Genomic DNA, 54,965 nt, shown 5'->3' with positions numbered 1-54,965 from the left:
CGCCCCTATCCTGTTCTGTCCCCCCATGGCCAGAAACCCGCTCCTGCTCGTTCCCAATCTCATCACCATCGCGCGCATTCTCGCGATCATCCCCATTGTAGCCCTGGTGATGGAAGGCAGCACCGCGCTGCGCATCGTTGCGCTGATCCTCTACATCCTCGCCGCTGCCAGCGACTGGCTCGATGGCTACCTGGCCCGCGCCTGGGATCAATATTCCCCCCTTGGCCGCATGCTCGACCCGATAGCCGACAAGCTCCTCGTCGGCATCCTCATCGCCGCACTGGCCTGGGATGGCAGCCTCTCCGCCCTCGACATGATCCCCGCCACCGCCATCCTGTTCCGCGAGTTTTTCATCCCCGGCCTGCGCGAATTCCTCGGCAATGCCGCAGTGGTCCTGCCGGTCAGCAAGCTCGCCAAGTGGAAAACCACCGTGCAATTGGTGGCCCTCGCCATCGTCTTGGCCGAACCCATACTGCCCGGCCTGGGCCTGGTCAGTGACATCGCGCTCTGGGCCGCCGGCATCCTGACCCTATGGACCGGCTGGCAATATCTCCGCGCCAGCTGGCCGCATCTGTCGGGCGACGCCAAATGAAAATCCTCTACTTCGCCTGGTTGCGTGAACGCCTCAACAAGGGCGAGGAAGACGTCACCCTGCCCCCCGAAGTCACCACCATTGCAGGCCTGCTCGATTGGCTGGCGGGCCGCGACGAAGCCGCCGCTCTTGCGCTCGAAAAACGCAGCCTCATCAAGGCCGCCATCAACGCCAAACTGGTGCAGCACGACACCTCCCTCGTCGGCGCCCACACCGTCGCCCTCTTCCCCCCCATGACCGGCGGCTGACATGGATATCCGCGTCACCCAGGACCCCTTCGATCCCGGCGCCGAATCCAACGCCTTTATCGCCCGCGGTGCTGCCGCCGGCGCCGCCGTGACCTTTACCGGCCTCGTCCGCTCCCTGCCCGACGATCCCATTCTGACCCTGACGCTAGACTGCTATCCCGAGCTAGCCATCAACCAACTGACCGGCCTGGCTGCCACCGCCGCCGCGCGCTTCCACCTGGCCGACGTCACCATCATCCACCGCTATGGCCCGATGCAGCCCGGCGAGCCGATCGTGCAGGTCATGACCCTCTCCGCCCACCGCCAGCCCGCCTTCGACGCCGCCCAGCTGATCATGGACCACCTCAAAACCGACGCCCCCTTCTGGAAGAAGGAGCAAACGGCGCAGGGTGAGCACTGGGTCGAAGCCAAATCCGCTGATGATAAAGCTAAGGCGCGATGGGAGTAGTTTTGGCCTGCGGTGCTGTTGTGCGCCTCAATGCTATCCCACCCACGGCTCTCCCTCGGGCTCGACCCGAGGGCCACTCGCCGCTTGTGCCGGGCTGGGGGAGACCCTCGGGTCAAGCCCGAGGGAGAACCGTGGTGGCTTGACCATCAAGCCCCAACCACCAAGCGTCCCCACACCCCGCAAAAACAAAAGGCCGGGCTTCCACCCGGCCTCCTGAACTCACAATGGCAAAAATTACTCCGCCGCCGCCCGCTTGGGCTGCACCTCGGCCGAATACGCATCAATCAGCGTCCGGCAAGCCTCGCCCGGCGTGAACTTGAATTCGCCGATCTCGCTGACCGGGGTCACTTCCGCGGCCGTGCCGGTGAGGAAGCACTCGTCGAACTGGCTCAGTTCCTCCGGCATGATATGCCGCTCGGTCACGGTGAAACCGTTGCGCTTGGCCAGGTCGATCAGCGTCTGCCGCGTGATGCCGTTGAGGAAGCAATCGGGCGTCGGCGTGGTGATATCCTTGCCCTTGATGAAGAACACATTGGCGCCCGTGGCCTCGGCCACATAGCCGCGATAGTCCAGCATCAGCGCATCGGCATAGCCATTGGCCATGGCCGCGTCCTTGGAGAGCGTGCAGATCATATAAAGACCGGCCGCCTTGGCCGAGGACGGAATGGTCTCCGGCGACGGGCGCTTCCACTTGCTCCATTCGAGCCGAATACCCTTGAGCTTTTCCTCGACCGAGAAATAGCTCGGCCACACCCAGGCAGCGATTGCCAGATGCACCGTATTATTGCGGGCCGGAACGCTCAGCTCTTCCGAGCCGCGCCAGGCGACCGGACGAATATAAGCATCAACCAGGCCGTTCTTTTCCAGAACCTGCCGCTTGGCCTCTTCGATCTGCTCGACCGACCAGGGAATGGTGAAATCCAGCGTCTTGCCCGAACGGATCAGCCGCTCGGTATGCTCACGCGATTTGAAGATTTCCCCGCCATAGGCGCGCTCGCCCTCAAACACCGAGCTGGCATAATGCAGCCCATGCGTCAGCACGTGAATCTTTGCGTCCTTCCAGGGTTTGAACTCGCCGTCAAACCAGATCCAGCCTTCACGCTGGTCCATTGGCACGCCTGCCATGATCCTCTCCCGCATCCATTGATTGCGCGTCCGGCCACAACGGCCCGGCGCTTTTGGCGTCGATCATGCCCCAGGCCCAAGCCCTTGGCAAACCACAAAGGCTTTGGGATAAGACTGATTGGCGTCCTGATGGAAATACAATGGCAGCAGACCAAAAAAATGTCAACATAGCTGACATAAATTTCACCGAGATCGATCGCGACGCGCTCCCGCTCGATATTATGGGGCTGTTTTTCTTTGCCTACCGGGATTTTACCGGCGATGCCGATGCCCTGCTCGAGCGCCAGGGCTTTGGCCGCGCCCACCACCGGGTGCTGTATTTCGTCAATCTGCGCCCCGGCATGCCGGTGGCCGATCTGCTCGACATCCTCAAGATCACCAAGCAGAGCCTGGCCCGCGTACTGCGCCAATTGATCGATAACGGCTATATCGAGCAAAAAACCGGCCATTCCGACCGCCGCCAGCGCCTGCTCTTCGCCACCGACAAAGGCCGCCAGCTCTTTTCCACCCTCTCGGCCTCCCAGGCCAGCCGCATCGACGCCTCCATCGCCGCCCTCCCCCCCGAAGCCGCCCGCATCGTCCGGCGGTTCCTGGTCGGCATGGTCGAGCCGGGTGATCGGACTGTGCTGGATCGGCTGAATTTGACGGGCGGATTGTAAGCTAGCCCTAACTCCCAAAGACCTCATGGTGAGCCTGTCGAACCACGAGGTCGAGCGAGTGGAGGAGCGAGTGCCACGACCTCGTCCTTCGACAAGCTCAGGATGAGGTCTACTGAGAGTGCCGAGAAGTTGCCCCACCCACGGAGCCACCCCTCGCCCCTTGAGGGAGAGGGACCGATCATTCTTCGTCCAGAAGAATGATCGGGGTGAGGGGTTCTGCGCCCTCCCATGCCAGAAACGCAGAAAGAGACCCCTCATCCCAACCGAAATTCGCCTTCGCGAATTCGGTATCCCTTCGGGCACCTTCTCCCTCAAGGGGAGAAGGAAGAGCAGAGCGCTCAACCCCGCCCCAATTCCTCACTCCGCTTCCTTGCCGCCGCAACAGCCCGCGTCATCAGCGGCACCAGCCCGTCATCGGCCATCAACACCGCCAAAGCCTCAGCCGTCGTCCCCTTGGGCGAAGTCACATTCTGCCGCAACACCGCTGCCGGCGCCGGATCGGCCTCCATCAGCGCCGCGGCGCCAATCACCGTCTGCCGCGCCAATTGCATGGCCATGGCCGCCGGCAACCCTTGCTGTTCCCCAGCCGCCGCCAGCGCCTCGACCATGTTGAACACATAGGCCGGACCCGATCCGGAAACCGCCGTCAGCGCATCGATATCGCCTTCATCGGCCAGCCACACCACCTGCCCCGATGCCGCCAGCAGCGCATCCGCGTTCGCCTTGTCGGCTGCCGTCACATCGGCGGCAGCCACCGCCCCGGTAATGCCCTTGCCGATCTGCGCCGGCGTATTGGGCATGGTGCGCACGACCCGGCCCGTCCCCAGCCCGCGCGCCAGCCGCGCACTATCAATGCCCGCCGCAATCGACAGGACAAGCGTCTGCGGCCCAACCACCGGCTGCAGCTGCTCCATCACCCCATCGATGATCTGCGGCTTGACCGCCAGCACCAGCACATTGGGCAAGAGCCCACTGGCCTCGGCATAAATCTGCAACTCGTAATCCCCGGCAAATGCCTTGGCATCTTCGCTCGGAGAAGGATCAACCAATATCAGATTGCTCTCCGGCAATCCGGCACTGAGCCAGCCCTTGGCCATGGCCAGGCCCATCTTGCCGGCACCAACCAGCATGACCGGGCCGATATCGCGCAAGGACACGCTCATGCCTCGCCAACCGTTTCAAACATCACATGGGTCAGTGCATCGGCAGCCGTCTTGCCCGCCCACACCACAAACTGGAACGCCTGGTAATAGAGATCGCAGCTATCGGTGGCCGAGCGCAGCAGCGCCTCGCATTGCTGCGGCGACACTTCAGCGCCTCCGGTCAGCAGGTGCGAATTGCGGAACAGCACCACGCCTTCCTTGTTCCAGATGTCGAAGTGCCCGATCCACAATTGCTCATTGATCAGCGAAATGAGTTGCTTGATCTCGTTGCGCCGCCCCTCGGGCACCTTGAGGTCGAACGCACAGGCGATGTGCAGCGACTCCAGGTCTTCCATCCAGTTGAACGAGACATGGTAGTCGCTCCAGCCGCCCCGCACCGAGATGGAAATCTCGTCCGCGTCCTGGCGTTCGAAGCTCCAGTCGTTGATCGAAGCGATATGCTCGATAATGTCCACCGGGTGGACGACGCGATCCGGCTCGACTTGAAGGAGTGACATTGACGATTCTCGTCCTGGCAACGCGTGTGTTCGAGGCATGCGACCCGCGATGGGGCCGACACAATTTCGGGTACTCAAGGAACTGGCCGCACGCACTAGGCTTACGAATCGTCCTGATGATTTGACCCTACACCGCCCCACTGATTCAGGGGACGCGCGGCAGCAGGAGGACGGCAATCTCTTGTGGATGATCGGCCCGCCAACGTTAACAGTCCGTTAACAAAATCCCGCTTTTGCGCGGGAAAAGCGGCCCAAAACGGGGCAGTTTTAATTGGCACCGCAAAGCTCGGAGCAGACCTCATGGTGAGCCTGTCGAACCACGAGGTCGTGCCACCGATCAGCTATCACGCCACGACCTCGTCCTTCGACAAGCTCAGGATGAGGTCTACTGAACGCTAAAATCAGGCCTTGGCAGCCTTGCCGCCCTTGAGCGCCGCCAGTTCCTTGCGCAGCGCATCGATCTCTTCGCCCTGCACCTGAACCAACTCACGCAGCGCGTCGAAATCCTCGCGCTTGACCAGGTCCATATCGGCCACGAAGCGCTGGGCCTGCGACTTTACAGCGGTCTCCACTTCCCGCCGCACGCCATCGGCCACGCCGGCCGCTTCATTCATCACCCGGCCCAAACCGTCGAAAAGTTTGCTGTTCTGGGTCATCGCACACCTATATTGTTGGTCGCCACAGCGGGCACTCTTAGTTGATATCTAGGCCCTTGATCCCGACTTGACCAGAGCGGGCGAAGCGGCAATGGTCCGCCCGATTGCCGCAGGAGCCCCGCTTGCCCTTTCCAAACATCGATCCCATCGCCTTCGCCATCGGCCCGCTCGCAGTGCGCTGGTATGCGCTGGCCTACCTGTTCGGAACCCTCTTGGGTGCGGCCTATGGCTATCTTCTGCTGGCCAATACGCGGCTCTGGCACAAGGGCGAGCCGCCGTTCAAGGCCCAGGATATCTGGGATTTTGCCTTCTGGACCATGCTGGCCATCGTGCTGGGCGGACGCATCGGCTATGTGCTGTTTTACAATCTGCCCTATTATCTCGCCAACCCCATCCAGGTCTTCAATACACTCGATGGCGGCATGTCCTTCCATGGCGGCATGCTCGGGCTGATGCTGGCGGCCATCGCCTTCACCCGCTCCAAAGGCGGCAATTGGCTGAGTTCGCTCGATCTGATCGGCTCGGTCGCCACTATCGGCCTGCTACTCGGCCGCATCGCCAATTTCGTTAATTCCGAACTCTATGGCGCGCCGACCAATCTGCCCTGGGGCGTGATTTTCCCCACCGATCCGCTCGGCGTGCCGCGCCATCCCAGCCAGCTTTATGAAGCTGCGCTCGAAGGCATCGTGCTGTTCCTCGTCATCCGCGTCGCCACCCATGTCTTTTATGCCCTGCGCCGCCCGGGCCTGGTCGCCGGCATATTCGGCATCGGCTATGCCCTCTCCCGCATCGCGGTGGAATTCGTGCGCCTGCCCGATATCCAGCTCGGCTACCTTTATGGCGGCTGGCTCACCATGGGCCAGGTGCTCAGCCTGCCGATCCTCGTGGCCGGGATCGGGCTGGTGATCTACGCGATGACGCGCAAGCAAAGCGGCCTGCGATGATGACAGAAAACCCAACCCTGCCCGAACTCATCGACATGCAGATCCGCTCCACGGGTCCCATGTCGGTCGCCACCTATATGGGCCTCTGCCTCACCCATCCGCGGCAGGGCTATTACAAGGGCGCCGATCCGCTCGGGGCCAAGGGCGATTTCGTCACCGCGCCCGAAATCAGCCAGATGTTCGGCGAGTTGGTCGGCTTTTTCTTCGCCAATATCTTCCAGCAAATGGGCTCGCCCAAGGCCTTCACCCTGCTCGAACTCGGTCCCGGCCGCGGCACGCTGATGGCCGATATGCTGCGCGTCGCCTGCCGCGTCGAGGGCTTTCGCGATGCGCTCGACCTGCGCCTCTTTGAAACCAATCCATCCCTCATTGCCGAACAGCATGCCCGCCTCGAACCCTATGATCCCAAGTGGATCGACGGTTTCGACAAGGTCGGTGATGGCCCCCTGCTGGTGGTCGCCAACGAATTCTTCGATGCCCTGCCCATCCGCCAATTCGTACGCGGCGCCGAGGGCTGGCACGAACGCATGGTCGGCCTGGTCGATGGCCAGCGCGCCTTTGGCCTGTCGCCCACGCCCATCCCCCAATCGGCCATGCCCGATGCCATAGCCGACGCCGAACCCAATGCGGTCTTCGAAGTCGGCCTCGCCGCCGGCGAAGTTACCGCCCGCCTCGCCCGCACCATCTCCGCCCAGGGCGGCGTACTGCTGGCGATCGACTATGGCTATGGCAGCACCCAAACCGGGGAAACCCTGCAAGGCGTGCGCCGCCACGCCTATGACGATGTCCTCGCCTCCCCCGGCGATACCGACCTGTCCGCCCATGTCGATTTCGAAGCCATCGGCAATATCGCGCGCAAGGCGGGCCTCGCCGTCCATCCGCTACTGGGCCAGGGCCAGTTCCTCACCCGCCTGGGCATTAGTGACCGCGCCAAGGCCCTGAGCGCCGCCAATCCGGGCTCGGCCGCCGATATCGCCAGCGCCAAGGCCCGCCTTATCGCCCCCGAGCAGATGGGCGACTTGTTCAAAGCCTTCTGCGCCGCCAGCCCCGGCCTCATGCCACCCGGATTTACCCAATGAACGTGCCTCATGAGCAGAGCGCTGGCCTGATCGCCATCCCCGCCGTGCGCCACGCCTTTTTCGGCCGCCAGGGCGGGCTCTCCACGGGCATCTTTGCCGGCCTCAATGTCTCCGACACCGGCGGCGACGATCCGGCAATTGTGGCCGATAACCGCAAGATGGTCGCGGCGACACTCGGCTTTGAGCCTCATCAACTGGCCCTGCTCAAGCAGGTTCATTCCAGTGCCGTCGTCACACTGACCGGCCCGCATACCGGCCCGCGCGTCGAAGCCGACGCCATGGTCACCGCCCGCCCCGGCGTAGCGCTGGGCATCCTGACCGCCGATTGCACCCCAATCCTCTTCGCCGATCCGGAAGCCGGCATTGTCGGGGCCGCCCATGCCGGCTGGCGCGGCGCCATTGACGGCATTATCGGCAACACCATCGCGGCCATGATGGCGCTGGGCGCCAATCCCGCCCGCATCCTCGCCGCCATCGGCCCCACCGTCTCGGCCCCCAATTACGAAGTCGGCCCCCAATTCATGGCCGATTTCCTCGCCCTCCATCCCGGCGGCATGGACTATTTCACCACGCCCCCCGGCGGCCGCGAACACTTCAACCTGCCCGCTTTCGTGGCCGACCAGATCGCCTCGTCCGGCGTCAGCAAAATCGATCGCGTCGGCCTCTGCACCTATGGCAATCCCGAGCGCTATTTCTCCCACCGCTATGCCACCCATCAGGGCACCACGACCGGCCGGCAGATCGCCGTCATCGCCCTGACGTGAATCTTATTTAGCTATCATCCATTTGTTCCGTTGCGAGTCTGGTTGGGACTCGCTAAAGCTGCCCGCGAAACTGGAAACGCCCGCTTTACGGGCGCTGTTGAGACAGGATCGCACCCATGAAGCTGGTGACCGGCAACTCCAATCGCGCCCTCGCTCAAGCCGTTGCCAGCTATCTCGAACTTCCCCTCACCGATTGCACGGTCAAGCGCTTCTCCGACAACGAGATCTATGTCGAAGTGCATGAGAATGTGCGCGGCGAGGATGTGTTCATCCTGCAATCGACCAGTTTCCCGGCCAATGACAATCTGATGGAACTGCTGATCCTCACCGATGCGCTGCGCCGCTCCTCGGCGCGCCGCATCACCGCCGTCCTGCCCTATTTCGGCTATGCGCGGCAGGATCGCAAATCGGCCTCCCGCACCCCCATCTCGGCCAAGCTCGTCGCCAACCTCATCACCGAGGCCGGCGTCAATCGCGTCATCACGCTCGATCTGCATGCCGCCCAGATCCAGGGCTTTTTCGATATTCCCACCGACAATCTCTATGGCGCGCCGGTTATGGTCCGCGACATCCAGGAGAATTATGGCTCGGGCAACGTCATGATTGTCTCGCCCGACGTTGGCGGGGTGGCCCGCGCTCGCGCCATCGCCCAGCGCATCGGGGCAGATCTGGCCATCGTCGACAAGCGCCGCCCCCGCGCCGGCGTGTCCGAAGTCATGAACATCATCGGCGACGTTTCCGGCCAGGCCTGTATCCTGATCGACGATATCGTCGACTCGGGCGGCACGCTGGTCAACGCCGCCGAAGCCCTGCTCAAGGCCGGCGCCAAGGAAGTGTCCGCCTATATTACCCATGGCGTGCTCTCCAACAGCGCCGCCGAACGCATCGCCACCTCCAAGCTCAAGGAATTGGTGATCACCGACTCGATCGAAGAGACGGACCTGACCAAGAAAGCCGCCAATATCCGCCGCCTCACCATCGCGCCCCTGATCGGGGAGGCCATCGCCCGCACCGCCAGCGAGCAATCGGTGTCGAGCCTGCTGGACTGATTTCTGCCCATCGCCATTCGAGCGCAGCTCTCATGGCCTTCTCACCTAAATTTCTGCCACTGGCAGAAATTTACCTTCGGCCGGCTGGAAGTGTCGAAATCTCCCACCCTCGCGCGACATAGCCATGACGGGCTATGGTGCCCGCTGGAAGGAGACGCGCGATGAAATATCTGCTGATGCTCTATGCCGACGAGAAAGCCGGCGCCGCCATTCCGCCCGAGCAGATGGCCGGCTTCATGGGCAAGCTGCATGCCTATCAGGAAACCCTCGAAAAGGCCGGTGCCTTCGTCGCCACCGCCGGTCTTTCCCCGACCCTCGACGCCAAGACCATCAAGCTCGATGCCGGCGAACTCAAGGTGCATGACGGCCCTTATGCCGACACCCGTGAGCAATTCGGCGGCTACTACATCATCGAGGCGCCCGATATAAATCGCGCCGTGGAACTGGCGGCCCAATGCCCCGCCGCCACCTGGGGATCGATCGAAATCCGCCCGTTTCACGCCAATCGATAGATTTTTTTAGCCAAGAGTCGAAACCCGTCTTTCCCCTTCGACATAGTTGCATCGGGGCGCCGCTCCGATCCAACCACGGAGACGAAAATGAAGTTCATGCTGCTGATCCACGGCAACGAGCAGGCCATGATGGCCGCGACACCCGTCAATCCCACCGGGATGAACCCGGAATATGCCGCCTATAACGAAGCGCTGATCAAGGCCGGCGCCATGCTGGCGGGCGACCGCTTGCGTCCCACCACGACTGCCGCCAGTGTTCGCATCCGTAACGGCAAGACCGAAGTGCTCGACGGCCCCTATGCCGAGACCAAGGAACAGCTTGGCGGCTATTACCTGATCGAAGCCGCCGACATGGACGCCGCCATGGATTGGGCAGGCCGCTGCCCCGCCGCCCAATGGGGCACAGTTGAAGTCCGCCCCGTCTGGCCGACCCAGGGATAAGACCAATCGACATTCAGCTCAGGCTGAGCCGAAAATGGTAGTTTGCGAGAAACCGGACCGGAGCGTACGTTTTTGTACGTGAGGACCGGAAGCGCAGAAAACTGCCATTTGCGGGCCAGCATTAGCTGAATGTCAGCCGGTCGAAAGGAAAAAACCATGCGCTACATGCTCCTCATCCATCACGACGACGAAGCCCTCGCCAAGGCACCACCCTCGCTCTGGGGCGAATATGCCGCTTTCCGCGAAGCCCTGCTCAAGGCCGGCGCCGGCACGCCGGGCGAACGTCTGGGCTCCAGCAAGGACGGCAAGAGCGTCACGCGCCGCTCCGGCACCCCGGAAATCCTCGACGGCCCCTATGCCGACACCAAGGAACAGTTTGCCGGCTATGTGATGCTCGACGTGCCCGATCTCGACGCCGCCATCGCCTGGGCCGCCCGCTGCCCCAGTGCGCAATATGGCACGGTCGAAGTGCGGCCCATTTGGCCGACCCGCGAACCGTGAGTGAAATAGGCAACGAGGCGCGCCGTGCCGCCGAGCGCGTGGCGCGCGACAGCTATGGCCGCCTCGTCGCCTTTCTCGCCGCCCGCACCCGCGATGTCGCGGGCGCCGAGGATGCGCTGGCAGAAGCCTTTGCCAGCGCCCTCAAATCCTGGCCGGACGACGGCGTGCCGGACAATCCCGACGCCTGGCTGCTGACCGTGGCCCGCCGCCGCCAGACCGATGCCGCCCGCCGCCGCTACACACGGACCGCCGGGGAGGTTCATATCCAGCTCATGGCCGAAGAACTCGAAGACGCCGCCGCCCATCCCGACGCCATTCCCGACCGGCGCCTCGCGCTGATGTTCGCCTGTGCCCATCCCGCCATCGAGCGTGGCATGCGCGCGCCGATGATCCTGCAAACCATTCTGGGCCTCACCGCCATCGACATCGCCGCCGCCTTCCTCATTCCGCCCGCTACAATGGGCCAGCGCCTGGTGCGCGCCAAAACCCGCATCAAGGACGCCGGCATCCCCTTTTCCATCCCCGAGCGCGAAGACCTGCCCGACCGGCTCGATGCCGTGCTTGAAGCCATCTATGCCGCCTATGCCAAGGGCTGGACCGAAATCGGCGATGCCGCTGCTGACCGCCTGGCCGACGAAGCCATCTGGCTCGGACGGCTGGTTGTGTCGCTGCTACCCGACGAACCCGAGGCCAAGGGCATGCTCGCTTTGATGCTCTACGCCGAAGCCCGCCGCCCGGCCCGGCGCGATGCCGATGGCCTCTATGTACCGCTCGAACAACAGGACATCGCCCTGTGGGATGAGCCGCAGGTCATGGCCGCCGAAGCCCTGCTCCGCGCCGCCAATCGAGCCGGCCCCACCGGCCGTTATCAAATCGAAGCGGCGATCCAATCCGCCCACATCGCCCGCCGCGTCACCGGCCAAGCCAATTGGCCCACCATTGTCACGCTCTACGATGTGTTGCTGCAGCTGACCAACTCGCCCGTCGTCATCCTCAACCGCGCCGCCGCCCTTGGGGAACGCGACGGCCCCGAAGCGGCCCTCACCAGCCTCGACACCATCGCCGATGACAAACGCATGGCCGATTACCAGCCCTATTGGGCCGCCCGCGGCCACTTCGCCGCCCGCGCCGGCCGCAAGGATGAAGCCCACGAGGCCTTCACCCTGGCCATCGGCCTCTCCAGCGACGAAGCCGTGCGCCAATACCTGAGCGGCCAGCGCACGGCACTTAACGACGGCTAACCGCACCAGTCCCTTGCCCCTGCTGCCCCTTTGAGCTATAGCCCGCCCCATGAAGCGCTCGTCACCCCTGGAGGACGGGCGCGTATGTCGTTGTAGTGGCGGCATGCACCAACCAGAATGGATATTTCCATGGCTGAGACTAGAGTGCTCAAGGCACAGGCGCGTGAGGGAGTGGGCAAGGGGGCCGCTCGTGAGCTGCGTCGTCAGGGACTCGTTCCCGCTGTTATCTACGGTGACAAAAAGCCCCCCGTCACCATCTCCATCGCCTACAAGGATGCGATGAAGTCCATCTATGCTGGTGGCTTCCTCAGCCACGTCCTCGAGCTGGACGTCGATGGCACCAAGCATTCGGTGATCCCGCGCGATTACCAGCTTGATCCGGTCAAGGACTTTGCCCTGCATGTGGATTTCCTGCGCGTCGGCAAGGGCTCCAAGCTCAATGTCCAGGTGCATGTCAACTTCATCAATGAAGAAGCCAGCCCGGGCCTGAAGCGCGGTGGTACGCTCAATATCGTGCACCACACGCTCGACCTGACCGTCGATGCATCCAATATCCCTGAAGAAGTCACCGTCGATCTGACGGGTCTGGATATCGGCGATACCATCCACATCTCCAACGTCAAGCTGCCGGCCGGTGCCACCGACCACAGCCACGAAGAAGACGTGACGATCGCCACCATCGTTGCACCGTCGGCGCTCAAGTCGTCTGAAGGCGGCGAGACCGATGCCGCTGAAGGCGAGGGCGAAGCAAAGGCCGAGTAATCGTCTTTTGTCTTTGCGCTAGACTATTGGGGCGGCCTTCGGGTCGCCTCATCCATTTTCGGAGCTTTCGATGAAGCTGCTCGTGGGCCTGGGCAATCCGGGCAACCAATATTCCGGCAACCGGCACAATATTGGCTTCATGGCCATTGATGCCGTGGCGCGCGAGCATAATGCCGGTCCCTGGAAGACCAAGCACTCCGCGCTGCTGTCCGAAGCCAGTATCGATGGCGAAAAGGTCATGCTGCTCAAGCCGCAGACCTTCATGAACCGCTCGGGCGATAGCGTTCAGCAGGCCGCCCAGTTCTATAAGATCGCGCCCGCTGACATCATCGTGCTCTATGACGAACTCGATCTCGCCGCGGGCAAGGTGCGGGTCAAGGTCGGGGGCGGCAACGGCGGGCACAATGGCCTGCGCTCCATCGATCCCCAGATCGGGCTCGACTACAAGCGCATCCGCCTCGGCATCGGCCATCCCGGCAAGGAATTCGTCACCCACCATGTGCTGGGCGATTTCGCCAAGGCCGACCAGGCCTGGCTCGATCCCCTGCTCGACGGCATCGGCAAGCATATCGGGCTCGTGCTCAAGGGCGACGACAACGGCTTCATGAACAAGCTGGCGCTGGCCAATGCTGCCGAACCAGCCCTGGCCAAGGCAACCCCCAAGGGCCAGAGCCATATTCGCCAGGCGCGCCCGGCCAAACCACAGGCCGCCCTCCCCGAAACCGGCCCCATGGCCGCCATGCTCAAAAAACTGTTCAAGGGCGAATAAAGCCTGGTCCACTCCCGCGTCACAACTGCGCGACCTTTCGGCCACACCGCCGCTAAAGTTATCAAGCGGTAATGATTTTTTGGCCTATTTAGGTGCATGGTGAACGAAATCCTGCCGGGGTCCGATTTGCTTAAGACTAGTCTTGCCAGCCTCGCCGCCATAGCGGCGCTGTCATCTGTTTCGGCGGCGGCACTCGCTTGCGAGGATTTGCGCATGGTCCCGGGCGGCATCGTGACCCAGGTCACCGATGGCGACACCGTCGTGCTCGACAATGGCCTGGTCGTGCGCATGATCGGCACGCAGGCCCCCAAACTCCCGCTGGGCCGCGATGGTTTTGAGACCTGGCCGCTGGCGCCGGAGGCCAAAACCGCGCTCGAAGCCATTGCCCTCAACAAGCCCGTGCGCCTCGGCTATGGCGGTGAAGAGATCGATCGTTATGACCGGGCGCTCGCTCATGTCTTCGTCGATGGTGCGGATGGCGAGATCTGGGCGCAGCAACACATGGTCGCGCAAGGCCTGGCCCGCGTCTATTCCTTCCCCGATAACCGCAAATGCCTCGATCTGCTGTTCGCGGCCGAAGGGCGTGCGCGTTTGGCCGGGCTTGGCATCTGGGCCGATCCCTATTACAGCACTCGTGCGGCGGATCGGCCGGCCGATCTTCTGGATCGGCAGGGCCATTACGAACTTGTCGAGGGACGTGTCCTGCTTGCCGATCAATCCGGCGGGCGGGTCTATTTGAACTTTGGCCGGTTCTGGAAAGAAGATTTCACCGCAGTGATCGAAGCGTCTGCGCTCAGGCTATTTGCCGCGGACGGCATCGATCCATCGGCCCTAGAAGGGGCGCTGGTTCGTATCAGAGGCTGGGTGGACGATCGGGATGGCCCACGCATCGAGATTACTCATCCCGAACAGATCGAGGTTCTGGCAGCACGATGACGGGCACCAAGCACATCATCAACAAGGGTTTGCGCAATGGCTTGCTGGCGGTATCGCTGCTGGCCCTGTCGGCCTGCACCAGCTTTACCGGCTCCCAGATCGCGGTCAGCCAGACCGGTGACATGCCGGCGCCCACTGTGGTTCCCGAGGGCACCGATCCCGAAGACGTGGTCATCGGCCGCCGCGAGCATCCGCGCATCATCGCCGCCTATGGCGGGGTCTATTCCGATCGCGCCGCCGAAATCATGGTGGCCCGCATTGTCGGCCGCCTGCTGGCCGCTGCCGACCAGCCCAATGCCCAGTTCCAGGTGACGATTCTGGACACCTCCGAAGTCAACGCCTTCGCCCTGCCCGGCGGCTATATCTATGTGACGCGCGGCATCCTGGCGCTCGCTTCCGATACCAGCGAATTGGCCGCCGTGCTGGCGCACGAAATCGCCCACGTCACCCTGCGCCATGCCCGCGCCCGCACCGACCGCACCCGCACCACCGCCATCGTCGATCGCGTCATCACCGGCGTTTTGGGCGGGGACACTTCGACCGACGCCACCGCCAACCGCACGCGCCAATCCATGGCCGCTTTCGGCCAGCAGCAGGAACTCGAAGCCGACCACGAAGGCATCAAGTTCGCGGGCAAGGCGGGCTACGATCCACAGGCCGCCGCGCGTTTCCTGGGCGTCATGAGCCGCTTTGCTACCTTCTCGGCTGGCCAGAACGGCAATAATGCCGGGTTCTTGTCCTCTCACCCATCGACGCCCGCCCGCATCCAGAAAGCGCTGGACACCGCCCGCACCATGTTCGGCCAGGCCCAGGTCGGGGAAACCGACCGTGCCGGTTACCTCGATTCTATCAGCGGCCTGACTTTTGGCGACAGCCCCGCCCAGGGCTCGATCGTCGGCCGCAAATTCATCCATTCGGCCAGCAAGTTCACCTTCACCGTGCCCGATGGCTATACGCTGCAGAATTCGCAAAGCGCCGTCGTGGGCGTGGCGGGCGATGGCGAAGCCGTGCGTTTCGACAGCGCCGATGTGCAAGCCAATATCGGTCTTGCCGACTACCTCAAATCGGGCTGGATCGCCGGCCTCAAGACCGACAGCGTCACCTCGAGGACCCTCAACGGCATCGAGATGGCCTCGGGCGTTGCCCAGACCGACCAATGGTTCTTCCGCGTTTCGGTCATGCGGCTCGATGGCCAGGTCTATCGCTTCATCTTTGCTGCCAAGGCCGATAGCGCCCGCTTCTCGGCCGGTGCCGAGGCAACGCTCACCAGCTTCCGCCGCGCTGAAAGCAGCGATCTCAATGCCATCCGCAAGGTAGCCATCCGCGTCGTCACCGCCAGGTCCGGCGACACCGCCGATAGCCTGGCGCGCCAGATGGCCGGCCTCAGCCGCGGCGCGGAACTGTTCTACATCATCAACGATCTATACCCCGGCGATCCCATCCAGCCGGGACAGAAATACAAGGTCGTCGTGCTGCAATAGGGGGCTGGGCCACGGCCTCAAAGTCGCCACCCACGGTGTCCCGATTGGCTCTCAAGGAATGCTGTCGGCGGCCTCGCCGATAATCGTCGCCGCGCTGCCCGCGCCGACGCCGAACAAGGCCGTGATACTCTCGCCCAACAGGGCAAAGGACACCATCAGTGCGACGGCGATGAGCCCCGCGAGCAGGCCATATTCAATTGCCGTGGCGCCGGTTTCGTCCCGGAGAAAATGCAACAACGCCTTCGTCATGCCGGCCCCCGGGCATCTGGCTACAACAGATCGCAGAGCGCCGCGATCAGTGGTTCGTCCGCCGGCGGCATCGGGTAGTCGCGCAGGGCCTGGGGGCGCACCCATTTGAGGGCGGAATGTTCCCTGGCCTGCGGCTGTCCCTGCCATTTCCGGCAGACGTAAAGTGGCATTAACAGGTGAAAAGTCTCGTAAGAATGACTGGCGAAAGATATCGGTGCCAGGCACGCCGTCTTGGTCGACACGCCCAGCTCTTCCTCCAGTTCGCGGATCAGCGCCGCCTCCGGGCTCTCCCCCGGCTCCACCTTGCCGCCGGGAAATTCCCACAGGCCCGCCAGGGACTTACCCTCGGGCCGCTGCGCAATCAGCACACGGCGATCAGCATCCACCAAAGCACAGGCGACGACGAGAAGGATGTGGCCGCTCATGCCGCGCTCGGGATGCGATAAATGTAATCATATTGGTATGTATAACCCAGCGACCCATAGAGCGCCTTGGCGGCCGGATTGTCCGCCTGCACATTGAGCGCCGCGACCGTCGCCCCGGCCTCTTTCGCCCAGGCCAGCCCAGTGCGCATCATGGCAGCCGCCAGCCCTTGCCGCCGCCGCGTCGTATCCGTAATCACATTGCCCGTGACGACAACGCCCTCGCCCACGGCCATCAGGCCGGTGGCGACCGCCTGACCATCGCGATAGACCACCACGCCCGCCGCCGGCACGGCCATGACCGCCAGCAGTGCCCGCAGGCGCGCCACATTCTCATCGCTATAGCCCCGCAGCCCCTGCTGCGCCGCAAGAAATTCCGGATCAAGCAGCTCAAACAGCCGCCCCTCGGGGTCAGGCTCATGCTCGCCCAGCGGCATGGCATAGAGATGGCTGTGATCGACCGTCGCCCAGCCTCTGGCGTCCAGGGCCGCATTGAGCGCCTCACTCGCTAACGGCGTCGTGCGAACAACCACCGGCAATCCACGTGCCGCAAACCACGCCTGCGCCGCATCCAGCCGCGCCTCGGCATTGGCGCCATCGCTCACATCGAAGCACTGCAGCGAATTGGCCCGTTTGGTGTAGCCGCCAGCGGCACGGCGCACCCAGGCGCCATCCCAATCGACTTCGATCCCCGGCCAGGCCGCAAGCCCGGCCCGCTCGAAGGTGGCAATATCGGGCAAGGTCATATCAGCTCCGATAATCGCCATTGATGGTGATATAGCCATGTGTCAGATCGCAGGTATAGACGCTCGCCTTGCCCTCACCCAGCCCCAGGCTGACGGTCAGTTCCAGGTCCTCGCCCTTCATATAGGCGCTGGTCGCCGCCTCGTCATAGACCGCGGCACGCTCGCCATCCTTGGCCACCAGCAGATCGCCAAAGCGAATGGCCAGCTTGTCGCGATCGGCCGGCTCGCCGGCCTTGCCCACGGCCATCACCACGCGCCCCCAATTGGCGTCCTCGCCGGCAATGGCGGTCTTGACCAATGGCGAGTCGGCAATCGACTTGGCAATGCGGAACGCGCTTTGGTCGGAGGTCGCCCCCTCGACATGGATGGAAACCTGCTTGGTCGCCCCCTCCCCGTCACGCACCACCTGGATGGCGAGGTCGAACAGCACATCGGCCAGCGCCGCGCCAAAGGTCTCGGCGCGCGGATCATCGAGGCTGGCAATCGCCTCGACCCCGGCCTTGCCGGTGGCAAAGGCCAGCAGCGTATCGGAGGTGGAGGTGTCACTATCCACCGTGATGGCATTGAAACTGGTCTGCACATGCCGCGCCAGCAGCGCCTGCAGCACCGGCGCCGCAATCGGCATATCGGTGACCACGAAGCTCAGCATGGTCGCCATGTCAGGCGCGATCATGCCGCTGCCCTTGGCAATGCCGTTGATCTTGACCTCGACCCCGTCGATCTCGAAAATCGCGCCTGACAGTTTGGGGAACGTATCGGTCGTCATGATCGCCTTGGCCGGCTCCATCCACGGCCCGGCGTTCACCCGCGCCGCCATATCGTCCAGCACACCGGCAAATTTGGACGCATCGAGCGGCTCCCCGATCACCCCGGTAGAGGCCAGGAAAACCTCGGACGGCGCGCAACCCAGCGCCTTGGCGGCATAATCCGCCGTCAGCTCGACGCTCTGTTTTCCCCTGGTGCCGGTAAAGGCATTGGCATTGCCCGAATTGACCACCAGGCCCCGCGCCACCCCGCCGGGCAGATTGGCCTTGCACCAATCCACCGCCGCCGACGAGCATTTCGAGCGCGTCAGCACGCCCGCCGCCGTCGTGCCCTCATCAAACGCCATCAGCAGCACATCGGTGCGGTTCTTGTACTTGATCCCGGCTTCCGCCGTCGCGAAACGCACCCCGGCAATCGCGGGCAGGTCCGGATAGGATTTGGGAGCGAGCGGGGAAACGGGATGGGCCATCTGGGCTGTCCTCTTGGGGGCAAAAGCTGCCTCCGGGTTTGCCCCAAACGGGAGACGTCCGCAAGACAGGTTGCGGACGTTTGCGCGCACCATGCCCAACAGCTAGGCGATGGGCGCGAACTGAATGCCGCAATTCTTGACGCGGTTGACCTGCTCGATGGCCTGCATTTCGCCCTTGAACCGCGCCACCTCGGCTGCCGCTGCGCCATCGCCTTTCATGAAGAAGGCCGCGGGCCAGAACAATATGATGGCTACGCCTGTCATGGCCGCATCCTGGCTGCGATTCTTGGATTGCTGCCCAAAGGCCGCGGCCGCCCGGGCAGAGACACTTTCGGCTTCCGCCCGCAATTGATTACAGCTCAGGTTTTGGTAGAGCCCGGTCGAAACATAGGACGGTGCAATGTCCTTCGGCGGCGTGGCGCAGCCGGCAAGCATCGCCGCGGTGACCGCGATAGGTAGAACGAATTTCATGTAATTACCCCCAGAGAGTACTGGAGGTAGCAGAGCGTGTTCGCTGATGGCAGTCGGACTAATACCAAGGGAGCGGAACGAACTTTGGCGATCAAACGCTCCGCTCAATCCGGCAAGCCAACCTTGAAAAACCCAAGCCCTACTGGTATTTCGGTCTTGCTGGCCCCGTAGCTCAGCAGGATAGAGCACAGGATTCCTAATCCTGGGGTCGTGGGTTCGAATCCCGCCGGGGTCACCAATTTCAGTCTGCCGCCGCCGCGCCGGCCCTCTCGGTAAACACCAGCCCGAGATAATGTTCGCCTGAGCGTACGACGTGGTCGCGCATGGCGCGTTCAGCGTCTTCCACTTGGCCCGCCGCGATCGTTTCGGCGATCAGCCTGTGTTCGGCCAGCGCGCGGGCACGTTCGTCCGGGTCAGAATGAATGATGCGGCGTGTGCCTTCGTCATAAAAGCGCTGCCGCTCGATCAGCCGCGCGAGATAGACGCATTGCGAGGCGATGTGGATCTGCTCGTGGAACACTTCGTTGAGCTCGATCAACCGCCCGGCGTCCCCCGCGGCACTGGCCTCGGTCATGGCTGCGATCGTCGCGTGCAACCCGGCGCCGGCCGCCTTGTCGATCCGCCGCGCCGCCAGATGGGCAATCATCGATTCGAGCGCCGCCCGCGCCAGGATCATTTCCTCCGCCCAGGTCCGGCTATAGAGCACCACGATGCCGCGCCGCGGCAGCGTCGAGATCAGCCCTTCGGTCTCCAATTGCCGCAGCGCTTCCTTGAGCGGGGTGGTGCTGACGCCCAGCTCTTCGGCCAATTGCCGCTCATTGAGCTTTTCCTGCGGCGCAAACCGCCCGGACAGGATGGCCATGCGCAGCGCCTTGTGCACATGATCGCGTAGCGTCAGGCTGAGCTTCGGATCAAGCCGTTCCAGCCGCGCCGCACCGTGATCCTGCATGACATTTTCTCCGCACCGAACCTGGGTATAGCAAGTTTCCGCTTGCGTGGCAGGCCCCTATGCCGCCGGCGCCCAGCCTCTATATTTGGGATGGCCCGCATTCAGCGGCAGCGCAATATCGGTCCCGGTTTCCGAGGAATGATAAATCGCCGTCACCAGCTCGAGCGCCTGCCTTGCATCGGCTGTCGTCACCGGCAGCGGCGCACCGCTGGTGATCGCCTGATGAAACAGCCGCAATTGGGTGGTGTGGCGCGAAGGCACGAATTGCCAATCGGCCAGCACGGCCTCGATCCGCGCGCCAATCTCGGGCGTCTTGGGAATGATCTGCCAATCCGCCTCGCCCGGCCGATAGGGCGCATGATCGCTTTCAAGGGTCAGGTTCTCGAAGGCCAAGCGAATGCGGGTCATCTGATCCGCCGAGCCCAAAGTCGCCGTCAGCGATACCAGCGCACCATTCTGCATGCGCAGCGAGGCCGATAGGCAATCCTCCACCTCGATGTCGTTGACGCGGGTATCGACCCGGCCAAACACCCGATCCACCGGCCCCATCAGATAGGTCATCATGTCATGCGGGTGGATGGCATGGGCCATCAGCACCCCGCCCAGTTCGGTCTTCCACTTGCCGCGCCACGGCACGGCATAATAGTCCGGCCCGCGCCGCCAGAAGGTTTCCACCGTCCCGGCATAGGCCTTGCCCGCCAGCCCCGCATCGATCACCGCCTTGGCCTTGGCCACCCCATTGCCATAGCGATATTGAAACACCGGCATCAACCGGCCCACCGAGCGCGCCTCCGCCGCCATGATCACATCGATCTCGGCCAGCGAGCCCACGAGCGGCTTTTCGCACACTACATGCTTGCCCGCTGCCAGCGCCGCTAGGGTCTGTTCCAGGTGCAACCCTGGCGGCGTGCAGATATCGATGACATCGATCCCCGGCATAGCCAGCAACGCTTCAAACGAGGTCGTGCGCCCCGCAATGCCGAACTCGTCACCAACCGCCGCCAGCCGTTCTTCGTTGAGATCGCACAGCGCGACCACCTCGAACAATTCGGCATTGGGCACATAGCCTTCCACCAGATGGGTGCGGCCCGCCCCACATCCCACGATCCCGACCTTGAGCTTGGCTATCATATCAAATTCCAATTGCCTGGTGTGCCCAGCCTCTGGCCGGGCACGCCTGAAGGCTTCTAGCCGCGAGCGACCGCCTGCGCCATGCCGGCAACGCCCTGTTCACTCGATTTGGCTTCGAACGCCACCTCTTCGGCCACGCTCATCGGCACTATCGCAATTGAAATCTGATATATCACTTGTGGGAAGCAGATCAAGATTAAAGCGCGAATAGAGCCGCGCACGCAGGCGTCCTCGCCGCGAACCATCAATATCGGAATTTCAGAAGAAGAACCGCGTCGCACCAAATGCGGCAACCGGTCGTGGCCCACTGCACACTCGCAAGCCTTGGAAAGAGGCGCGGCGGACCTCAGCCCGCCGCACCGTCGCAATTATTGCCCGGCGGCCTGGGCCGAGTACATGTAGCTGTCATAGGTATATTCGGCGACGCGGAACCACTCGAAGCTCTCGTCGCGGAATTTCTTCCAGCTCGGATAGATCGCCGCCCATTGCGGGTTGTTGGCGCTGTATTCCTCGTACAGCTCGAACGTCGCCTTGTAGGCCGCATCAAGCACATCGCGCGGCAGCGGCCGCAATTGCACGCCCTTGCCCACCAGCGAGCGGATCGCGGCGGTGTTCTTGACGTCGTACAGCGCCTGCATGTTGATATTGGCCGCCTTGCAGGCGGTGTCGAGCGCCACCTTGTAGGTTTCGGGCAGCGCTTCGTACTGCGCCTTGTTGATGTAGAAGTGGATGGTCAGCCCGCCTTCCCAATAGGCCGGGTAATAATAGTATGGCGCGATCTGGTAGAAGCCCAGGCGTTCGTCGTCATAGGGCCCGACCCATTCTGCCGCGTCGATCGTGCCGCGCTCCAACGCCGGGTAGATGTCTCCGCCCGGCAATTGCTGCGGCACCACGCCCAGGCGCGACATGACTTCGCCGGCCACGCCCGCGATACGCATCTTGATGCCGGAAAGATCGGCCAGGCTATTGATTTCCTTGCGGAACCAGCCGCCCATCTGCGCCCCGGTCGCGCCGCCCGGAATGCCGACAACGCCATATTCCTCAAGGAAGGTATTGTAGAGTTCATTCCCGCCGCCATGATAGAGCCAGGCATTCTGCTGGCGGGCATTGAGGCCGAACGGAATGGTCGAACCAATGGCGAAGGTCGGGTTCTTGCCGGTGAAGTAATAGCCGCAGGTATGGGCGATTTCGACCGTATTGGCCTGCACCGCATCGATGGCCTGCGGGCCAGGCACCAGTTCGCCCGCCTGAAACACCTGAATCTGGAACTTGCCATCGGTGATCTTGGAAAGGGCCTCGGCCATCACCACGGCGCCGCCATAGATGGTGTCCAGATTGTTCGGGAAGCCCGAGGTCAGGCGCCAGCGCAGCGTCGGCAGCTCCTGGGCGATCGCGGGCGTGGCCAGCACGGTGCCGGCGGCAGCGGCGACGCCGACAGCGGCGCCCTTGCCCAGAAAATTACGTCGATTGAGATCAGCAGTCACGTTCAGTCCTCCTCGGGTGTTTTAGGCATCAGGGAGCCGGAGCCGCCGGAGCGGGCTCGGCGCCAAAACTGGGTGCGGCCGGGGCCGCCTCTGGCACAGGCGCGCCAAAGCTGGGGGCAGCCGGAGCGCCAAAGCTGGGCGCTGGGGCACCAAAGCTGGGCGCAGCCGGACCACCAAACGGCGCCGCGGGCGTACCGAACGGGTTTTCCCCACCGGCGCCGGGCATCGGCACATTGAGTTGGATGCTGGCCGGATCGACCACCGCAGCGCTCGATTTGTAGTGGGTCACCAGCTGCGGGAAGAACATCACCAGCAGCACCATGACAAGTTGAATGCCCAGGAACGGAAGCGCGCCCATATAGATCTGCCCCGATGTCACCGGCTGGATGGTCGCGCCGGTCACCCTGTCCTTATAGGCGCGCGATGGCGCTACCGATCTCAGGTAAAACAGCGAGAAACCAAAGGGCGGATGCATGAACGAGGTCTGCATATTGATCGCCAGCATCACGCCGAACCAGATCAGGTCGATCCCCAGCGCTTCGGCCACCGGCGCCAGCAGCGGAATGATGATGAAGGCCAGCTCGAAATAATCGAGAAAGAAGGCGAGGAAAAAGACCAGCAGATTGGCGATGATCAGGAAGCCGATCACCCCGCCAGGGATCGAGGTCATCAGATGCTCGACCCAGACATGACCGTTGACTCCGTAGAAGGTCAGCGAGAACACCCGTGCGCCGAGCAGGATGAAGATCACGAAGGATGACAGCTTGGCCGTCGCATAAAGCGCCGACTTGACCATGGGCAGGTTGAGCTTGCGGTTGAGCGCGGCCAGTGCCAGCGCTCCCACCGCGCCCATCGCGCCGCCCTCGGTGGGCGTGGCAAAGCCGATGAAGATCGTGCCGAGCACGAGGAAAATCAGCACGAGCGGCGGCACCAGCGAGGTAACCACCCGGCCCAGCAGCTTCCAGCCGCGCAGCGTGCGCGCTTCCGGCGGCAGCGCCGGCACACTCTTGGGATAGATCATCGACATGACGATGATATAAGCCGAATACGCCCCCACCAGCAGCAGGCCGGGCACCAGCGCGCCCTTGTACATATCGCCCACCGAGCGGCCGAGCTGATCAGCCAGGATGATCAGCACCAGGCTTGGGGGAATGATCTGCGCCAGCGTGCCCGAGGCTGCGATCGTGCCGGCCGCGACTTTGCGGTCATAGCCATAGCGCATCATGATCGGCAGCGAGATCAGGCCCATCGAGATCACCGATGCCGCCACGACGCCCGTGGTTGCGGCGAGGATCGCGCCCACAAAGATCACCGCGAAGGCCAGCCCCCCGCGCACCGGCCCGAACAATTGCCCGATCGTATCGAGCAGGTCCTCGGCCATGCCGCTTCGTTCGAGGATCAATCCCATGAAGGTGAAGAACGGAATGGCCAGCAATGTCTCGTTGGACATCTGCCCGAAAATGCGATCGGGAATGGCGCCGAACAGATTGATCGGCAACAGCCCCATTTCGATGCCGACAAAACCGAAGGCAAAGCCGACAAAGGCCAGCGCGAACGCCACCGGATAGCCGAGCAACAGCACGACGATCAGCGACAGGAACATGATGGGCGCGAGATTTTCCGCGAAGAAGGCAAACATGATGAAATTCCCGGCTTAAAGAGCTGCAGCTTCAGCGTCGGCAAGCGACACCGGATCGGGAATTTGCCCGCGCAGGACGCCGATGCGCTTGATCAGTTCGGACACCCCCTGCAGGAACAGCAAGCCAAATCCGGCCGGGATCATCGCCCAGACCGGCCACAGCACGAGCCCGCCGGTATTGTTGGAGACTTCACCACTGGCGAATTTGGCCGCCACGATGGGCCAGGACAGGTAGATGGTGATCAGGCAGAACGGGAACAGGAAGAAAATCGTCCCCAGGATCTCGATCCACAACTGTGCCTTGCGCGGCAATTGCCCATAGACCAGGTCGACCTTGACGTGCTCGCTATTGAGCAGGGTATAGCCCGCCGCGATCAGGAACACGGCGGAGAACAGATACCACTGTGCCTCCAGCCAGGCATTGGAGCTGAGATTGAACAGCTTGCGCGTGGTCGCATTGATCGCGCTGATCAGCACAGCCGCCAGCAGCAGCCACGACACCGCTTTCCCGATAATAGTATTGATCGCGTCGATTGCGCGCGACAGCGCCAACAGACCAGCCATGAAGTCCTCCCGAGGGTTCCGCACGTTGGCGGACGGCTATTTGGGAGCCAGTGCTAGAACGCGCCACCCGGCCGGACAATATAGCCATATGGCCCAAATGCGGCCGCATACCCAATACTGGGTATGGGCCTGCCGCGTCTAGACCAGACCGTTCTCGATGGCATATCGCGTCAGTCCCGCGGTCGAGCTGACACCGAGCTTTTTCTTGATCTTCTTGCGGTGCGTTTCCACCGTTGCCGCCGAAATCGACAGCGCCTCGGCCACCTGCTTGTTGCTCTGCCCCCCAGCAATCAGCAGCAGTACCGAATATTCCCGCGCGGTCAGCGGCTGTACCGCCTCCCCACCACTGCGGCGTTCCAGCAGCACATCCGCGACGCCCGAAGAGAAGTACGTGCCCCCGGCCGCCACCATCTCGATCGCCTCCACGATTTCTTCGGTCGATACGTCCTTGAGTACATAGCCCGAGGCGCCATGCATCACCGAGGTCGAGATATATTCCCGGCTGTCATGCATGGAGAGCATCAATACCCGGGTTTCCGGCACCTGCTCGCGGAACAGCTCCAGCGCCTCAATGCCGTTGACATGGGGCATGTTGATATCCATCAGCGCCACTTGCGGCCGCATCGTCCGGGCGATTTCCAGCCCCGCCAGCGCCAGCCCGGCCACACCCACCACATGGATACGCTCGAAGGTTTCAAGGATCGCCTTGAGCCCGTCCAGCACCAGCGGGTGGTTGTCGACCAGCAGTACCTTGATCGGTTTTTCGCTCATGCCACTTCGCTCAAGGGGGCTTGCGGCAGGCTGGCCGATTTGGGCAGGCTCGCCTGCAGCCGCGTGCCGGCGGGCGAGGTTTGGATCAGCAATAGCCCGCCGAAATGGGCCATCCGCTCCTGCATGTTGCGCAGGCCCAGCCCGCCCATGCCGCTCTGTCCGGCAAAGCCCTTGCCGTCATCCTCGATAATCATCTGCACCCGCCCCTTGGGGCTGACCAGCGTGATCGAAACACTGCTGGCGCCGGCATGCCGCTCCACATTATTGAGCGCTTCCTGCGCCACCCGATAAAGCGCCGTGCTAGCCTCGGGCTTGGGCCGCACCTTGAACCCGCTATATTCCAACTGCGTCGCAATCCCGGTCCGCTCGGAAAAATTGTGGCACAGCGCTTCGAGCGCCGAACTCAGCCCCAGATCGTCCAGCACGCGCGGGCGCAGATCATGCGACAGGCGCCGCACTTCCTTGATGGCCCCGTTCAGCGCCTCGGCGCCCCGCTCGATGGCGCCGATGGCGTCGGCGCTGTCATTGCTGGCCTTGCGCCGCGCCAGGTCGATCGCATAGCGCACCCCGATCAGGTTCTGCGAAATCCCGTCATGCAGTTCGCGCGCCAGCCGCGAGCGCTCCTCTTCCTGCGTATCCACGATCCGCTGCGTCAATTGCTTGAGCTTGCTGTCCGCCATGCGCCGCTCGCGCGCATTGAGCAGCATGCAGGTGGCAAAAACGATCAGCACTGCCGGCACGGCAATCAATGCGACGATGAAAAACGTCTGCCCGATACTGGCCCGCAATTCGGCCTTGGCCGCCGCGGTCTGGGCGAAGACATCATCAAGATAAACCCCCGTCCCCAGCATCCAGCGCCATTTATCCAGCCCCACCGCAAATGACAGCTTGTCGGCCACCGCCCCAGCCGAAGGCTTCTCCCATTTATACTGGTGCAGCCCGCCGCCTTCCTTGGCCCGCTGGATCAGGTTGGCGATCACATGATCCCCGTCCGGGTCCACCAGACCGAGCCAGTTCTGCCCCGGGCGATAAGTCTGGCGCGGATGCACGACATTGTTGCCGTCATAATCGTAGACGAAGAAATAGCCGTCCTGCCCATAATCGAGCGCGGTGAGAATGGCACGAACCTGCTCCTTGGCCACCTCATCGTCCGGCCCCGCCGCCTGGTAGATATCGTCGATCGCCGAGATCGCCAGATTGGTGAGATTGAGCAGTTCGGTCTGCTTGGCTTCCAGCAGATTGCTTTCGAACGTATCGATACTGGTCTGGGCCAGCCGCGTGGACTGCCAGGTGATCAAAACCGTAATCGCGGATATCGCCACGATGAGCGGAATGATCGCCAGCGCCAGGATCTGATATCGCAGGTTCACCGTACTTTTCCCTTCGGCCTAACTCAGCCTCGTGGTTGTGCGTCCAAATGCGGCTTGCCGCAAGCGGTGGATACGGGCAGCGCCGGAACGCCGCCCGCCAGAGCCGCTAGAACTTGCCCTTATAGCTGATCGAGAAGGTCCGGCCGGGACCCTTGACGTAGTAATAGTCATCATAACCATAGGCCGGCACCGAATAGGCCTGCTGCACCACCGGCACATAATCGGCATTGAGCAGGTTCTCGACGCCCAACGTCAGTGTGCCATTGCCCACCTTGAAGTCGGCCGCGGCATCGAGCACGAAATAGGGCTCGATGGTCTGCAGCCCCAGGAACTCGCTGCTATCGGGGTCGCGGTAACCCGAAAACAGCCCCATCAGGCGATAGGTCGACCAGTCATTAGCCTCATACTCGGCATAGGCCGTGATCTTGGCCGGCGCGATGCGGTCCGACGGCAGATCGGCATCATATTCGCCGTCGCCATCGGTGTCGTAACGCCCTTCCATAAGGGTAACCGTGCCGCCCAGCGTCAACCCATTGTCAAAGGCATATTCACCCGCCACTTCAATGCCGTAGACCGCTTCGGGTGCCAGGATCAGATCGAGCGAGGACGAATAGCTCACCCCATTGTCGGAGGTGCTGTAAAAACCCGTCGTCGTAACGTTCCAATTGTCGCCATGGAAGCGCAGGCCGGCCTCGTAGCTATTGGTCTTCTGCCCGTTGGCGGCCAGCGAAGCGATGTTTGCCACATTGTTGTCGGTGGCGTAGCGCACCAGATTGCCCAACTGATAGCCCTGCGAGAAGCCGGCAAAAAGCGTCGCAAATTCGTTCAGGTCATGGGAGGCGCTGACATTGAACAGCGGTTCGGCCACATCGACCGTGCCACCGGCCACAGTAAAGCCATTGGCATTGACGAAAGTGGGTATCTCCAGCTCCATCGCCTCATAACGCACGCCGCCGGTCACCTTGGTCGTATCGTTCAAGTCGATTTCGAGCTGAGCGAAAGGTGCAATGCCATTCAGCGTGGCGCCGGGCGTGCCCGAAGGCCCGTCAATATCGTTGACCACAGTCTTGTCGTGCAGATAGTCGACGCCCCACGCCACATTCATGTCCGGCCCCAGCATGGGCAGCGGCGTATCAAAGGTGAGCCGCGCGCCATATTTGTCTGAGGCCGTCTCATATTGCGGATATTGGAAGCCAAGGAATTCGGTGCGGGTAAAGGTCGTGGTGTTCTGGTTGTAGAACACCTGCAAATCCATGCTGCCGCCCAGCACTTCCTCGTTGGAATATTTGCCGCTGATGGTCAGGTTATCGACCCCGGGCGTGCGCGTATTCAGGTTGCCCAGCGACGGGATGGCACTGGTACTGTCCTCGACGCTGCCACCGCTGACCGGGCCTGCCCAGACACTCTTCTGGGCATTGTCATAACGGTTGATCATCAATTCGAACCGGCTCGAGCCCATCTGATAGCCCAGCTTGCCCAGGATATTATAGGCCGTGACATCGTCCAGCCCGCCTTGGGAACCGAACGAATCCGGCGGCCGGCGCTCGCCATCGGCGGTAAAGCTGCTGCCGGTCTTTTCGAAGCTCCCGTTCAGCAGAAAATCCACGTCGCCGTCGCGGCCGCTGAGATTGACCACCCCGCTATAGGACATGGAATCGCCAATATCCGTCGGCGAGAACTTGATGCCGCTGCCATATTCCACCACAAAGCCATCTTCTTGTGGGGTCTTGGTGATGATGTTGACCAGCCCGCCCGGCGCGCCAAAGCCATAGGCGGCGGTAGCACCCCGCACCACTTCGATCTGCCCCACGGCCAGGCTCGAAATTGTATTGAGACCACGGAAATTATTGTTGAGCGTATTGGTCTGCGGGACGCCGTCGATCAACGTCAGGAAATTGCGCCCCCGCAGCGACTGGCCGTAATCGGTCATGTTTTCCGCGCTCTGGCCAAAGCCAGGCGTGGTCTTGGCCAGAATCGCGCCAATGGGCGTATTGACGCTCGACTGCCTGGCAATCTGCTCTTGATCTACCACCGTCACCGACACGGTGGATTCGCTGACCGGCGTCTCCGTGCGGTTGGGTCCGGACACGATCAGCCGCTCGAGCATGATCATTTCATCGGAAAATAACGTGGAATCCTGACCATAGGCAGTGGTTGCCAGCAGCAGGGAAGTAAGCGCACAAAGCCGCGCGGAGCGTGACAAAGACATGAAGCCCCCTTCGTCGTCAAAAGGTTGGACCCTGGCTTGTCGTCTCCTCCCAAAAGTTGACTGGCTTAGGCATGTTTTCTGTTAAGACCTTCCACAGGCCCGTGCAAGGGCACTCCGGCAGAGTCCCCAGCTGACGTCACCCTTTTGCCACAGTGCAATTTTGGCTTTCCTGCGCTACCCGCCATAGTAGAACCGCATTTGCCCCGAGGTATCGCCACCTCACGCCGATATCGCAAAGGAATACACATGACGCATACCGCTACGCCGCGCCGTTTCGCAGGCACCCTGCCCCACATTGCCGTGGCCCTGCTGACAGCCGCAGCGCTCGCCGGATGCAGCATGGGCGGCGGTGGCAGCACCGGCATTGCGCTGGCGCCCGGCCTCAGCGCCCGCATGGACCAGCCGGGCGCGAGCCTGGACCGTGCCCAGGCGCTTGGCATTGTCAATGCCTACCGCGCCACCAATGGCATTGCGCCGCTGGCGCCCGATACCGGCCTTGACGGCACGGCCCAGGCCCTCGCCAATCAATATGCCCAGACCGGCACCCCGCCCAAGACCCCGCAGGGCCTGCGCGTCATGAAGCTCAGCGCCGGTTACGCCACCTTTGCCGAAACCTTCTCCGGCTGGCGCAACAACCCGGCCGATGCGGCGGGTCTCACCTCTGCCGGCAGCAAGGCCGGGGTTGCCATGGCATTCAATCCCGCTTCCAGCTACGGCGTCTATTGGGTGCTCGTTGTTGGCGACTGAGCCCAGGCTCATCGACGCAAGGGGCCTCAAATGCCCCCTTCCGGTACTGCGCATGGAGAAGCAGCTGCAAAGCCTGCCCTCCGGCGCGGCGCTGACCGTGCTCGCCACCGACCCGATGGCCAAGGTGGATATCCCGCTCTATTGCCGCCAGAACGGGCATGCCTGCGCCGTCACCACCGAAGGCGGCGTCCTGCGGTTTTCCATCCTTAAAAGCTGATCAAAAAACCGGCCGCGGCAGTGGAAACGGAATATCCCCGCCCGTTGCCGCTGGCATCCCGGGCCGCAACCCGCCATCCAGCGCCGCCTCCGCCGTCGTGGGCACGGCAAACACCGGCACATGTGCCGGTCGTGGCCGCGGCAGCACCACACCCACAGCCATCCGCCCCAGATCGGTTGCCACATAGCTATTGGGCACCACCGTATCGGTCAGGTAAGTCGGCTGGCCCGTGAGGCCCATGGGAAATGCCGCTTCCTGCGCCTTCACATAATCCTGCGAGCCCTTGCCGCAGATATTGGCGCGCATATCGACCGGCGCCGCACCGGGATTGTTAGCCAGGTTGAGTACTGTCTGGCCGCTCGGCTGCATGCTGCCGGACAACCCGTTGAGTACCAGTTCGGCCGCGCGTTCATTGCGCTCGCGCGCCGACGAGCCCCCCAGCACGATGGCCAGCAACCGGCGCCCATTGCGCTCCACCGTTGCCACCATATTGAGCCCGGAGGCACAGACAAAGCCGGTCTTCATACCGGTCGTACCGGAAAACTTGGTCAGCAACTCATTCTGCGATTCCAGCCGCGCCTTGCCCACCTGCACCACTTCGGTGCCGAACATCGGCAGATATTGCGGAAAGCTCTGGCGGATATAAAGCGCCAGCAAGGCCAGGTCCCGCGCCGACATATATTGCCCCGGATCGTGCAAGCCATTGGGATTGGTAAAATGGCTGGCGGTCAGCCCCATCCGGGCCGCCACGTCATTCATCTTGGCGACAAAGCCCGCCTCGCTCCCGCCCACGGTCTCGGCAATCGCCATGGCCGTGTCATTGGCCGATTTGACGATCATCACATAAAGCGCGTCCTTGAGCGTCATGGCGCTGCCCACCGGCAGGCCCGAGCGCGACGGCGCTTGCTTGAGCGCCTTGGCCGACAGGATCACCGGCGTATCGAGCGTCACCGTGCCCTTGGCGATTTCCTCGAACACCACATAGGCCGTCATCATCTTGGTCAGCGATGCCGGATGCCAGGGCTGTCCGGCGTCCTGCGCATAGAGCACATCGAGATTGTCCATATCGACCAGCAGCATCGGATTGGCCCGCGCAGCTCCAAGGGCGGCGGCAAGGCTGACAAGACAGGCAAAGGCGAAAAGGCCGAGACGGCGGGCAAACGGCAAGTGACAAAGTCTCCGATATGTCGGGAAGGCGCCTCCTCTTACCAGCGCCCTCCCCTTATCTCAATGTAGCCAGGCCCCCGGTGACAGGCTTTTGACCGCTCCCGGCACCCTCTGGCAGCACAAGCGTTCAACTTTGTGGCGGCACGGACACGAGGCCAACGACTTGCCCCCTAGGCACAAGCAGTAACCGTGTTTATATTTGTGCCTAAGTTCTTCAGGCCTAAGGTTCGCACATGCCTCTCACCGATACCTCCAAATCCGCCAATTGCCTGGCCATGTCCGACGTGCTCAACCGCATCGGCGACAAGTGGAGCGTCATGGTCGTGGGCATTCTCGGCCAGAATGGCACGCTGCGCTTCAACGAGCTCAAGCGCATGATCAATGGCGTCTCCCAGCGCATGCTGACCCTGACCCTGCGCAATCTCGAGCGCGATGGATTGGTCACCCGCACCATCTATCCCGAAGTGCCGCCGCGCGTGGAATATAGCCTGACCGAGCTGGGCAAGACCCTCCAGGTGCCAATCAGCGGCCTTTGGGACTGGTCGGCCGAACATCACGGCACGATCATGGAAGCCCGCGCCATCTACGACGCCCGCGAAACCACAACCACCCCGGCCGAACCCCGCAAGGCCGCCTACGCCCGCGACTGATCGGGCATGTGGACGCGGTCCGTATTGGCAGGCCAAATCTGTGCATTTGGCATCGAGCCCGGTGACGCGATTCTGGTGCATGCCGGGCTGCGCTCGGTCGGACCCATGCTGGGCGGGCCCGATGCCCTGATCGCAGCGCTCATGGATGCAGTCGGGCCCACCGGCACAATCCTGGGCTATTGCGACTGGATCTATGACGACCGCGACCTGCCGGACCCGGCTTTGCGCGTCGATGTGCCCCCGTTCGATCCCGAACGCTCCCGCGCCACGCGCGACAATGGTGCTTTTCCCGAATTGCTGCGCACCACGCCCGGCGCCCGCCGCAGCGCCAATCCCGGCGCCTCCTTTGCCGCCCTGGGCGGCAAGGCCGGCTGGTTCACCGCCGACCATGCACTCGACTATGGCTATGGCCCGCAATCGCCCTTGGGCAAGCTGGTCGAGGCGGGCGGCAAGACCATGCTGATCGGGGCGCCGCTCGACACCATGACCCTGCTGCACCATGCCGAACATCTCGCCGACATTCCCGGCAAGCGCGTGCGCCGCTATCAATCGCCGATCCTGGTGGACGGGCGGACGACATGGCGCGACTTTGAGGAATTCGACACTTCCGATCCGGTGGTCGAAGGCCTGGCCGATGACTATTTCGCGGACGTGGTCGAGGATTTCCTGGCCACCGGACAGGGCCGACGCGGGCTGATCGGTCACGCCCCCTCGGTGCTGGCCGACGCCCCAGCCATCGTCGCTTTCGCGGTCGATTGGTTGGAGCATCGCTTTCCATCGTAGGACCTAGGCGTTAAAGCCGCTGTCGACTAGGATCGAGCTGCCGGTAATGCTGCGGCCCCCTGGTCCCGCCAGGTGCAGGACTGCCGCCGCGACATCGTCGGGCGCGCCGAAGCGGCCCAAGGCGTTATGCGCCAGCTGGCTCGCCGCATGAGCTCCATTGGCAGGGTTCATGTCGGTATCGGTCGAACCGGGATCGACGGTGTTGACGGTAATCCCCTGCGGCCCCAGCTCACGCGCCAGTGCCCGCGTCATGCCGGTCAGCGCCGATTTGCTGGAGACGTAAAGCGCCAGGCCTGCATTGGGAACGCGGGTCGACAGGTTGCTGCCGATCGAGATGATCCGCCCACCATTGGGCATGTGCCGCGCCGCCGCCTGCGCCGCGAAAAACGGCGCCCTGGCGTGAATGGCGAACAGCCGGTCGAAATCGGCCTGCGAAACATCGGCGAACGGCCCGCCATCACCCACCCCGGCATTATTGACCAGCACATCGAGCTTGCCGAAATGGCTCACCGTGCGTTCGACCGCCGCCACGACCGCATCCGCGTCGGCGGAATCAGCCTGGAATGCCAGCGCCTTGCGGCCAAGCTGGGTGATCTGCCGGCTGACCGCCTCGGCCCGTTCGCCATTGCTGGCAAAGGTGAATGCCACATCGGCGCCGGCTTTCGCCAGCGCAATGGCAATCGCCGCCCCAATGCCGCGACTGCCCCCGGTTACAAGGGCGACCTGGTCGAGAAGTTCGGGTTTGGACCGCATATTCGTCTCCATTTTCTAACGATCGGTACACAATAGCTAGACCGGCTTGTTATGGCTGGTCAACGGTTTTATACTGATCGGTAGAAAATCATTTGGACACCCGGTTTTGGCAGGACGCCCGCGCGAGTTTGATCGAACCAAAGCCTTGCATGATGCCATGCTGCTATTTTGGGAGCGTGGCTATGAAGGCACCTCGGTCGGCGACCTCTCCGAGGCGCTCGATATCGGCAAACCCAGTCTCTACGCCGCCTTCGGCAACAAGGAAAACCTGTTCCTCGAAGCCCTCCAGCTCTATGAAAACACCTATGGCTGCTTTTCTCCGAACGCTTTGAACGACGCACCCACCGCCCGCATTGCCTTTGCCGAAACGCTGCGGCGCAATGCCGAATCCCAGCTCAATCCCGATACGCCCCCCGGCTGTTTTATCGTGCTCGCGGCCACGGTCGGCACGCCGCAAAACGCTGAGGTGCGCGCCCACCTGACCCGCCGCCGCCAGGCCACGCGCGATCATCTGGCCGCCCGCTTGACCCGCGGCATTGCCGATGGCGACGTGCCGGCCGGGGCCGACCCGCAAGCCGTTGCCACATTCTACGCCACGGTCATCAATGGCCTCGCCATCGAAGCCCGCGACGGCGCCCGGCAGGCCGATCTCGATCGCATCGTTACCGGCGCACTGGCCGCCTGGGACTCATTGGTCGGCGCATGAAAAAGGGCGGAACGCCGCCAGCGACACCACCTGTGGCATCAGCACAAACTTTGAATAAAAGGCCCGCAAATCCCGTCATCTGATCGCCGTTTTTTGACGGGATTGGTGGCAGTCAATCGATATTCAGCTCAGAAGAGCCGAGCCAAAAGGTCCGCGCCGGCGAATATGGCGGGTCTCGATTGGTCTCAAACCACTGATGCGAGAGCACCCATGCCGAAAGAAGCGCGGCTGGTCCGTGACCAGTTGGAACAGGCCCTGTTCACGCTACCCAAGGACCCGCAGGCGCCCACCATCGGCCTGTTGATCGAGGAAGCCATCGAGGTGGCGCTCGAAATCGAGTTCACCAATCCCGTGCAGCCATCCGCCGAGGCCCATGCTAAGGATACCGGGACAGGGGAATTGGCTATGACGTTAAGCTATCGCGTGGTCGATCTTGCATCGGGGGGCCCCGAGCCGCTGGAACACGAGGTCGATGGCGTGAACTCGCCCGAGGCGGCAGCCGAAAAAGTCCTGGGCACCAAGCTCTTTCGCAGCGGGCGCAAGGCCGATTTACGCGCCCGGGTCTATTTCCAGCGCCCCGGCATGCCGCTCAGCATGGTGCGGCTCTACGCCAAGGCCATCAAGCCCGACTAGGACCAATCGACATTCACTCAGGCTGACCCGAAAATGGTGGGTTTCGAGAACCGGAGCGCAACGTACTTTTGGGTACGTGAGCACCGGAAGCGCAGAAAACTGCCATTTGCAGGCCAGCATCAGTGAATGTCGATTGGCCCTAAGCCTTCGTTCGGGAACGCTCGCGCTAGTCTCTTCGTTTCACATCCTTGCAGCTGGATTGGAGACGCGCCATGAAAACCATGACCGCCCTTTTTGACGACTATACCCTGGCGGCTCAGGCGGTACGAGGCCTGGAGGCCGCCGGCATCCCCGAAGACGATATCTCCCTCGTCGTCTCGACCCTCGATGAAGAAGTGGGCGGAGACACGCCCAACGACAAAGCCGCTGACGGGACGGGCACTGGCGCCGGTATTGGCGCCATTATCGGGGGCGCAGGCGGCCTGCTGGCCGGCCTCGGCGCTCTTGCCATACCCGGCCTTGGCCCGGTTATTGCCGCTGGCTGGCTGGTGTCGACCGCCGTCGGCGCCGTTGCCGGGGCCGCATTGGGCGGCGCCACCGGTGGCGTCATTGGCGCCCTTACCAGCTCGGGCATGCACGAACACGATGCCCATGTCTTTGCTGAAGGTGTGCGCCGCGGCGGCAGCGTCGTTTCGGTCCGCATCGACGAGAGCCGGACGGAAGTGGTCGAAGACATCTTCACCAAGGCTCAGCAGGTCGACATCACCGAACGCCGCGCCCGCTACGAAGCCGAAGGCTGGCAATATTTCGACCCCAGCGCTCCCGGCTTCAACCGTGACGCCGACCGCGAACGGCGCGGGCTCGATCATTTGCAGGGCCCATACTGAATGGACCGATCGCAGCGGCATCAGGCTTAGCTCGTAAAATTCAGCTTTGTCGGGAACCGATCCTCGTGCAAAAACAAGCGCATGTCATTGGAGCTATTTCCATGCGTCTTGGCCTGCTGGTTTCGGTGCTGATCGCTATCTCCATCCTGCCGGCGCAGGGTCAGTCTATTCTATCGCCACTCAACCCGCCGGGCTGGTCGGACCTTCGAGTTGCGGGCGGACATGTGGGCTATTGGATCAATGGCCAGCGCCTGTGCGATATCCAATATGATCCTGTCGCTCTGGAAGCCCAGATACAGCAAACCGCCATGATCTACGAGGTTTCGGTGGCCGCAATAAAGCGCGAGGCTCAGTTGCGTGCCGACGAATTCGCGCCGCACGTGACCAGCACGACGTGTCACCAGGCCCGCGAGCAGGCCAAGCGCCTCGGCATCCTGTCCGGATACAAGCCCCCGCGAGAATTTCCGCCAGCTCCGGAATCGCTGTCCAACTAGTAAATGAGCGCAAGGTCGCTCGCTGAAGCGACCGCCATTTACGACTATTTCAGGAAAATTGGTGCCCCCCGCCGGACTCGAACCGGCACGCCTTGCGGCGGAGGATTTTGAGTCCTCTGCGTCTACCATTCCGCCAGAGGGGCACAATTCATGCTCTCTAGCGCAGCTCGCCCCGCTCCGCAACAGCGTCGCTGCCGGGTCTGCGTTTTTTGCCCGCCCGCTTTGTGCCCGTCCTGCTCCCGCGAAAAAGTGAACGCTGCCAGCACTCTGCCGGGCCGCGTTAACCACGTTCCTTACCGAAGCGTTAATTTATTCCGTCGCATTTTACGGAAAACCAATACCCATATTTTCCGACCGACGAGGACGACCATGAATCGCCAGGCCCTTGCGCTTGCCACCGCACTGCTAGTCACCACTCCGGCATTTGCCGCCGATCTTGGCTGGAATGGCGGCAATAGCGGCGGCGGCTCCTTCTATTCGCCCGCCACCACCTGGAGTGGCTTTTATGCTGGCGTGAATGCCGGCTATGGCTGGGGCGAACTGACCCGCGAGCCTACCGGCGGCGGCGTCGAAACCGAGAATAATTCCAATGGCTGGAACCTGGGCGGCCAGGTCGGCTACAATATGGATATGGGCGGTTTCGTGCTGGGCGGCGAAGCCGACCTCAACTGGACCAGCATGGGCCACGAAGAAGACCTCGCCGGGATTGGCACCTCCAAGGTCGGCATCGACGCCTATGGCACGCTGCGCGGCCGCGCCGGCATGGTATTCGGCCAGGTCATGCCCTATGCAACCCTGGGCGTCGCCTGGGGCCGCGGCACGGCCAGCGTGACCGACCCATCCGATGTGATCACCAGCCAGAGCAAGAACCACCTGGGTTGGACGGCCGGCGTGGGCCTTGAAGCCGCCGCCACCGAAAATATCACCGTCAAGGCCGAATATCTCTATGTCGATCTGGGCACCCAGACCTATGGCGGCCTGCCTGGTGGCAGCATCGACGCCACCCAACGCTTCAGCGTCGTCCGCGCCGGCATCAACTACAAGTTCTAGCCTGGCGGCTGCCTGACGTCAGTGTAATCTGCCAAGGGTTTCCGAGCCCAGGCACCACAGCCTGCACGAACACGGCAACAAAATCCCGGCGCCTTGAGCGGCATGCAGCCGCGCCTGGTTGCAAATCGCCGCCCTTTCCACTCACAACGCTCCCTGGCTGGCGACAGGCAGGGATATCTCGAACAGCGCGCCGCCGCCGGGAGCGTCGCCAACCGTGATCCGGCCATGGTGACGGGTGATAATGTCCCGGACCAGGTTAAGCCCGAGGCCGGCTCCTTGATCGATCGGCAAGACGCGGTTGAAGGGCTCAAAGATCGACTGGCGATGTTCTTGCGCAATGCCGGGTCCGGTGTCGGCCACGCGCAATGAGCCATCGCGTCCCACCCCCACCCGGATCGCGGTTTTGCGGCCGCCGTGGATGACCGCGTTCTGGATGAGATTGACGATGGCCCGTGAGAGGGCAGCAGCATCACCGGCCACGGTGACGTTTTCCACTTCGGCATCGAAGGAAATTTCGTCCCCGGCCGCGATCGCCAGGGGCGCCATGTCGGCGGTGACCTGAGCGGCCAGGCTGACCAGGTTGACCGGCTGAAAAACCGTCAGATCCGCATCAAGCCTCTGCAGGTCAAGCAATTGGTTGGCCAGATTGGCCAGGCGCGCCACGTCCAGCATGAGCCGGCTGCGCTCGCTGTCATCGCGCAGCAGCTCGATCCGGGTCTGCAATATGGCGATGGGAGTGCGCAATTCGTGGGCCGCGTCGGCCAGGAAGCGCTGCCGCCGCTCCATGCCATCGTCGAGGCGCTGCAAGGCCGAATTGACCGCGCCTACCAGGGAATGGAGTTCCTCGGGCACATGGGCCGATGACAGGCGGATGCCACGCTGGTCGACGTCGATCCTGTCCGCTTCGGCCGCCACGTGGGCCACCCCCCGCAATTGGCGGGTTACCACCATCGGAATGACCAGGAAGGACACCAGGGTCAGCAGGAAGAGCAGGCCGAGAAACAGCGAATCTCCAAACGTCGCAAACAGCGCCTTGAACCCGACCTCGGGGCCGCCGCCGGTAATGATCCAGAGCGTGCCGTCATCGCGGTTCTCACGCCGCACGATGGCATTGGGCGCCTCGGACAGGCCGATATCGGCAATATTGGCGGAGTTTAGCCGCGGAAGGTCGTCCACGAGGTCCGCAACATCCTCGGGAATGTTCCCCATCTGCGCCGAATGACCATCAATATCGGTGGCATAGAACCAGAACCGGGGGTAGTCGGCCGATTTCTCGATCATCTCCTCGTCAAGCACAACCTCCAGGCCTCCTGCAGCAGTACGCTGGATCGATTCTGCAATATGCTCGATGATCCCGTCATCGAGCCCCTGCTCCTTCCGGATGAGCTGGGTGATCGGAATAGCGGCCACGCTGGTAAAGGCGATCAGCACCAGGGCTTGCATCGCCACCATGCGCCAGGTCAGCCTGACACGCAGGGACGGATAGTTCCATGGCTTCATGTTGCCGCCCGCAGCAGATAGCCAAGGCCGCGAATGCCGTGGATTTCTACGCCTGCCTTGCTCAGCTTGCGCCGCAACCGGGAGATGTGGGCATCGAGCGTATTGGACGAGATCTCATCGTCATAGCCATAAACCGCCTCTTCCAGCGCACTGCGCGGCACCGTCCTGCCCGAGCGCCGCACCAATATCTCCAGTGCCAGCAATTCACGCCGCGTCAGATCCAGCGGCTCGTCCGCCACTTCGGCATGGCGGGCGGTGAGATTGAACCGCAACAGGCCGACATTGACAGTGCTCTCCCCGATTTGGGCAGGGCGGCGCATCACCGCGCGCAATCGCGCCAGCAGCTCGTCGGTGGAAAACGGCTTGGCCAGGTAGTCGTCGGCGCCGTGGTCGAGCCCGGCAACGCGATGGTCGAGTGATCCAAGCGCCGACAGCACGATGATGGGCAGGCCGGCATGCTCCCGCCGCAGCACGGGGATCAGCGACAGGCCATCGCCATCAGGCAATTTGCGGTCAAGGAGCACCGCATCATGCACCCCGCTGCGGCAGGCCTCTTCCGCAATCTCGAGCGTGCGGGCATGATCCACCACGATGTCGTGGCGGCTGAGCGCGGCCGTCAGGGCCGCGGCCATATTCATCTCGTCTTCGACCAGCAAAATGCGCATGCACCATTCCTATCGGGCTTTCGGCAGTCTAGCGACAGACATTGCGGCTGCATTGCACGGCGCGGAACCGCTTTTTTGTTTGTGGCAGATAGTCAGCGCAGTCCTGAGCCCCTATGCTAGCAAACCAATGATCTAGAGGCTCTGAAGTCTTTTAGCTTGTAGTGGAAGACCTTGGCATGGGTACAATCAGGACGGGCACGGCAGGCTGGGTTTACGAGCCCTGGCGCGGCACCTTTTTTCCCGAAGGACTCGTTCAGAAAAAGGAGCTGGCCTATGCCAGCTCCCGCCTGGGCACGATCGAGATCAATGCCACTTTCCGCGCCACGCAAAAACCCGCCAGCTTCACCAAATGGGCCAGTGAAGCGCGCGAGGGCTTCATGTTCTCGATCAAAGGACCGCAACTGGTCACCCACATCAAGCGGCTCAAGGATTGTCGGGCCGAACTCGCCAATTTCTTCGCCTCCGGCCCCTTGGCTCTGGGCGAAAAGCTGGGGCCCTTCATCTGGCAGCTACCACCCAATCTGAGCTACAAGCCGGACGTGCTCGGTGCTTTCCTTGAATTGCTGCCCAAAACGCCCGAGCAATACACCGCCCTCGCCGCGGAGGCCGATGGCCGGCTCAAGACCCCGCCCTATCTCGACACGACTGGCGTCACCACCATTCGCCACGCCATCGAGCTGCGCAATGCCAGCTTCGACACGCCCGAAGTCCGCGACCTGCTGGCCAGCCACAATGTGGCTCAGGTCATTGCCGACACCCTCGAATACCCCGCCCGCGACTTGACCGCCGATTTCGCCTATTGCCGCCTGCAGGGCCCTGCCCGCCCCAGTGCAACGGGGTACGAGGCCGGCGACATTGCCGGCTGGGCCGAAACGATCGGCGCCTGGGACAAAACCGGCAAGGACGTCTTCGCCTATTTCGTCCACGAGGATAAGCTGCACGCCCCAGCCAATGCCATCGCACTGCGCCAGGCCTTGGGCATCACCCTGCCCGGCGATTGATCACATCGCCGTTCCCCGCTGGAATTCGCCCCAATTCGGTTTTATCGACGCTGCAAAGCGTCACACGGAACGTCCCATGCCCGCCACGATCTCCCGGCCCCTCGACAAGATCACCGCCGCCATCGCCTTCGTGCTCGGCCTTGCCACCATTGCCGGCGCCTGGGGCAGCCAGCTGATCGGCGGGCTCGTGCCCTGCGAACTCTGCCTTGAGCAGCGCCTGGCCTATTACTGGGGCCTGCCGCTTCTGCTGCTGGTGCTGCTCGCCTGGAACAGGCTGCCGCTGACGGTCTGGTACATCGCCATGGCCATCACCGCCGCCATTTTCGCCTGGGGCACCTATATGGGCGGCTTCCATGCCGGCGTCGAATGGGGCTTCTGGCCCGGCCCCACCGCCTGCACCGGCGTCGGCGACGCCATGGATTTCAATGCGCTGAGCAATATGAACGACGCCCATGTCATCGGCTGCGACGTCGTCCAGTTCCGCTTCCTCGGCATTTCGCTGGCCGGCTACAATGCCCTGATCTCGGCGGGTATCGTCGTGCTGCTGCTGATCTCGATCGCACTGCAATGGCGGGGCAACAAGCGCGCCGCTTAGGTTCGCATTGACATCTCAGCCCATCCGAACCATGTGGAAGCCAACAATTTCCGGAGTTCCCCATGGGTTTCAAGATGGGCATCGTCGGCCTGCCCAATGTCGGCAAGTCGACCCTTTTCAACGCGCTTACCCGCACCGCTGCCGCCCAGGCCGCGAACTTCCCCTTCTGCACCATCGAGCCCAATGTGGGTGAAGTCTCGGTGCCAGACGTCCGTCTCGATAAACTCGCCGCCATCGGCAAGTCGATCAACGTGCTGCCCGCCCGCATGAGCTTCGTCGACATTGCCGGCCTGGTAAAAGGCGCGTCGCAGGGCGAAGGGCTGGGCAACCAGTTCCTCGCCAATATCCGCGAATGCGACGCCATCGCCTATGTGCTGCGCTGCTTTGAAGACAACAACATCATCCACGTTTCCAACAAGGTCGATCCGCTGGCCGATGCCGAAGTGGTGGAGACCGAGCTGATGCTGGCTGATCTGGAAAGCCTCGAAAAGCGCCGCAACGGCGTCGAGAAGAAAGCCAAGCAGAACGACAAGGACGCCAAGCTCACCCTCGAGCTGATCGACCGCGCCCTGGTCCTGCTGCGCGACGGCAAATCCGCCCGCTTCGTCAAGCGCGATGCCGAGGAAGAAAAAGCCTTCCAGGAACTCCAGCTGCTGACCTCCAAGCCCGCGCTTTACGTCTGCAATGTCGATGAAGGCTCGGCCGAAAACGGCAATGCCATGAGCAAACTGGTCGAAGACTACGCCCATCAGCATGACGCAGGCGTCGTCATCATCTCGGCCGAGATCGAAAGCCAGCTGGCCCAGCTCCCCGATGCCGAACAGGCCGAATATCTCGAATCCCTGGGCCTGCACGAAGCCGGCCTCAACCGGCTGATCCGCGAGGCCTATGCCTTGCTGGGCCTGCAGACCTATTTCACCGTCGGCCCCAAGGAAACCCGCGCCTGGACCATCCACAAGGGCGACAAGGCCCCTGCAGCCGCCGGCGTCATCCACTCCGATTTCGAACGCGGCTTCATCCGCGCCCAGACCATTGCCTATGACGATTTCGTGGCCCTGGGCGGCGAAGTCCCCGCCAAGGAAGCCGGCAAAGCCCGCGACGAAGGCAAGGAATACGTCGTCAAGGACGGCGACGTGATGCTGTTCAAGTTTAATACTTGAGGCCTAGGGCCAATCGACATTCAGCTTAGAGAGCCGCGATCTGGTCCCAGAACTGAAATGTCGACTGCCCCTAATGGGTGCCGTCAAAATCTGGGAACCGCTGCTTCAACACCTCAACCGTGTGCCGCCACTTGGGTGTCTTTGGTTGGCAGACGGTGTTTTGATTGCCGAAGAGACCAATATCGTTCACCGCCTGATGCTCGGAGACGGTCTGCGTCCATTCCACAGGGACGAAGTATTCTGAGCGCTCTGGGTCATTGGCTAACTCTCGGTGGTAATTGCCACCCATGGCAACTTCCAAGATCGGACGTTCTCCATCGGCGGTCTGAACCTTGAAATTGGCAGCAGCCTCTGGCGGTCCGAGCACTCGACCAACGCCTACAAATCCAGAGCCAGGTATTTTCACCCAAACGCGGTCATTCGGGGAAAGTAAGTTCAGCGTGCGGCTGTACCACGGCCCGCCACCAGCAGAAATGAAGCCGTACTTGACCGCGTTCTCCCACGACCGCGAGTTGCCTTCGCCGAATGAGACATAGAACTCGCCATTCCAAGGCTCTTTAGGCCCAGCCGTCTTCACAGCGGCGCTCGTCTGGGTCTCTACCGGATCAATCAACCAGGCCCTACTGATAAGCTGCTGGTCGCCGAGTTGGAAAACCTGAAAGCAGAGCACGTTGATGGCAATGCCGCGCGCGTTGAGATAGCCTACGATCCTCTCGCTGCTCTCATCGAGGGATCCTGCCACGACAATGATCTGGTGGCTGTCGTTGAGCGTTTCTTCGTCGAGTGTCTGCCCGAACCGGTTTTGGAAGTCGTCCTCCAGTCGTCGACCTGGGGCGAAGCGCGCGTAGATAGCTGCAATGTCTTCGCTGGCCAGACCCTCCACCCAGCAGGCGTAGTCGAGCGCCTGGGCTACCACCTCGCGCGGCGTGCGGTCCCGCTTCATCTCGATCAGGATGAGCGCGCCATCTGGAGCGATTGCGAGAAGGTCGATCCGGCCACTGAAGCAATTGATTTGCCGACCAATGAGCATCCACTCGTCTGATAGCATTTCCGGCGCGGCAACGATCATGTCCTCGAAGAACTGCTCGGTCGCCAGCGACGTGATCGACAACGCTTGGGGTTGCGCCCCCACTTTCCAGATAGCGTGCTTTATTGCCATGTTAGACGTGCCCTTGTTTGATCTCGTTCACAAGTACTATTCCGAGAACATCTCCATGCTAATCTGATCGATAGGTGGCGATGTAGCAACGTCAGGTATTAGAAATTCAAGCTGTCAAAGCGAACAACTGACATGGGTCGAATCCGGCCATTGCAAAAAACTTATCCCCGCCCCCGCACCCTCATGCCATCATGACCCCATTCCCGCCAGTTACGCGGTCCCGACGCAGGGCCGGGTGGGGAGACCGTGGGATGGGGGCGCCTGTCCAGTGGGGTTGGAAACTCGGCAGCCGGACCTGCAAGAATGGTACCGCCTGAACCGGACCCTGCAGAAAAAGCGGATCGTAACGGGCGGCCATTGGTCCACTCTATCTGTTTCGGAAGGCCCAATGGCCGCCCGTTACCGTATAACCGCGACGCCCAAGGGGCCGGGCGGCGTTTTCGGCTGTCCGGCGAAACGCCCCTACCCCTCGATCGTATCCTTGCGCATCTGGCTGGGCGTCATGCCATAGGCCTTGCGGAAATGTTCGTAGAACTGGGTCTGGCTGACGAAACCGGACTGGAACGCCACATTGGCGATGGAGGTATTGCCGTCAAACAGCAGCGAACGCGCCCGGATCAGCCGCATCCGCACCACGAATTTCTGCACCGAAATGCTCATCACCTTGGTGAAAAGATTGGTCGCGTAATTGGGGTGCAGTCCCACCACATGGGCAATGTCCTCGGCGGTCAGCGGCTCGGTGATATTTTCAACGATATGCCGCACCATGCGCACCACATAGCGCACGGGCGAACCGGTGCGGGTACGGCTGCCGGTCGGCTCGATCCAGGGCGACAGCAGCAGGTCCCAGCCCGTGATGGCCGCCCGCCGGAACATGGTGCCGATTTCCAGCCGCACGATATCGGTGCGCAGTGAATTGCCGCTGCGATAATCGCCGTGCCAGCGCTCCAGCGTGTCGAGCCCAATGGCATCGGGCAGCAGCTGGATCACCCCGCCGCCCATCAGGGTTTCGGTCAGCCGTCCCAATTGCGGCATATGCAGGAACGAATCCATCGGCAGGTAGATATTGTGCTGTTTTCCGGCAATCGCATCGCCGCTCAGCCCCACGGTCTGGTGCGGAATACCGGCCCAGAACGCCACCAGCCGATCGGCCCCCACCGTAATGGGCCGTCCATCGAACAAATAGTCCATCGTCCCATGGGTAAGCCAGTTGAACTCGATATGACCATGGCTGTGCGCGGCCGCCATCAGCTGTGGCGTGAAGGCGCGCATGCCGAAACGGCCAAAGGCCTTGCCCGAGGCATAAAAGCTGCGATCGGGCCGCGGCGTGGGGCGCGGCGCCCGTTGCCTGGGCAGCCGGACCAGGTCGCCAGCGGCGTTGAGTTCGTCCATCGCACGATTTTCCAAATCTTAGAAACCCGGAAGAAGTCTCTATCATTCCGGATTGCTTCGGCCATGGCAAGGCGTACCATTCAAGCCATTGCACGGGAGACGGGCTCGAATGGGATATTCGGCCTCTGGCTCAAGCCAGTCCGTTGCCATGGGAGGAATTATGAGAAAACACGCTATTGCCCTTGGCGGGGCAGGCTTGATGCTGGGTATTTCACTGCTTGCGGCGCAAGCCCAGACAATGGCCCCCACCACCCCGCCCGAACCACCCAAATTCGACGCCCAACAGGTTCCGACTTTTGTCGGGATCAAGGATATCCAGGAATTCAAGGCGCTGCCTGAATATCACGAGCCCGACTACGTCAGGGCGTTCGTGGATGCCGGCAAGCTGCCGCCAGTAGCCGAGCGCCTGCCCAAGGAGCCCATGGTCTACAAGACCGCCAACATGCCCGACGGCATCGGCACCTATGGCGATGTGATGCGCCATGTCATCGGCGGGCGTCCGGAAGGCTGGAACTACAGCGCCGGCCAGACCCAGGGTTGGGGCGGCATCGACATCGGCCTCTCCGAATGCCTGACGCGCACCGGCCCGCTGTTCCAGGTCAAGGCCGAGGAACTCGAACCCCTGCCGAACCTGGCCAAAAGCTGGGAATGGTCCGAAGACGGCCATGAGCTGACCATGCACCTGATCGAAGGCGCAAAATGGTCCGACGGCGACCCCTTCGACGCCGAAGACATCATGTTCTACTGGAACGATGTGCTGCTCGATGACCAGGTGACCCCGCTCAACGGCGCTTCGCCAGAGACGTTCGGCGTTGGTACCACGCTTGAACAGATCGACGCCTACACGGTCAAATGGACCTTCAAGGACGTCAAGCCGACACAGTATCTCTACTCAATGGCCTATGGCAATTTCTGCCCCGGTCCGAGCCATATCCTCAAGGCCGAGCATCCCAAATACAAGGATGGCGCGACCTATGACCAGTTCAAGAACGCCTTCCCGCCCGAATACCTGAACATCCCGGTAATGGGTGCCTGGGCGCCGGTGGAATACCGCGCCAACGATATCATCGTACTGCGCCGGAACCCCTATTACTGGAAGGTCGACGAGAACGGTAACCAGCTCCCCTATCTGAACGAACTGCAATATCGCCTGTCCACCTGGGCAGACCGTGATGTGCAGGCCGTGGCCGGTTCGGGCGATCTGTCCAATCTCGAACAGCCGGAAAGTTTCGTTGAAGCCCTTCGCCGTTCGGCAGAAGAATCCGCGCCCGCGCGTCTCGCCTTCGGCGCTCGCACGATCTCCTATTCGGTCTATCCGAACCTGTCAGCCAATGGTTGGGGCGATCCCGACCCGCGCGGCCAGGCCGTGCGCGAACTCAACCGCAATCTCGATTTCCGCAAGGCCGTCAGCTACGCGCTTGATCGTCAGGCGCTGGGCGAAGCCTTGGTCAAGGGACCGTTCACCTCGCCTTACGCCGGCGGGCTGATGCCGCCGACCAGCTATTACGATAATGACTCGACGGTCTATTATCCCTACTCGCTGGAAGACGCCAAGGCGCTGCTGGAAAAGGTCGGCCTGGTCGATACCGACGGCAATGGCTTCGTCAATTTCCCCGCCGACGTGCAGGGCGGTGCCGATGTCGAAATCACCCTGCTCTCCACTGCCGATTACCAGACCGACAAGAGCCTGGCCGAAGGTGTGATTGCCCAGATGGAACGGCTTGGCCTGCGGGTCATCGCCCAGTCCCAGGCGGGCAACCAGCGTGACGCCAATGAATCCGCAGGCAAATTCGACTGGACCTTGCGCCGCAACGACGCCGAATTGATCACCGTGGTACAAAACACGCAGAATCTGGCCCCCACCGGTCCCCAGATCAGCCGTGGCCACCGCGCCGGCACCGATGGCACGCAGGATCTGCTGCCCTTCGAGCAGGACATGGTCGATACCGTCAACAGCTTCGTCGCCACCGCCGATCCGGCTGAGCGCATCGAGCTGATGAAAAAGTACCAGCGCCTCTATACCGAAAACGTCTTTGGTATCGGCCTCACCCAATATCCGGGTGCGCTGATCATCAACAAGCGCTTCGTCAACGTACCTGCGGGCACGCCCATCCTCCAGTTCAACTGGGCTGAAGACGGCCTGATCCGCGAACGCCTCTATGTTCCGGCCGAGCAGCAATCGTCCAACGAACTGTTCCCCGATACCCTGCCAGGCGCGCCCGGCATCGGTAACGGTCCGATCAAGAGCAACTAAGCTCTTCTCCCGGCGAGGGGCTCCGGCCCCTCGTCACCCACAGACTGAAAATGAGCCGCTCCAGATGATCCGTTTCCTCATATCGCGCATCCTGTCGGCGATACCCATTCTGCTCGTATTGAGCCTTGTCACCTTCGCCATCATCCAGGCGCCTCCCGGCGACTATGGCGACTATATCCAGTCCATGGCCATCAACCAGGGCGGCGCTTCCTTCGAAGCTGCCAAGGCCCAGGCCGATGCCTATCGCGCCGCCAATGGCCTGTTCGATCCCCTGCCCGTTCAGTATTTCAACTGGCTCTGGGGCATCATCACCCGCTTTGATTTCGGCCATTCGCTCTATTTCAACAAGCCCGTGGGCGCCGTTGTCGCCGAGCGCCTGCCCGCCACCATCCTGCTCGCGCTGACCTGCCATATCCTGGCCTCGGCCATCGGCATCACCATGGGCATCGTGGCCGCCACCCGCCAATATTCCTGGGTCGATACCCTGTTCGGCTTCGTCTCGTTTCTCGGCATGACCATCCCGCGGTTCCTCTTGGCCATTGTCATCATGTACTTCCTGGTCTTCCGCATGGGCGTGCAGGATGTGGGCAATTTCTTCTCGCCCCGCTATGGCGGCGCCCCCTGGAGCTGGGACAAGTTCGTCGATCTGGTCAAGCATGTCTGGCCGGTCATCGCCATCGCGACTTTTGGCGGGCTCGCCTATAATATGCGCGTGATGCGGGCCAATCTTCTCGACGTGCTCAATGCCCAATATGTGGAAACCGCCCGCGCCAAGGGCCTGAGCCACGGCGCAGTGATCATGAAACATGCCGTGCCCAATGCACTGCACCCCCTCGTTGCCTATCAGGGCGTGGTGCTGCCCTATATGCTGACCGGCGAAATCGAGGTCGCCATCGTCTTCGGTCTCGCCACTGTTGGCCCGGCCATTACCGGCTCCATGGCCGTCGGCGACGTCTGGGTCACCGCCACCTTCATGCTGGTGCTCGCCACCACCCTGATCATCGGCAATATCATTTCGGACATGATGCTGGCCGTGCTCGATCCCCGTATCCGGCTGGGAGACGCATGATGGCCCGCGATACAATCGATCAATCCATCCCCCTGCCCCCCGATGCCGGCGCCGCCATGCCGACGGCCGCCACCGAGTCACAGGCCGACGTCAACTCTGCCGGCGCCATCAATCCGCGCTATGCCAATAGCGAAAGCTATTCGAGCCTGGTCTGGCGCCGCTTCCGCCGCTCCATCATGGGCATGCTCGGCATGATCCTGGTCGTGCTGCTGCTGCTCGTCGCGGTGTTTGCCGATTTCTTCGCCCCGCACGATCCCAAGCAGACCAATATCGGCTTCGCCCCGCCCGACACGATCAGCTTCTTCCGTGCCGACGGCAGCTTCTCTTTGCTTCCGGTGGTCTATCCGATCAGCGAAGGCGAGGAGCTGGACCCCATTACCTTCCAGCCCATTGTCGGACCGGATTATGAAAACCCGACCGAGCTGGGCTTCTTTGTGCCGGGTTATGCCTACCACATCCTCTGGGTGATCCCGGCCAATATCCATTTCTTCGGCCCCACCGATCCGGCCAAGACCTTCCACCTGCTGGGCACCGACAAGTTCGGCCGCGACATTCTTTCGCGCGGCATTGTCGGCTCCCGTATCTCGCTCACCATTGCCCTCGTGGTAACGCTGCTGACCACTGTGGTCGGCACGCTGGTGGGCATTACCTCGGGCTATCTGGGCGGCAGGTTCGACCGCTGGACGCAGAAATTCGTCGAATTCGTCCTCGCCTTCCCCCAGCTGCCGCTCTATCTGGCACTGACCTCGCTCATCCCCATCACCGCCCCCTCCAATGTGTTCATCGCCTTCGTCATCGGCGTCATGGCGGTTCTGGGCTGGGCGCAGCTGAGCCGCGAAGTGCGCTCCAAGACCCTCTCGCTGGCCCGCATCGAATATGTCCGCGCCGCCATCGCCGTGGGCTCCTCGGATGGCCGCATCATCACCCGCCACATCCTGCCCAACGTGCTCAGCCACGTCATCGTGGCGGTGACGCTGTCGGTGCCCTCGGTGGTGCTGCTCGAAAGCTTTCTCGGCTTCCTGGGTTTTGCGGTGAAGCCGCCGCTGATCTCCTGGGGCCTGATGCTGCAGGACACCGGCTCTTTCTCGGTCATCGGCTCCTACCCGTGGATCCTGTCGCCCGTCATCTTCGTGCTGATCACCGTCTTTGCGTTCAACGCATTGGGCGATGGCCTGCGCGACGCCGTCGATCCGTATTGAGGACCAGGCCATGCCAGACATCAATCACCAGCCTGTTTCCAATACCCGCCACGACGCCGATAGCCACGGCCGCGAACTGATCCTTGATGCCCGCAATATCGGGGTCGATTTCAAGGTCGAGGGTGGCGTGGTTCACGCCGTGCACGACGTGTCCTTCCAGCTGCACAAGGGCGAAACCATCGCGCTGGTGGGCGAATCCGGTTCGGGAAAATCCGTCACCGCCCGCACCCTGATGAAGCTTTTGACCAAGCGGGCGACCATCCTGCCCAATTCGCGCATTACCCTATCGGGCAAGGACGTGGTCGCCACCAGCGAACGCGACATGCGCAAGCTGCGCGGCAATGACATCGCCATGATCTTCCAGGAGCCGATGAGTTCGCTGAACCCGGTCTACACGATCGGCCAGCAGATCTGCGAAATCCTACACCTGCACAATCGCATCTCCCGCAAGGAGGCCATGGAGCGCGCCGAAAAGCTGCTCGAGGAAGTGCAGATCCCCGATCCGGCCGCCCGCCTGCGCCAATATCCGCACCAGCTTTCAGGCGGCCAGCGTCAGCGGGTCATGATCGCCATGGCCCTCGCTAACCGCCCCGATGTGTTGATCGCCGACGAGCCCACCACCGCCCTCGACGTGACCGTGCAGGCCCAGATCCTGAACCTGCTCAAGGACCTCAAGGACAAATACGGCATGGCGGTGATCCTGATCACCCATGATTTGACCGTGGTCCGTCAGTTCTCCGACTATGTCTATGTCATGCAGAATGGCCGCGTGCAGGAGCACAATGCCACCGAGGCTTTGTTCGCCAATCCGCAACACGCCTATACCCGCCACCTGCTCGCCTCCGAGCCCAAGGGCACGGCCAATCCCCTGGTAGGGGAGCACGACACGGTCCTCGAAGGCAAGAACGTCAAGGTTTCCTACACCCTCAAGCGCGGTGGCTTCTTCAAGCCCGATTTCTTCGAGCTCAAGGCCGTCGACAATCTCGACATCAAGCTGGCTCGCCACGAAACCCTCGGCATTGTGGGTGAATCCGGCTCCGGCAAGACCACGTTCGGCCAGGCGCTGATCCGGCTGATCAACAACCAGGGCGGGGAAATCTTCTTCGACGGCCAGCCGATCCATGATCGGGATCGCGCCGCCATGCGTCCGCTGCGCAGCCGCATGCAGATCGTCTTCCAGGACCCCTTCGCCAGCCTCAATCCCCGCATGTCGATCCGCCAGATCATCGAGGAAGGCCTGATCGTCAACAATATCGGGGCCAATGGCCGCGAACGTCTCGATCGCGTTCGCCAGGCGCTCCAGGATGCCGGCATGCCCGATGGCATTCTTAACCGCTTCCCGCATGAATTTTCCGGCGGCCAGCGCCAACGCATCGCCATTGCCCGTGCCGTAGCGCTCGAACCCGAATTCATCCTGCTCGACGAGCCCACCTCGGCGCTCGATCTATCCGTGCAGGCCCAGATCATCGACCTGTTGCGCAAGCTGCAGGACGAAAAAGGCCTCTCCTACCTGTTCATCAGCCACGATCTCAAGGTCGTGCGCGCCCTCTGCCACCGCGTCATGGTCATGCAACACGGCAAAATTGTCGAGCAGGGCCCGGTCGCCGATGTCCTCACCAATCCCCAAACCGAATATACGGCAAGGCTGGTCCGCGCCGCATTCGAAATAGCCGCCTAACGCTGGAGCATTCCCAAATGGCAAACCCCAAGATCACCTTTATCGGCGCCGGATCGGCCGTGTTCATGAAGAACATCGTCGGCGATATCCTGCAGCGCCCCGCGCTTGCAGGCGCCACCATCCGCCTGATGGACATCAATCCCACGCGGCTGGAAGAAAGCGAAGTCATTGCCAAAAAGCTGATTTCGACGCTGGGCGTGCCGGCCAATGTCGAGACCTATTCCAATCAGCGCCAGGCTCTGGACGGCACCAATTTCGTCGTCGTCTGCTTCCAGATCGGCGGCTACGAACCCTCAACCGTCATCGATTTCGATGTGCCGAAAAAGTACAATCTGCGCCAGACCATTGCCGACACGCTTGGTGTTGGCGGCATCATGCGCGGCCTGCGCACCGTGCCCCATCTGTGGAGCATCTGCGAGGACATGCTGGCTGTCGCGCCCGACGCGATCATGCTGCAATATGTCAACCCGATGGCCATCAACACCTGGGCCATTGCCGAGAAATACCCCACCATCAAGCAGGTCGGCCTCTGCCACTCCGTACAGGGCACCGCCATGGAACTGGCCCACGATCTCGAAATTCCCTACGAGGAAATCCGCTACCGCTCGGCCGGCATCAATCACATGGCCTTCTACCTCAAATTCGAGCATCGTCAGCCCGACGGGTCCTACAAGGATCTCTACCCGGACCTGTTCAAGGCCTATGCCGAAGGTCGCGCCCCCAAGCCGACCTGGAACCCGCGCTGCCCCAACAAGGTGCGCTACGAAATGATGACGCGACTGGGCTATTTCGTCACCGAAAGCTCCGAGCACTTTGCCGAATACACCCCCTATTTCATCAAGGAAGGCCGCGAAGACATCATCGAGAAGTTCGGCATTCCGCTCGATGAGTATCCCAAGCGCTGCGTCGAGCAGATCGCCAAGTGGAAGAAGACCTCCGAGGACTACCGGAACGCCGACCGGATCGAAGTTCAGCAGTCCAAGGAATATGCCTCCTCCATCGTCAATTCGGTGTGGACCGGCGAACCTTCGGTGATCTACGGCAATCTGCGCAACAATGGCGTCATCACTTCCCTGCCCAATAATGCCGCCGTGGAAGTGCCGTGCCTCGTTGATCACAACGGCCTGCAGCCCACCTTTATTGGCGACCTGCCGCCCCAGCTGACCGCGCTGATCCGCACCAATATCAATGTGCAGGAGCTGACCGTTCAGGCGCTGATGACCGAGAACCGCGAGCACATCTATCACGCCGCGATGATGGACCCCCACACCGCCGCCGAACTCGATCTCGACCAGATCTGGAACCTGGTCGACGATCTCCTTGAAGCCCATGGCACCATGTTGCCCGAATGGGCCCGCGGCTCCCGGAAGCAGCGCGTCGCCTGACGCTAACCTCCCCTGCTTCCAAAAAGCGGCCCCGGCGCTCTGCGCTGGGGCCGTTTGGTTTCAGCCTCCTCAAAGCACTTCGCCGCCAAGGGGTAACTTTGTGCTCACCCCGAAATAGCAAAACGGGCGCCCATGGAGCGCCCGTTTCGGAGGGGATGTCGATGGTCTGAAGTTCAGTGATGCCCGCCGACGACTTCGCGCAGTTCTTCCACCGAACGAACCTTTTTGCGGGCGGCGCCTTCCCAGTCATTGGTTTTGACAGTGCCTTTGGCCAGCCGTTCCCTGGCGGCCGGGACGGCATTCTTGTATTGCGGCAGCCACTGGGCTTGCGTCACAACCAGTTCATCCACCATCTGCCAGACTTCGTCGGGGGTGCAGATGGCGCCGACCAGCGGGTCGTGCAGCACGGCCAGTTTGAGCATGTCGATATCGCCGGTCATGGCGGCTTCCACGCTCATCCGCTGCACCGAGATCGAGGCCGAGCAGGTGGCCGCGCAAGCCAGCGGCAGGGTAATGCCCTCGACCATGTTAAGGCCGAAACGGTCAACAAAACCGGGACTTTCGATGATGGCGTCATCAGGTAGATTGGTGATGATGCCATTGTTGCGCACGTTGAAATGCCCACGATAGACGCGGCCGGTTTCCATCGCCTCGATAATGTAGGAGGCGTGTTCGGACGTGCGCTTGTGCTGGTCGAGCGGCTTGGCGGCCTGTTCGAGGAACATCGGGAAATCAGTCTCGAACCAGTTCCGGCGCTCGGTGGAGTAGCGCAGATAGCCACCGGTTTCCCCGTGAATCCAGTCGCTCATGTCGATCCATTTGGAGATTTCCTCCGGGCGCTTGCGATACCAGGGCAGGTATTCGCTGAGATGCCCATTGCTCTCGGTGGAGTAGACGCCGAAGCGCTTGAGCACATCGATGCGCACCTTCTCCTGCTTGGAATAGACCGGATGGGCCTCGAAGGCGGCGATCAACTCGTCCTTTTCGATTTTGCGGCCCTTGGCACGAATATCGATATACCAGGTCTGGTGATTGATGCCCGAGCAGACATAATCCAGCTCGCTATCGGCAACGCCGAGTACCTGGGCAATCTGATGGGCGCCATGCTGCACGCCATGGCACAGGCCAATGGTCTGCACGCCACCATAGGCATTGGCGGCCCAGGTATTCATCGCCATGGGATTGGCATAATTGAGGAACACCGCCCCAGGCTCAGCTACTTCCCTGATATCCTTACAGAATTCGAGGATGACTGGAATATTGCGCTGGCCATAGAGAATGCCGCCGGCGCACAGCGTATCGCCCACGCATTGATCGACGCCATATTTCAGCGGCACCGAAATGTCCGACGCAAAGGCCTCGAGCCCGCCGACGCGAACGCAGCTCATGATGTAGCGGGCGCCGGTGATCGCGGCACGGCGATCCGTTGTGGCCGTTACCTTGGCCGGCAGATTATTGACCGCAACGATCTTGGCGATGATCTGATGGACCATATCCAGATTGTGCGGGTTGATATCGGTCAGCGCGAATTCGCAATCGGCGAATTCGGGTACCTTGAGCAGGTCCGAAATCAGCGTCTTGGTGAAGCCGACCGAGCCGGCGCCGATGACGGTAACTTTGAATGACATGACGTTCCTCCGGGACGTAGCAAAAGCCACGAATTGGTTAGCGTACTGCTAGCGTTGAAACGCCTATCGGTGCTAGAGAAACCTTGTGCCATTGCGGGTAATTTTGTGCTCAAACAGCTCATCGACTACGGCCATAAAGTCCGCGTCCTGACGCTCACCAAAAGCGCTGTGCCGCTCCATTGCATGGCGATCAGCGCCGGCTATGAGCAGCGGCTCAACGAAGTCTATTCCTGGGACGGGCTGCAACGCGGCAGTGCACCCTTCCTCGTCATCCAGCACACCATTGTCGGCGAGGGGCGGCTCGATTTTGCCGGCGTGCGGCACCGGCTGGTGCCGGGACAAACCATGGTGCTCAGCCTGCCCCATGCCCATCGCTACTGGCTGGAGCGGGGCGGGCATTGGGAATATTTCTGGATGGTGCTGAACGGGCGCGAAGCACTGCGCCTGGCCCGCGAGATTATCGACGCCGCCGGGCCTGTCGTCACCCTGCCGTCCAGCATTATAGATCGCCTGGCGCTGGCCTGCCACACGCTGATCGACCGGCCGGGCATTTCACCCGGCGAGGCATCGAGCGCCGCCTATGGCGCCATGGCAGCCTTGCATGACGGGGTGTTCGGCACTGACGCGGCGCCCGATTTCACCCTGCCGCCCGCCATCGCACGGGTGGTCGCCTATATCGACACCAATCTCAATCGCGCGCTCAATGTCGACCGGCTCGCCACCCTGGCCGAGATGAGCCGGAGCCACTTTGTCCGCCAGTTCACCATGGCCACCGGGCTAGCGCCCTCCAGTTTCGTGCAGGAGCGGCGCATCGAGCGGATCGAGCGCCTGCTGGTCGCCACCGACATGACGATCGGCGCCATTGCCGCGCTGACCGGCTTCAGCGACGCCAATTACCTGGCAAAATCCTTCCGCCGCCTGCGCGGCATGACCCCGCTCGACTACCGCGCCAGCCGCCGCTTGCCGACCGGTATCTGAGGGGCCGGCGCTTGCCCCAGCCTGGAAAAGGGTGCAAAAGGCGTTGACGTATAGGGAAGTTCGATGACCAATCCTGTAACCCAAGATCGCCGCCATTTCGAGGATCTCGTCCTGGGCGAAATCATCGACCTGGGCCATACCAAGGTGACCCGCGAGATGATCACCACTT

General features: G+C 62.2%; 60 protein-coding genes and 2 tRNA genes (1 of these 62 only partly in view). 36 read left to right on the top strand and 26 right to left on the bottom strand.

What is annotated here, in order from left to right; translation table 11 throughout:
- The 3 genes from pgsA to FF80_RS19980 form a co-directional block, all read left to right on the top strand.
- The coding region (gene pgsA, locus FF80_RS19990; protein WP_348270340.1) for a CDP-diacylglycerol--glycerol-3-phosphate 3-phosphatidyltransferase at positions 1 to 592 on the top strand (592 nt) is incomplete at its 5' end.
- Positions 589 to 840 carry a molybdopterin converting factor subunit 1 gene (gene moaD / locus FF80_RS19985; protein ID WP_035103552.1) on the top strand — a complete coding sequence of 84 codons (252 nt, stop codon included), beginning with the start codon at positions 589 to 591 and terminating at the stop codon, positions 838 to 840. The genes pgsA and moaD, both read left to right, overlap by 4 nt.
- A gap of 1 nt (position 841) precedes the next feature.
- Positions 842 to 1,288, top strand: a complete 447-nt coding sequence (locus tag FF80_RS19980; RefSeq protein ID WP_035103550.1) for a molybdenum cofactor biosynthesis protein MoaE — start codon at positions 842 to 844, stop codon at positions 1,286 to 1,288.
- Positions 1,289 to 1,522: 234 nt separating this feature from the next.
- On the opposite strand, the gene FF80_RS19975 is transcribed toward FF80_RS19980, so the two are convergent.
- A complete protein-coding gene (locus tag FF80_RS19975; protein WP_035103548.1) occupies positions 1,523 to 2,413 on the bottom strand; it encodes a branched-chain amino acid aminotransferase in 891 nt (296 codons plus the stop codon).
- Between the two features lie 140 nt (positions 2,414 to 2,553).
- Between FF80_RS19975 and FF80_RS19970 the strand changes: the two genes are divergently transcribed.
- Positions 2,554 to 3,072, top strand: coding sequence for a MarR family transcriptional regulator (locus FF80_RS19970; RefSeq protein ID WP_081917570.1), 519 nt, complete (start codon positions 2,554 to 2,556; stop codon positions 3,070 to 3,072).
- Positions 3,073 to 3,410: 338 nt separating this feature from the next.
- Here the strand turns inward: FF80_RS19970 and proC are convergent, their stop codons facing one another.
- The 3 genes from proC to FF80_RS19955 all read right to left on the bottom strand — a co-directional run bounded on the left by proC (position 3,411) and on the right by FF80_RS19955 (position 5,388).
- Entirely contained in the window at positions 3,411 to 4,229 is an 819-nt protein-coding gene (gene proC / locus FF80_RS19965) for a pyrroline-5-carboxylate reductase (protein ID WP_152558449.1), read from the bottom strand.
- Positions 4,230 to 4,231: 2 nt separating this feature from the next.
- Positions 4,232 to 4,732, bottom strand: coding sequence for a YbjN domain-containing protein (locus FF80_RS19960; RefSeq protein WP_035103544.1), 501 nt, complete (start codon positions 4,730 to 4,732; stop codon positions 4,232 to 4,234).
- Between the two features lie 401 nt (positions 4,733 to 5,133).
- The gene (locus tag FF80_RS19955) at positions 5,134 to 5,388 is read right to left on the bottom strand and encodes an accessory factor UbiK family protein (protein WP_035103542.1); all 255 of its coding nucleotides are present in this window, start codon (positions 5,386 to 5,388) and stop codon (positions 5,134 to 5,136) included.
- Positions 5,389 to 5,510: 122 nt separating this feature from the next.
- Here FF80_RS19955 and lgt point away from each other — a divergent pair, with 122 nt between their 5' ends.
- The 12 genes from lgt (at position 5,511) to FF80_RS19895 (ending at position 15,867) form a co-directional block, all read left to right on the top strand.
- Positions 5,511 to 6,332, top strand: coding sequence for a prolipoprotein diacylglyceryl transferase (gene lgt / locus FF80_RS19950; protein ID WP_081917569.1), 822 nt, complete (start codon positions 5,511 to 5,513; stop codon positions 6,330 to 6,332).
- Positions 6,329 to 7,411 (top strand): SAM-dependent methyltransferase, encoded by a 1,083-nt coding sequence (locus tag FF80_RS19945; RefSeq protein WP_244445840.1) that lies wholly within the window; start codon positions 6,329 to 6,331, stop codon positions 7,409 to 7,411. Before lgt ends, FF80_RS19945 begins: the two co-directional genes overlap by 4 nt.
- Positions 7,408 to 8,175 (top strand): peptidoglycan editing factor PgeF, encoded by a 768-nt coding sequence (pgeF, locus tag FF80_RS19940; RefSeq protein WP_035103538.1) that lies wholly within the window; start codon positions 7,408 to 7,410, stop codon positions 8,173 to 8,175. Before FF80_RS19945 ends, pgeF begins: the two co-directional genes overlap by 4 nt.
- Positions 8,176 to 8,291: 116 nt before the next feature.
- On the top strand, positions 8,292 to 9,224 hold the full coding sequence (locus tag FF80_RS19935; RefSeq protein ID WP_035103536.1) for a ribose-phosphate pyrophosphokinase: 933 nt from the start codon (positions 8,292 to 8,294) through the stop codon (positions 9,222 to 9,224).
- A 161-nt stretch (positions 9,225 to 9,385) separates the two neighbouring features.
- Positions 9,386 to 9,736 (top strand): YciI family protein, encoded by a 351-nt coding sequence (locus FF80_RS19930; protein WP_035103534.1) that lies wholly within the window; start codon positions 9,386 to 9,388, stop codon positions 9,734 to 9,736.
- An 87-nt stretch (positions 9,737 to 9,823) separates the two neighbouring features.
- Positions 9,824 to 10,177 (top strand): YciI family protein, encoded by a 354-nt coding sequence (locus FF80_RS19925; RefSeq protein ID WP_035103532.1) that lies wholly within the window; start codon positions 9,824 to 9,826, stop codon positions 10,175 to 10,177.
- Positions 10,178 to 10,333: 156 nt separating this feature from the next.
- Complete coding sequence (locus FF80_RS19920; protein ID WP_035103529.1) at positions 10,334 to 10,678, top strand: YciI family protein; 345 nt, start codon at positions 10,334 to 10,336, stop codon at positions 10,676 to 10,678.
- Positions 10,675 to 11,919 carry a DUF6596 domain-containing protein gene (locus FF80_RS19915; protein WP_035103625.1) on the top strand — a complete coding sequence of 415 codons (1,245 nt, stop codon included), beginning with the start codon at positions 10,675 to 10,677 and terminating at the stop codon, positions 11,917 to 11,919. The genes FF80_RS19920 and FF80_RS19915 overlap by 4 nt, the downstream gene beginning before the upstream one ends.
- 129 nt (positions 11,920 to 12,048) lie before the next feature.
- A complete protein-coding gene (locus tag FF80_RS19910) occupies positions 12,049 to 12,681 on the top strand; it encodes a 50S ribosomal protein L25/general stress protein Ctc (protein WP_035103624.1) in 633 nt (210 codons plus the stop codon).
- Positions 12,682 to 12,751: 70 nt separating this feature from the next.
- Entirely contained in the window at positions 12,752 to 13,450 is a 699-nt protein-coding gene (gene pth / locus FF80_RS19905) for an aminoacyl-tRNA hydrolase (protein ID WP_035103527.1), read from the top strand.
- Positions 13,451 to 13,576: 126 nt separating this feature from the next.
- Positions 13,577 to 14,386, top strand: coding sequence for a thermonuclease family protein (locus FF80_RS19900; protein WP_244445839.1), 810 nt, complete (start codon positions 13,577 to 13,579; stop codon positions 14,384 to 14,386).
- A complete protein-coding gene (locus FF80_RS19895) occupies positions 14,383 to 15,867 on the top strand; it encodes a M48 family metalloprotease (protein ID WP_052153794.1) in 1,485 nt (494 codons plus the stop codon). The genes FF80_RS19900 and FF80_RS19895 overlap by 4 nt, the downstream gene beginning before the upstream one ends.
- A gap of 51 nt (positions 15,868 to 15,918) precedes the next feature.
- Here the strand turns inward: FF80_RS19895 and FF80_RS19890 are convergent, their stop codons facing one another.
- The 5 genes from FF80_RS19890 to FF80_RS19870 all read right to left on the bottom strand — a co-directional run bounded on the left by FF80_RS19890 (position 15,919) and on the right by FF80_RS19870 (position 18,989).
- On the bottom strand, positions 15,919 to 16,116 hold the full coding sequence (locus FF80_RS19890) for a Flp family type IVb pilin (RefSeq protein WP_035103525.1): 198 nt from the start codon (positions 16,114 to 16,116) through the stop codon (positions 15,919 to 15,921).
- Positions 16,117 to 16,136: 20 nt separating this feature from the next.
- Complete coding sequence (locus tag FF80_RS19885; protein ID WP_035103523.1) at positions 16,137 to 16,541, bottom strand: (deoxy)nucleoside triphosphate pyrophosphohydrolase; 405 nt, start codon at positions 16,539 to 16,541, stop codon at positions 16,137 to 16,139.
- Entirely contained in the window at positions 16,538 to 17,284 is a 747-nt protein-coding gene (locus FF80_RS19880) for a GNAT family N-acetyltransferase (protein WP_035103520.1), read from the bottom strand. Before FF80_RS19880 ends, FF80_RS19885 begins: the two co-directional genes overlap by 4 nt.
- 1 nt (position 17,285) lies before the next feature.
- Complete coding sequence (gene argJ, locus FF80_RS19875) at positions 17,286 to 18,518, bottom strand: bifunctional glutamate N-acetyltransferase/amino-acid acetyltransferase ArgJ (protein ID WP_035103518.1); 1,233 nt, start codon at positions 18,516 to 18,518, stop codon at positions 17,286 to 17,288.
- Positions 18,519 to 18,620: 102 nt separating this feature from the next.
- Positions 18,621 to 18,989 carry a hypothetical protein gene (locus tag FF80_RS19870; RefSeq protein ID WP_035103515.1) on the bottom strand — a complete coding sequence of 123 codons (369 nt, stop codon included), beginning with the start codon at positions 18,987 to 18,989 and terminating at the stop codon, positions 18,621 to 18,623.
- Between the two features lie 161 nt (positions 18,990 to 19,150).
- On the opposite strand from FF80_RS19870, the gene FF80_RS19865 reads away from it, so the two are divergent.
- Positions 19,151 to 19,227 (top strand) — tRNA-Arg (locus tag FF80_RS19865).
- A 3-nt stretch (positions 19,228 to 19,230) separates the two neighbouring features.
- Here FF80_RS19865 and FF80_RS19860 read toward each other — a convergent pair.
- From FF80_RS19860 to FF80_RS19825, 9 genes are all read right to left on the bottom strand, one after another.
- The gene (locus FF80_RS19860; RefSeq protein WP_081917565.1) at positions 19,231 to 19,938 is read right to left on the bottom strand and encodes a GntR family transcriptional regulator; all 708 of its coding nucleotides are present in this window, start codon (positions 19,936 to 19,938) and stop codon (positions 19,231 to 19,233) included.
- Positions 19,939 to 19,995: 57 nt separating this feature from the next.
- Positions 19,996 to 21,069 (bottom strand): Gfo/Idh/MocA family oxidoreductase, encoded by a 1,074-nt coding sequence (locus FF80_RS19855; protein ID WP_035103513.1) that lies wholly within the window; start codon positions 21,067 to 21,069, stop codon positions 19,996 to 19,998.
- A 56-nt stretch (positions 21,070 to 21,125) separates the two neighbouring features.
- Entirely contained in the window at positions 21,126 to 21,377 is a 252-nt protein-coding gene (locus tag FF80_RS21755) for a hypothetical protein (protein WP_152558445.1), read from the bottom strand.
- A 60-nt stretch (positions 21,378 to 21,437) separates the two neighbouring features.
- A complete protein-coding gene (locus tag FF80_RS19850; protein ID WP_035103511.1) occupies positions 21,438 to 22,553 on the bottom strand; it encodes a TRAP transporter substrate-binding protein in 1,116 nt (371 codons plus the stop codon).
- Positions 22,554 to 22,581: 28 nt separating this feature from the next.
- Positions 22,582 to 24,192 (bottom strand): TRAP transporter large permease subunit, encoded by a 1,611-nt coding sequence (locus tag FF80_RS19845; RefSeq protein ID WP_035103509.1) that lies wholly within the window; start codon positions 24,190 to 24,192, stop codon positions 22,582 to 22,584.
- A gap of 15 nt (positions 24,193 to 24,207) precedes the next feature.
- Complete coding sequence (locus FF80_RS19840) at positions 24,208 to 24,756, bottom strand: TRAP transporter small permease subunit (RefSeq protein ID WP_035103506.1); 549 nt, start codon at positions 24,754 to 24,756, stop codon at positions 24,208 to 24,210.
- A 138-nt stretch (positions 24,757 to 24,894) separates the two neighbouring features.
- On the bottom strand, positions 24,895 to 25,527 hold the full coding sequence (locus FF80_RS19835; protein WP_035103504.1) for a response regulator transcription factor: 633 nt from the start codon (positions 25,525 to 25,527) through the stop codon (positions 24,895 to 24,897).
- Complete coding sequence (locus tag FF80_RS19830) at positions 25,524 to 26,897, bottom strand: cache domain-containing protein (RefSeq protein ID WP_035103502.1); 1,374 nt, start codon at positions 26,895 to 26,897, stop codon at positions 25,524 to 25,526. Before FF80_RS19830 ends, FF80_RS19835 begins: the two co-directional genes overlap by 4 nt.
- A 106-nt stretch (positions 26,898 to 27,003) precedes the next feature.
- Positions 27,004 to 29,106 carry a TonB-dependent receptor gene (locus FF80_RS19825; RefSeq protein ID WP_081917564.1) on the bottom strand — a complete coding sequence of 701 codons (2,103 nt, stop codon included), beginning with the start codon at positions 29,104 to 29,106 and terminating at the stop codon, positions 27,004 to 27,006.
- A 246-nt stretch (positions 29,107 to 29,352) separates the two neighbouring features.
- Here FF80_RS19825 and FF80_RS19820 point away from each other — a divergent pair, with 246 nt between their 5' ends.
- Together FF80_RS19820 and FF80_RS22300 are read left to right on the top strand one after the other, a co-directional pair.
- Positions 29,353 to 29,853, top strand: coding sequence for a CAP domain-containing protein (locus FF80_RS19820; RefSeq protein ID WP_052153793.1), 501 nt, complete (start codon positions 29,353 to 29,355; stop codon positions 29,851 to 29,853).
- A complete protein-coding gene (locus FF80_RS22300; RefSeq protein ID WP_081917563.1) occupies positions 29,750 to 30,070 on the top strand; it encodes a sulfurtransferase TusA family protein in 321 nt (106 codons plus the stop codon). Before FF80_RS19820 ends, FF80_RS22300 begins: the two co-directional genes overlap by 104 nt.
- Here the strand turns inward: FF80_RS22300 and FF80_RS19810 are convergent, their stop codons facing one another.
- A complete protein-coding gene (locus FF80_RS19810) occupies positions 30,071 to 31,237 on the bottom strand; it encodes a D-alanyl-D-alanine carboxypeptidase family protein (RefSeq protein ID WP_052153792.1) in 1,167 nt (388 codons plus the stop codon).
- 233 nt (positions 31,238 to 31,470) lie between these two features.
- Here FF80_RS19810 and FF80_RS19805 point away from each other — a divergent pair, with 233 nt between their 5' ends.
- Together FF80_RS19805 and aac(3) are read left to right on the top strand one after the other, a co-directional pair.
- Positions 31,471 to 31,887: a helix-turn-helix domain-containing protein gene (locus tag FF80_RS19805; protein ID WP_035103496.1), complete on the top strand. Its 417-nt coding sequence runs from the start codon at positions 31,471 to 31,473 to the stop codon at positions 31,885 to 31,887.
- Positions 31,888 to 31,893: 6 nt separating this feature from the next.
- Positions 31,894 to 32,670, top strand: a complete 777-nt coding sequence (gene aac(3), locus FF80_RS19800; RefSeq protein WP_035103494.1) for an aminoglycoside 3-N-acetyltransferase — start codon at positions 31,894 to 31,896, stop codon at positions 32,668 to 32,670.
- Positions 32,671 to 32,673: 3 nt separating this feature from the next.
- Here the strand turns inward: aac(3) and FF80_RS19795 are convergent, their stop codons facing one another.
- The gene (locus FF80_RS19795; RefSeq protein WP_035103492.1) at positions 32,674 to 33,423 is read right to left on the bottom strand and encodes an SDR family oxidoreductase; all 750 of its coding nucleotides are present in this window, start codon (positions 33,421 to 33,423) and stop codon (positions 32,674 to 32,676) included.
- Positions 33,424 to 33,580: 157 nt separating this feature from the next.
- Between FF80_RS19795 and FF80_RS19790 the strand changes: the two genes are divergently transcribed.
- The 4 genes from FF80_RS19790 (at position 33,581) to FF80_RS19775 (ending at position 36,083) form a co-directional block, all read left to right on the top strand.
- On the top strand, positions 33,581 to 34,129 hold the full coding sequence (locus FF80_RS19790) for a TetR/AcrR family transcriptional regulator (RefSeq protein ID WP_052153800.1): 549 nt from the start codon (positions 33,581 to 33,583) through the stop codon (positions 34,127 to 34,129).
- A gap of 210 nt (positions 34,130 to 34,339) precedes the next feature.
- Positions 34,340 to 34,762, top strand: coding sequence for a hypothetical protein (locus FF80_RS19785; RefSeq protein ID WP_035103489.1), 423 nt, complete (start codon positions 34,340 to 34,342; stop codon positions 34,760 to 34,762).
- Between the two features lie 212 nt (positions 34,763 to 34,974).
- Positions 34,975 to 35,589 carry a hypothetical protein gene (locus FF80_RS19780; RefSeq protein WP_035103488.1) on the top strand — a complete coding sequence of 205 codons (615 nt, stop codon included), beginning with the start codon at positions 34,975 to 34,977 and terminating at the stop codon, positions 35,587 to 35,589.
- 101 nt (positions 35,590 to 35,690) lie between these two features.
- Positions 35,691 to 36,083 carry a hypothetical protein gene (locus FF80_RS19775; protein ID WP_035103487.1) on the top strand — a complete coding sequence of 131 codons (393 nt, stop codon included), beginning with the start codon at positions 35,691 to 35,693 and terminating at the stop codon, positions 36,081 to 36,083.
- Between the two features lie 59 nt (positions 36,084 to 36,142).
- On the opposite strand, the gene FF80_RS19770 is transcribed toward FF80_RS19775, so the two are convergent.
- Positions 36,143 to 36,226 (bottom strand) — tRNA-Leu (locus tag FF80_RS19770).
- Positions 36,227 to 36,452: 226 nt separating this feature from the next.
- Here FF80_RS19770 and FF80_RS19765 point away from each other — a divergent pair.
- Positions 36,453 to 37,133 carry an outer membrane protein gene (locus FF80_RS19765; protein WP_035103486.1) on the top strand — a complete coding sequence of 227 codons (681 nt, stop codon included), beginning with the start codon at positions 36,453 to 36,455 and terminating at the stop codon, positions 37,131 to 37,133.
- 141 nt (positions 37,134 to 37,274) lie between these two features.
- Here the strand turns inward: FF80_RS19765 and FF80_RS19760 are convergent, their stop codons facing one another.
- Both FF80_RS19760 and FF80_RS19755 read right to left on the bottom strand, forming a co-directional pair.
- Positions 37,275 to 38,633: a HAMP domain-containing sensor histidine kinase gene (locus FF80_RS19760; RefSeq protein ID WP_035103485.1), complete on the bottom strand. Its 1,359-nt coding sequence runs from the start codon at positions 38,631 to 38,633 to the stop codon at positions 37,275 to 37,277.
- Positions 38,630 to 39,298, bottom strand: coding sequence for a response regulator transcription factor (locus FF80_RS19755; protein WP_035103484.1), 669 nt, complete (start codon positions 39,296 to 39,298; stop codon positions 38,630 to 38,632). Before FF80_RS19755 ends, FF80_RS19760 begins: the two co-directional genes overlap by 4 nt.
- 176 nt (positions 39,299 to 39,474) lie before the next feature.
- Here FF80_RS19755 and FF80_RS19750 point away from each other — a divergent pair, with 176 nt between their 5' ends.
- The 3 genes from FF80_RS19750 to ychF all read left to right on the top strand — a co-directional run bounded on the left by FF80_RS19750 (position 39,475) and on the right by ychF (position 42,054).
- Positions 39,475 to 40,299, top strand: a complete 825-nt coding sequence (locus FF80_RS19750; RefSeq protein WP_035103482.1) for a DUF72 domain-containing protein — start codon at positions 39,475 to 39,477, stop codon at positions 40,297 to 40,299.
- A 76-nt stretch (positions 40,300 to 40,375) separates the two neighbouring features.
- Complete coding sequence (locus FF80_RS19745; protein WP_035103480.1) at positions 40,376 to 40,894, top strand: disulfide bond formation protein B; 519 nt, start codon at positions 40,376 to 40,378, stop codon at positions 40,892 to 40,894.
- A gap of 62 nt (positions 40,895 to 40,956) precedes the next feature.
- Positions 40,957 to 42,054 carry a redox-regulated ATPase YchF gene (gene ychF, locus FF80_RS19740; protein WP_035103477.1) on the top strand — a complete coding sequence of 366 codons (1,098 nt, stop codon included), beginning with the start codon at positions 40,957 to 40,959 and terminating at the stop codon, positions 42,052 to 42,054.
- A 70-nt stretch (positions 42,055 to 42,124) separates the two neighbouring features.
- Here the strand turns inward: ychF and FF80_RS19735 are convergent, their stop codons facing one another.
- Together FF80_RS19735 and FF80_RS19730 are read right to left on the bottom strand one after the other, a co-directional pair.
- Positions 42,125 to 43,213 carry an endonuclease NucS domain-containing protein gene (locus FF80_RS19735; RefSeq protein ID WP_035103475.1) on the bottom strand — a complete coding sequence of 363 codons (1,089 nt, stop codon included), beginning with the start codon at positions 43,211 to 43,213 and terminating at the stop codon, positions 42,125 to 42,127.
- A gap of 462 nt (positions 43,214 to 43,675) precedes the next feature.
- The gene (locus FF80_RS19730; RefSeq protein WP_035103473.1) at positions 43,676 to 44,605 is read right to left on the bottom strand and encodes a helix-turn-helix domain-containing protein; all 930 of its coding nucleotides are present in this window, start codon (positions 44,603 to 44,605) and stop codon (positions 43,676 to 43,678) included.
- Between the two features lie 160 nt (positions 44,606 to 44,765).
- On the opposite strand from FF80_RS19730, the gene FF80_RS19725 reads away from it, so the two are divergent.
- The 5 genes from FF80_RS19725 (at position 44,766) to FF80_RS19705 (ending at position 52,190) form a co-directional block, all read left to right on the top strand.
- A complete protein-coding gene (locus FF80_RS19725) occupies positions 44,766 to 46,859 on the top strand; it encodes an ABC transporter substrate-binding protein (protein WP_035103471.1) in 2,094 nt (697 codons plus the stop codon).
- A gap of 64 nt (positions 46,860 to 46,923) precedes the next feature.
- A complete protein-coding gene (locus tag FF80_RS19720; protein WP_035103469.1) occupies positions 46,924 to 47,928 on the top strand; it encodes an ABC transporter permease in 1,005 nt (334 codons plus the stop codon).
- Positions 47,929 to 47,984: 56 nt separating this feature from the next.
- Positions 47,985 to 49,127: an ABC transporter permease gene (locus FF80_RS19715; RefSeq protein WP_081917573.1), complete on the top strand. Its 1,143-nt coding sequence runs from the start codon at positions 47,985 to 47,987 to the stop codon at positions 49,125 to 49,127.
- A 10-nt stretch (positions 49,128 to 49,137) separates the two neighbouring features.
- Positions 49,138 to 50,805, top strand: coding sequence for an ABC transporter ATP-binding protein (locus FF80_RS19710; RefSeq protein WP_035103616.1), 1,668 nt, complete (start codon positions 49,138 to 49,140; stop codon positions 50,803 to 50,805).
- 17 nt (positions 50,806 to 50,822) lie between these two features.
- Positions 50,823 to 52,190: an alpha-glucosidase/alpha-galactosidase gene (locus tag FF80_RS19705; protein WP_035103467.1), complete on the top strand. Its 1,368-nt coding sequence runs from the start codon at positions 50,823 to 50,825 to the stop codon at positions 52,188 to 52,190.
- 173 nt (positions 52,191 to 52,363) lie between these two features.
- On the opposite strand, the gene FF80_RS19700 is transcribed toward FF80_RS19705, so the two are convergent.
- Positions 52,364 to 53,818: an alpha-glucosidase/alpha-galactosidase gene (locus FF80_RS19700; RefSeq protein ID WP_035103465.1), complete on the bottom strand. Its 1,455-nt coding sequence runs from the start codon at positions 53,816 to 53,818 to the stop codon at positions 52,364 to 52,366.
- Between the two features lie 105 nt (positions 53,819 to 53,923).
- On the opposite strand from FF80_RS19700, the gene FF80_RS19695 reads away from it, so the two are divergent.
- Both FF80_RS19695 and FF80_RS19690 read left to right on the top strand, forming a co-directional pair.
- Positions 53,924 to 54,796, top strand: a complete 873-nt coding sequence (locus tag FF80_RS19695) for an AraC family transcriptional regulator (protein WP_035103463.1) — start codon at positions 53,924 to 53,926, stop codon at positions 54,794 to 54,796.
- A gap of 63 nt (positions 54,797 to 54,859) precedes the next feature.
- Positions 54,860 to 54,965, top strand: partial view of a MaoC family dehydratase gene (locus FF80_RS19690; RefSeq protein WP_035103461.1) — the 5' portion only. 374 nt of this gene lie beyond the right edge of the window; the window shows 106 of its 480 coding nt (coding positions 1-106); its start codon is at positions 54,860 to 54,862; its stop codon lies off the right edge, out of view.

The sequence above is a fragment of the Devosia sp. LC5 genome, from assembly GCF_000735585.1.
GTDB lineage: Bacteria > Pseudomonadota > Alphaproteobacteria > Rhizobiales > Devosiaceae > Devosia.
This window is presented reverse-complemented; position numbering and strand designations above follow the sequence as displayed.

Coding starts and splice junctions, on each gene's coding strand:
- FF80_RS19960 (WP_035103544.1), bottom strand. CDS start 4,732: ATGTCACTCCTTCAAGTCGAGCCGGATCGCGTCGTCCACCCGGTGGAC.
- FF80_RS19910 (WP_035103624.1), top strand. CDS start 12,049: ATGGCTGAGACTAGAGTGCTCAAGGCACAGGCGCGTGAGGGAGTGGGC.
- FF80_RS19760 (WP_035103485.1), bottom strand. CDS start 38,633: ATGAAGCCATGGAACTATCCGTCCCTGCGTGTCAGGCTGACCTGGCGC.
- FF80_RS19845 (WP_035103509.1), bottom strand. CDS start 24,192: ATGTTTGCCTTCTTCGCGGAAAATCTCGCGCCCATCATGTTCCTGTCG.
- FF80_RS19785 (WP_035103489.1), top strand. CDS start 34,340: ATGCCGAAAGAAGCGCGGCTGGTCCGTGACCAGTTGGAACAGGCCCTG.
- FF80_RS19720 (WP_035103469.1), top strand. CDS start 46,924: ATGATCCGTTTCCTCATATCGCGCATCCTGTCGGCGATACCCATTCTG.
- argJ (WP_035103518.1), bottom strand. CDS start 18,518: ATGGCCCATCCCGTTTCCCCGCTCGCTCCCAAATCCTATCCGGACCTG.
- FF80_RS22300 (WP_081917563.1), top strand. CDS start 29,750: ATGCGGCGGGTCTCACCTCTGCCGGCAGCAAGGCCGGGGTTGCCATGG.
- FF80_RS19880 (WP_035103520.1), bottom strand. CDS start 17,284: ATGACCTTGCCCGATATTGCCACCTTCGAGCGGGCCGGGCTTGCGGCC.
- FF80_RS19855 (WP_035103513.1), bottom strand. CDS start 21,069: ATGATAGCCAAGCTCAAGGTCGGGATCGTGGGATGTGGGGCGGGCCGC.
- FF80_RS19715 (WP_081917573.1), top strand. CDS start 47,985: ATGCCGACGGCCGCCACCGAGTCACAGGCCGACGTCAACTCTGCCGGC.
- FF80_RS19700 (WP_035103465.1), bottom strand. CDS start 53,818: ATGTCATTCAAAGTTACCGTCATCGGCGCCGGCTCGGTCGGCTTCACC.
- FF80_RS19970 (WP_081917570.1), top strand. CDS start 2,554: ATGGCAGCAGACCAAAAAAATGTCAACATAGCTGACATAAATTTCACC.
- FF80_RS19920 (WP_035103529.1), top strand. CDS start 10,334: ATGCGCTACATGCTCCTCATCCATCACGACGACGAAGCCCTCGCCAAG.
- FF80_RS19735 (WP_035103475.1), bottom strand. CDS start 43,213: ATGGCAATAAAGCACGCTATCTGGAAAGTGGGGGCGCAACCCCAAGCG.
- FF80_RS19745 (WP_035103480.1), top strand. CDS start 40,376: ATGCCCGCCACGATCTCCCGGCCCCTCGACAAGATCACCGCCGCCATC.
- FF80_RS19955 (WP_035103542.1), bottom strand. CDS start 5,388: ATGACCCAGAACAGCAAACTTTTCGACGGTTTGGGCCGGGTGATGAAT.
- FF80_RS19835 (WP_035103504.1), bottom strand. CDS start 25,527: ATGAGCGAAAAACCGATCAAGGTACTGCTGGTCGACAACCACCCGCTG.
- FF80_RS19780 (WP_035103488.1), top strand. CDS start 34,975: ATGAAAACCATGACCGCCCTTTTTGACGACTATACCCTGGCGGCTCAG.
- FF80_RS19840 (WP_035103506.1), bottom strand. CDS start 24,756: ATGGCTGGTCTGTTGGCGCTGTCGCGCGCAATCGACGCGATCAATACT.
- FF80_RS19820 (WP_052153793.1), top strand. CDS start 29,353: ATGACGCATACCGCTACGCCGCGCCGTTTCGCAGGCACCCTGCCCCAC.
- pgeF (WP_035103538.1), top strand. CDS start 7,408: ATGAACGTGCCTCATGAGCAGAGCGCTGGCCTGATCGCCATCCCCGCC.
- FF80_RS19860 (WP_081917565.1), bottom strand. CDS start 19,938: ATGCAGGATCACGGTGCGGCGCGGCTGGAACGGCTTGATCCGAAGCTC.
- FF80_RS19705 (WP_035103467.1), top strand. CDS start 50,823: ATGGCAAACCCCAAGATCACCTTTATCGGCGCCGGATCGGCCGTGTTC.
- FF80_RS19870 (WP_035103515.1), bottom strand. CDS start 18,989: ATGAAATTCGTTCTACCTATCGCGGTCACCGCGGCGATGCTTGCCGGC.
- FF80_RS19750 (WP_035103482.1), top strand. CDS start 39,475: ATGGGTACAATCAGGACGGGCACGGCAGGCTGGGTTTACGAGCCCTGG.
- moaD (WP_035103552.1), top strand. CDS start 589: ATGAAAATCCTCTACTTCGCCTGGTTGCGTGAACGCCTCAACAAGGGC.
- FF80_RS19980 (WP_035103550.1), top strand. CDS start 842: ATGGATATCCGCGTCACCCAGGACCCCTTCGATCCCGGCGCCGAATCC.
- FF80_RS19765 (WP_035103486.1), top strand. CDS start 36,453: ATGAATCGCCAGGCCCTTGCGCTTGCCACCGCACTGCTAGTCACCACT.
- FF80_RS19935 (WP_035103536.1), top strand. CDS start 8,292: ATGAAGCTGGTGACCGGCAACTCCAATCGCGCCCTCGCTCAAGCCGTT.
- FF80_RS19885 (WP_035103523.1), bottom strand. CDS start 16,541: ATGAGCGGCCACATCCTTCTCGTCGTCGCCTGTGCTTTGGTGGATGCT.
- FF80_RS19795 (WP_035103492.1), bottom strand. CDS start 33,423: ATGCGGTCCAAACCCGAACTTCTCGACCAGGTCGCCCTTGTAACCGGG.
- pth (WP_035103527.1), top strand. CDS start 12,752: ATGAAGCTGCTCGTGGGCCTGGGCAATCCGGGCAACCAATATTCCGGC.
- FF80_RS19790 (WP_052153800.1), top strand. CDS start 33,581: ATGCTGCTATTTTGGGAGCGTGGCTATGAAGGCACCTCGGTCGGCGAC.
- FF80_RS19925 (WP_035103532.1), top strand. CDS start 9,824: ATGAAGTTCATGCTGCTGATCCACGGCAACGAGCAGGCCATGATGGCC.
- FF80_RS19930 (WP_035103534.1), top strand. CDS start 9,386: ATGAAATATCTGCTGATGCTCTATGCCGACGAGAAAGCCGGCGCCGCC.
- FF80_RS19895 (WP_052153794.1), top strand. CDS start 14,383: ATGACGGGCACCAAGCACATCATCAACAAGGGTTTGCGCAATGGCTTG.
- FF80_RS19975 (WP_035103548.1), bottom strand. CDS start 2,413: ATGGCAGGCGTGCCAATGGACCAGCGTGAAGGCTGGATCTGGTTTGAC.
- FF80_RS19775 (WP_035103487.1), top strand. CDS start 35,691: ATGCGTCTTGGCCTGCTGGTTTCGGTGCTGATCGCTATCTCCATCCTG.
- FF80_RS19755 (WP_035103484.1), bottom strand. CDS start 39,298: ATGCGCATTTTGCTGGTCGAAGACGAGATGAATATGGCCGCGGCCCTG.
- ychF (WP_035103477.1), top strand. CDS start 40,957: ATGGGTTTCAAGATGGGCATCGTCGGCCTGCCCAATGTCGGCAAGTCG.
- FF80_RS19890 (WP_035103525.1), bottom strand. CDS start 16,116: ATGACGAAGGCGTTGTTGCATTTTCTCCGGGACGAAACCGGCGCCACG.
- FF80_RS19945 (WP_244445840.1), top strand. CDS start 6,329: ATGATGACAGAAAACCCAACCCTGCCCGAACTCATCGACATGCAGATC.
- FF80_RS19825 (WP_081917564.1), bottom strand. CDS start 29,106: ATGTCTTTGTCACGCTCCGCGCGGCTTTGTGCGCTTACTTCCCTGCTG.
- FF80_RS19805 (WP_035103496.1), top strand. CDS start 31,471: ATGCCTCTCACCGATACCTCCAAATCCGCCAATTGCCTGGCCATGTCC.
- FF80_RS19710 (WP_035103616.1), top strand. CDS start 49,138: ATGCCAGACATCAATCACCAGCCTGTTTCCAATACCCGCCACGACGCC.
- FF80_RS19725 (WP_035103471.1), top strand. CDS start 44,766: ATGAGAAAACACGCTATTGCCCTTGGCGGGGCAGGCTTGATGCTGGGT.
- FF80_RS19730 (WP_035103473.1), bottom strand. CDS start 44,605: ATGGACGAACTCAACGCCGCTGGCGACCTGGTCCGGCTGCCCAGGCAA.